At 62.3% G+C, this 56361-nt stretch carries 52 protein-coding genes, 2 tRNA genes and 1 riboswitch (2 of these 55 cut by a window edge); of the genes, 18 read left to right on the top strand and 36 right to left on the bottom strand.

What is annotated here, in order from left to right; translation table 11 throughout:
- Positions 1 to 2097 carry the 5' portion of a bifunctional nitrate reductase/sulfite reductase flavoprotein subunit alpha gene (locus AC07OF_RS12955; protein WP_495072954.1) on the bottom strand. 1707 nt of this gene lie to the left of the window's left edge, so 2097 of the gene's 3804 nt are visible here — the first part of the coding sequence; it begins with the start codon at positions 2095 to 2097; its stop codon lies beyond the left edge, outside the window.
- Positions 2098 to 2426: 329 nt separating this feature from the next.
- Here AC07OF_RS12955 and AC07OF_RS12960 point away from each other — a divergent pair, with 329 nt between their 5' ends.
- Both AC07OF_RS12960 and AC07OF_RS12965 read left to right on the top strand, forming a co-directional pair.
- Positions 2427 to 3125: a DUF1266 domain-containing protein gene (locus tag AC07OF_RS12960; protein WP_157191568.1), complete on the top strand. Its 699-nt coding sequence runs from the start codon at positions 2427 to 2429 to the stop codon at positions 3123 to 3125.
- Positions 3122 to 5806: a DUF805 domain-containing protein gene (locus AC07OF_RS12965; protein ID WP_495072955.1), complete on the top strand. Its 2685-nt coding sequence runs from the start codon at positions 3122 to 3124 to the stop codon at positions 5804 to 5806. The genes AC07OF_RS12960 and AC07OF_RS12965 overlap by 4 nt, the downstream gene beginning before the upstream one ends.
- On the opposite strand, the gene AC07OF_RS12970 is transcribed toward AC07OF_RS12965, so the two are convergent.
- The 3 genes from AC07OF_RS12970 to AC07OF_RS12980 form a co-directional block, all read right to left on the bottom strand.
- Positions 5803 to 7494 carry an Hsp70 family protein gene (locus tag AC07OF_RS12970; RefSeq protein ID WP_157191565.1) on the bottom strand — a complete coding sequence of 564 codons (1692 nt, stop codon included), beginning with the start codon at positions 7492 to 7494 and terminating at the stop codon, positions 5803 to 5805. The genes AC07OF_RS12965 and AC07OF_RS12970 overlap by 4 nt on opposite strands.
- Before the next feature lie 155 nt (positions 7495 to 7649).
- Positions 7650 to 7726 (bottom strand) — tRNA-Asp (locus AC07OF_RS12975).
- A 16-nt stretch (positions 7727 to 7742) separates the two neighbouring features.
- Positions 7743 to 7818, bottom strand: a tRNA-Val gene (locus tag AC07OF_RS12980).
- Between the two features lie 160 nt (positions 7819 to 7978).
- Here AC07OF_RS12980 and rdgC point away from each other — a divergent pair.
- From rdgC to sugE, 3 genes are all read left to right on the top strand, one after another.
- The gene (gene rdgC / locus AC07OF_RS12985) at positions 7979 to 8899 is read left to right on the top strand and encodes a recombination-associated protein RdgC (protein ID WP_157191563.1); all 921 of its coding nucleotides are present in this window, start codon (positions 7979 to 7981) and stop codon (positions 8897 to 8899) included.
- Between the two features lie 274 nt (positions 8900 to 9173).
- Complete coding sequence (locus AC07OF_RS12990; RefSeq protein WP_157191561.1) at positions 9174 to 9653, top strand: hypothetical protein; 480 nt, start codon at positions 9174 to 9176, stop codon at positions 9651 to 9653.
- Positions 9654 to 9816: 163 nt separating this feature from the next.
- Positions 9817 to 10134, top strand: a complete 318-nt coding sequence (gene sugE / locus AC07OF_RS12995; RefSeq protein ID WP_157191559.1) for a quaternary ammonium compound efflux SMR transporter SugE — start codon at positions 9817 to 9819, stop codon at positions 10132 to 10134.
- Positions 10135 to 10149: 15 nt separating this feature from the next.
- Here sugE and AC07OF_RS13000 read toward each other — a convergent pair whose 3' ends face one another.
- Together AC07OF_RS13000 and AC07OF_RS13005 are read right to left on the bottom strand one after the other, a co-directional pair.
- The gene (locus AC07OF_RS13000; protein ID WP_157191558.1) at positions 10150 to 12024 is read right to left on the bottom strand and encodes an MFS transporter; all 1875 of its coding nucleotides are present in this window, start codon (positions 12022 to 12024) and stop codon (positions 10150 to 10152) included.
- A 79-nt stretch (positions 12025 to 12103) separates the two neighbouring features.
- Positions 12104 to 13249 carry a TDT family transporter gene (locus tag AC07OF_RS13005; protein ID WP_038608181.1) on the bottom strand — a complete coding sequence of 382 codons (1146 nt, stop codon included), beginning with the start codon at positions 13247 to 13249 and terminating at the stop codon, positions 12104 to 12106.
- Positions 13250 to 13435: 186 nt separating this feature from the next.
- On the opposite strand from AC07OF_RS13005, the gene AC07OF_RS13010 reads away from it, so the two are divergent.
- A complete protein-coding gene (locus AC07OF_RS13010; RefSeq protein ID WP_495072956.1) occupies positions 13436 to 14605 on the top strand; it encodes an MFS transporter in 1170 nt (389 codons plus the stop codon).
- A gap of 194 nt (positions 14606 to 14799) precedes the next feature.
- Positions 14800 to 18273 carry a hybrid sensor histidine kinase/response regulator gene (locus AC07OF_RS13015; RefSeq protein ID WP_038608177.1) on the top strand — a complete coding sequence of 1158 codons (3474 nt, stop codon included), beginning with the start codon at positions 14800 to 14802 and terminating at the stop codon, positions 18271 to 18273.
- Here the strand turns inward: AC07OF_RS13015 and AC07OF_RS13020 are convergent.
- Both AC07OF_RS13020 and AC07OF_RS13025 read right to left on the bottom strand, forming a co-directional pair.
- On the bottom strand, positions 18245 to 19633 hold the full coding sequence (locus AC07OF_RS13020) for a DNA recombination protein RmuC (RefSeq protein ID WP_167335140.1): 1389 nt from the start codon (positions 19631 to 19633) through the stop codon (positions 18245 to 18247). The genes AC07OF_RS13015 and AC07OF_RS13020 overlap by 29 nt on opposite strands.
- A gap of 179 nt (positions 19634 to 19812) precedes the next feature.
- The gene (locus AC07OF_RS13025; RefSeq protein WP_157191551.1) at positions 19813 to 20241 is read right to left on the bottom strand and encodes a tetratricopeptide repeat protein; all 429 of its coding nucleotides are present in this window, start codon (positions 20239 to 20241) and stop codon (positions 19813 to 19815) included.
- Between the two features lie 956 nt (positions 20242 to 21197).
- Here AC07OF_RS13025 and AC07OF_RS13030 point away from each other — a divergent pair.
- The 3 genes from AC07OF_RS13030 to AC07OF_RS13040 all read left to right on the top strand — a co-directional run bounded on the left by AC07OF_RS13030 (position 21198) and on the right by AC07OF_RS13040 (position 23717).
- Positions 21198 to 21422 (top strand): hypothetical protein, encoded by a 225-nt coding sequence (locus AC07OF_RS13030; protein ID WP_038608173.1) that lies wholly within the window; start codon positions 21198 to 21200, stop codon positions 21420 to 21422.
- A 382-nt stretch (positions 21423 to 21804) separates the two neighbouring features.
- A complete protein-coding gene (locus AC07OF_RS13035; protein WP_157191549.1) occupies positions 21805 to 22287 on the top strand; it encodes a hypothetical protein in 483 nt (160 codons plus the stop codon).
- Between the two features lie 146 nt (positions 22288 to 22433).
- Positions 22434 to 23717 (top strand): OmpP1/FadL family transporter, encoded by a 1284-nt coding sequence (locus tag AC07OF_RS13040; protein WP_157191547.1) that lies wholly within the window; start codon positions 22434 to 22436, stop codon positions 23715 to 23717.
- 41 nt (positions 23718 to 23758) lie between these two features.
- Here AC07OF_RS13040 and AC07OF_RS13045 read toward each other — a convergent pair whose 3' ends face one another.
- Complete coding sequence (locus AC07OF_RS13045; protein WP_157191545.1) at positions 23759 to 24694, bottom strand: LysR family transcriptional regulator; 936 nt, start codon at positions 24692 to 24694, stop codon at positions 23759 to 23761.
- 116 nt (positions 24695 to 24810) lie between these two features.
- On the opposite strand from AC07OF_RS13045, the gene AC07OF_RS13050 reads away from it, so the two are divergent.
- Entirely contained in the window at positions 24811 to 25074 is a 264-nt protein-coding gene (locus tag AC07OF_RS13050; protein ID WP_157191543.1) for a DUF2798 domain-containing protein, read from the top strand.
- A gap of 9 nt (positions 25075 to 25083) precedes the next feature.
- Here the strand turns inward: AC07OF_RS13050 and AC07OF_RS13055 are convergent, their stop codons facing one another.
- The 14 genes from AC07OF_RS13055 to cobO all read right to left on the bottom strand — a co-directional run bounded on the left by AC07OF_RS13055 (position 25084) and on the right by cobO (position 36369).
- Positions 25084 to 25641 carry a glutathione peroxidase gene (locus AC07OF_RS13055; RefSeq protein WP_157191541.1) on the bottom strand — a complete coding sequence of 186 codons (558 nt, stop codon included), beginning with the start codon at positions 25639 to 25641 and terminating at the stop codon, positions 25084 to 25086.
- A 43-nt stretch (positions 25642 to 25684) separates the two neighbouring features.
- Positions 25685 to 25807, bottom strand: a complete 123-nt coding sequence (locus AC07OF_RS13060; protein WP_257011861.1) for a hypothetical protein — start codon at positions 25805 to 25807, stop codon at positions 25685 to 25687.
- Complete coding sequence (locus AC07OF_RS13065; RefSeq protein WP_157191539.1) at positions 25804 to 27006, bottom strand: MFS transporter; 1203 nt, start codon at positions 27004 to 27006, stop codon at positions 25804 to 25806. The genes AC07OF_RS13060 and AC07OF_RS13065 overlap by 4 nt, the downstream gene beginning before the upstream one ends.
- Positions 27007 to 27070: 64 nt before the next feature.
- A complete protein-coding gene (locus tag AC07OF_RS13070; protein ID WP_038608162.1) occupies positions 27071 to 27475 on the bottom strand; it encodes a MarR family winged helix-turn-helix transcriptional regulator in 405 nt (134 codons plus the stop codon).
- A gap of 131 nt (positions 27476 to 27606) precedes the next feature.
- Entirely contained in the window at positions 27607 to 28335 is a 729-nt protein-coding gene (locus AC07OF_RS13075; protein WP_157191538.1) for an adenosylcobinamide-GDP ribazoletransferase, read from the bottom strand.
- Position 28336: 1 nt separating this feature from the next.
- A complete protein-coding gene (gene cobC / locus AC07OF_RS13080; protein ID WP_157191536.1) occupies positions 28337 to 28906 on the bottom strand; it encodes an alpha-ribazole phosphatase family protein in 570 nt (189 codons plus the stop codon).
- The gene (gene cobT / locus AC07OF_RS13085) at positions 28903 to 29958 is read right to left on the bottom strand and encodes a nicotinate-nucleotide--dimethylbenzimidazole phosphoribosyltransferase (protein ID WP_495072957.1); all 1056 of its coding nucleotides are present in this window, start codon (positions 29956 to 29958) and stop codon (positions 28903 to 28905) included. Before cobT ends, cobC begins: the two co-directional genes overlap by 4 nt.
- The gene (gene cobU, locus AC07OF_RS13090) at positions 29955 to 30476 is read right to left on the bottom strand and encodes a bifunctional adenosylcobinamide kinase/adenosylcobinamide-phosphate guanylyltransferase (protein WP_157191532.1); all 522 of its coding nucleotides are present in this window, start codon (positions 30474 to 30476) and stop codon (positions 29955 to 29957) included. Before cobU ends, cobT begins: the two co-directional genes overlap by 4 nt.
- Position 30477: 1 nt before the next feature.
- Positions 30478 to 31932, bottom strand: coding sequence for a cobyric acid synthase (locus tag AC07OF_RS13095; protein WP_495072958.1), 1455 nt, complete (start codon positions 31930 to 31932; stop codon positions 30478 to 30480).
- Positions 31929 to 32921 carry a threonine-phosphate decarboxylase CobD gene (cobD, locus tag AC07OF_RS13100; RefSeq protein ID WP_495072959.1) on the bottom strand — a complete coding sequence of 331 codons (993 nt, stop codon included), beginning with the start codon at positions 32919 to 32921 and terminating at the stop codon, positions 31929 to 31931. Before cobD ends, AC07OF_RS13095 begins: the two co-directional genes overlap by 4 nt.
- Complete coding sequence (gene cbiB / locus AC07OF_RS13105) at positions 32914 to 33822, bottom strand: adenosylcobinamide-phosphate synthase CbiB (protein ID WP_157191527.1); 909 nt, start codon at positions 33820 to 33822, stop codon at positions 32914 to 32916. The genes cobD and cbiB overlap by 8 nt, the downstream gene beginning before the upstream one ends.
- Positions 33822 to 34469, bottom strand: a complete 648-nt coding sequence (bluB, locus tag AC07OF_RS13110; RefSeq protein WP_495072960.1) for a 5,6-dimethylbenzimidazole synthase — start codon at positions 34467 to 34469, stop codon at positions 33822 to 33824. The genes cbiB and bluB overlap by 1 nt, the downstream gene beginning before the upstream one ends.
- Positions 34466 to 35761, bottom strand: a complete 1296-nt coding sequence (locus AC07OF_RS13115) for a cobyrinic acid a,c-diamide synthase CobB (protein ID WP_157191523.1) — start codon at positions 35759 to 35761, stop codon at positions 34466 to 34468. The genes bluB and AC07OF_RS13115 overlap by 4 nt, the downstream gene beginning before the upstream one ends.
- Positions 35758 to 36369, bottom strand: coding sequence for a cob(I)yrinic acid a,c-diamide adenosyltransferase (gene cobO / locus AC07OF_RS13120; protein WP_157191521.1), 612 nt, complete (start codon positions 36367 to 36369; stop codon positions 35758 to 35760). The genes AC07OF_RS13115 and cobO overlap by 4 nt, the downstream gene beginning before the upstream one ends.
- A 165-nt stretch (positions 36370 to 36534) precedes the next feature.
- Positions 36535 to 36759: riboswitch (cobalamin riboswitch) on the bottom strand.
- 148 nt (positions 36760 to 36907) lie between these two features.
- Here cobO and AC07OF_RS13125 point away from each other — a divergent pair.
- Entirely contained in the window at positions 36908 to 37486 is a 579-nt protein-coding gene (locus AC07OF_RS13125; RefSeq protein WP_157191520.1) for a hypothetical protein, read from the top strand.
- Positions 37487 to 37554: 68 nt separating this feature from the next.
- Positions 37555 to 38871, top strand: a complete 1317-nt coding sequence (locus AC07OF_RS13130; RefSeq protein ID WP_408635394.1) for a PQQ-dependent sugar dehydrogenase — start codon at positions 37555 to 37557, stop codon at positions 38869 to 38871.
- A 68-nt stretch (positions 38872 to 38939) separates the two neighbouring features.
- On the opposite strand, the gene AC07OF_RS13135 is transcribed toward AC07OF_RS13130, so the two are convergent.
- From AC07OF_RS13135 to AC07OF_RS13160, 6 genes are all read right to left on the bottom strand, one after another.
- The gene (locus AC07OF_RS13135; RefSeq protein WP_157191518.1) at positions 38940 to 39587 is read right to left on the bottom strand and encodes an O-methyltransferase; all 648 of its coding nucleotides are present in this window, start codon (positions 39585 to 39587) and stop codon (positions 38940 to 38942) included.
- 16 nt (positions 39588 to 39603) lie between these two features.
- On the bottom strand, positions 39604 to 40137 hold the full coding sequence (locus tag AC07OF_RS13140; RefSeq protein WP_157191516.1) for a C40 family peptidase: 534 nt from the start codon (positions 40135 to 40137) through the stop codon (positions 39604 to 39606).
- Positions 40138 to 40271: 134 nt separating this feature from the next.
- Positions 40272 to 40904 (bottom strand): C40 family peptidase, encoded by a 633-nt coding sequence (locus AC07OF_RS13145; protein ID WP_157191514.1) that lies wholly within the window; start codon positions 40902 to 40904, stop codon positions 40272 to 40274.
- A gap of 115 nt (positions 40905 to 41019) precedes the next feature.
- Positions 41020 to 41724: a DnaA regulatory inactivator Hda gene (hda, locus tag AC07OF_RS13150; protein ID WP_038608127.1), complete on the bottom strand. Its 705-nt coding sequence runs from the start codon at positions 41722 to 41724 to the stop codon at positions 41020 to 41022.
- A gap of 157 nt (positions 41725 to 41881) precedes the next feature.
- Positions 41882 to 42955 (bottom strand): AI-2E family transporter, encoded by a 1074-nt coding sequence (locus AC07OF_RS13155; protein WP_157191512.1) that lies wholly within the window; start codon positions 42953 to 42955, stop codon positions 41882 to 41884.
- A gap of 25 nt (positions 42956 to 42980) precedes the next feature.
- Positions 42981 to 44030 (bottom strand): DUF2066 domain-containing protein, encoded by a 1050-nt coding sequence (locus AC07OF_RS13160; RefSeq protein WP_157191511.1) that lies wholly within the window; start codon positions 44028 to 44030, stop codon positions 42981 to 42983.
- A gap of 346 nt (positions 44031 to 44376) precedes the next feature.
- Between AC07OF_RS13160 and purM the strand changes: the two genes are divergently transcribed.
- The 4 genes from purM (at position 44377) to AC07OF_RS13180 (ending at position 47242) form a co-directional block, all read left to right on the top strand.
- Positions 44377 to 45435, top strand: a complete 1059-nt coding sequence (purM, locus tag AC07OF_RS13165) for a phosphoribosylformylglycinamidine cyclo-ligase (RefSeq protein WP_157191509.1) — start codon at positions 44377 to 44379, stop codon at positions 45433 to 45435.
- Positions 45435 to 46088, top strand: a complete 654-nt coding sequence (gene purN / locus AC07OF_RS13170; RefSeq protein ID WP_157191507.1) for a phosphoribosylglycinamide formyltransferase — start codon at positions 45435 to 45437, stop codon at positions 46086 to 46088. The genes purM and purN overlap by 1 nt, the downstream gene beginning before the upstream one ends.
- 8 nt (positions 46089 to 46096) lie before the next feature.
- A complete protein-coding gene (locus tag AC07OF_RS13175) occupies positions 46097 to 46807 on the top strand; it encodes a DUF3108 domain-containing protein (protein ID WP_157191505.1) in 711 nt (236 codons plus the stop codon).
- Positions 46808 to 47059: 252 nt separating this feature from the next.
- A complete protein-coding gene (locus AC07OF_RS13180; RefSeq protein ID WP_157191503.1) occupies positions 47060 to 47242 on the top strand; it encodes a hypothetical protein in 183 nt (60 codons plus the stop codon).
- 45 nt (positions 47243 to 47287) lie between these two features.
- Here AC07OF_RS13180 and AC07OF_RS13185 read toward each other — a convergent pair whose 3' ends face one another.
- The 7 genes from AC07OF_RS13185 to AC07OF_RS13215 all read right to left on the bottom strand — a co-directional run bounded on the left by AC07OF_RS13185 (position 47288) and on the right by AC07OF_RS13215 (position 55625).
- The gene (locus tag AC07OF_RS13185; protein ID WP_107025922.1) at positions 47288 to 47827 is read right to left on the bottom strand and encodes a DUF2058 domain-containing protein; all 540 of its coding nucleotides are present in this window, start codon (positions 47825 to 47827) and stop codon (positions 47288 to 47290) included.
- Between the two features lie 25 nt (positions 47828 to 47852).
- Complete coding sequence (gene mazG, locus AC07OF_RS13190; protein ID WP_038608102.1) at positions 47853 to 48683, bottom strand: nucleoside triphosphate pyrophosphohydrolase; 831 nt, start codon at positions 48681 to 48683, stop codon at positions 47853 to 47855.
- Positions 48684 to 48788: 105 nt separating this feature from the next.
- On the bottom strand, positions 48789 to 51029 hold the full coding sequence (gene relA / locus AC07OF_RS13195; protein ID WP_038608100.1) for a GTP diphosphokinase: 2241 nt from the start codon (positions 51027 to 51029) through the stop codon (positions 48789 to 48791).
- A gap of 99 nt (positions 51030 to 51128) precedes the next feature.
- Positions 51129 to 52487: a 23S rRNA (uracil(1939)-C(5))-methyltransferase RlmD gene (rlmD, locus tag AC07OF_RS13200; protein WP_476445726.1), complete on the bottom strand. Its 1359-nt coding sequence runs from the start codon at positions 52485 to 52487 to the stop codon at positions 51129 to 51131.
- Positions 52487 to 53389 (bottom strand): cysteine synthase CysM, encoded by a 903-nt coding sequence (gene cysM / locus AC07OF_RS13205; RefSeq protein WP_038608094.1) that lies wholly within the window; start codon positions 53387 to 53389, stop codon positions 52487 to 52489. The genes rlmD and cysM overlap by 1 nt, the downstream gene beginning before the upstream one ends.
- A gap of 87 nt (positions 53390 to 53476) precedes the next feature.
- On the bottom strand, positions 53477 to 54937 hold the full coding sequence (locus tag AC07OF_RS13210) for a histidine kinase sensor domain-containing protein (protein WP_476445727.1): 1461 nt from the start codon (positions 54935 to 54937) through the stop codon (positions 53477 to 53479).
- Complete coding sequence (locus tag AC07OF_RS13215) at positions 54909 to 55625, bottom strand: response regulator transcription factor (protein WP_157191496.1); 717 nt, start codon at positions 55623 to 55625, stop codon at positions 54909 to 54911. Before AC07OF_RS13215 ends, AC07OF_RS13210 begins: the two co-directional genes overlap by 29 nt.
- A gap of 217 nt (positions 55626 to 55842) precedes the next feature.
- On the opposite strand from AC07OF_RS13215, the gene AC07OF_RS13220 reads away from it, so the two are divergent.
- Positions 55843 to 56361: the 5' end (the start) of a response regulator gene (locus AC07OF_RS13220; RefSeq protein WP_157191495.1), read on the top strand. 2235 nt of this gene lie beyond the right edge of the window; 519 of the gene's 2754 nt are visible here — the first part of the coding sequence; it begins with the start codon at positions 55843 to 55845; the stop codon falls past the right edge of the window.

The following is a 56361-nucleotide window of genomic DNA, read 5'->3' on the forward strand; positions in this document are numbered from 1 at the left end:
CGGATCGACGGCGTCGCTGGTGACTGCGTTGATGGCCAGGTTGTCGCCGTAGACATCATTCCAGTGAAACGGCGCAAAGCAGTTGCCAGGCAACACCCGTGTGCTGATGCGCGCGGGCAACACCGCCTGGCCGCGCCGCGAGCGCACTTGCACCTGGTCCTTTTCGGCAATGCCCAGGCGTTCGGCATCTTCGGGATGAATCTCGACAAAAGGGCCAGGATCGAGCTTGTTCAACGCCGCGACTTTGCCGGTCTTGGTCAAGGTGTGCCATTGATGCTGAACCCGCCCGGTGTTGAGCACCAGGGCGAACTCGTCATCCGGCAGCTCGGCGCTCGGCAGGCAGGGCCGGGCAAAGAAGCGGGCCTTGCCACTCGGGGTGGCGAAGGCAATGGCCGGCGCCTGGCCAGCGGCATCGCGATAGAGGCTCTGGCTGACCCCGTCATTGCGATAACGCAGCGGGCTGCGGCTGTCCTCACGCCCCGGCTGACACGGCCATTGTTGTGGTGCCTGGCGCAAACCGGCGTAGCTGATGCCGCGCACATCGTAGCCGGTGGCCGGATTCCAGGCCTGGCGGATCTCGTCGAACACCGCTTCGGCACTGGCGTAGCTGAACGCCTCGGCGTAACCCATGGCACAGGCAACACGGGCAATGATCTGCCAGTCGGGCAAGCTGTCGCCCGGCGGCTCGACAGCCTTGCTCATCAACGTCAGGTTGCGCTCGGAGTTGACCATCACCCCTTCGCCCTCGGCCCACAGCGCGGCGGGCAGGAGGATATCGGCATAGCGATTGGTCTCGGTGTCGAGAAAGGCATCCTGGGTGATCACCAACTCCGCCCGCTGCAAGCCGTCGATCACCTGTTGGCGATTGGCGACGCTGGCCACCGGGTTGCTGCAGATAATCCAGCAGGCCTTGATCTGCCCGGCTGCCAGTTGCTCGAACAGGGCTACGCTGCCGTCACTGCTTTCGCTGCGCAGCGTGCCAGCGGGCACCTGCCACAGCTCCTCGACGAAAGCGCGGTCACTCTCGACCAGGGCCGAACGCTGGCCGGGCAGGCCCGGGCCCATATAGCCCATCTCGCGCCCGCCCATGGCATTGGGCTGGCCGGTCAGGGAAAACGGCCCGCTGCCGGGCCGGCAAATCGCCCCGGTGGCCAGGTGCAGGTTGCACAGGGCGTTGGTCTGCCAGGTGCCATGGATGCTCTGGTTCAGGCCCATGGTCCAGCAGCTCATCCATTCCGGCGCCTGGCCGATCCATGCGGCGGCCTGGCGGATGTCGGCTTCGGCGAGCCCGGTGATAGCGGCGACCCGCTCGGGCGTGTAGTCCTCGAGAAAGTCCGGCAGGGCTTCCCAGCCTTCGGTGTAACGCTCGATGAAATCATGGTCACAGTGACCATTGTGCTTGAGCAGATAGAGCAGACCATTGAGCAACGCCAGGTCGGTGCCCGGTCTGATCTGCAGGAACAGGTCGGCTTTGTCGGCGGTGGCGCTGCGCCGCGGGTCGACGACGATCAGCCGGGCACCGGCCTTGAGCCGGTCGAGCAGGCGTAGAAAGAGGATCGGGTGACAGTCGGCCATGTTCGCGCCGATGACGAAGAACACCTCGGCACGATCAAAGTCCTGATAGCTGCCCGGAGGTCCGTCGGCCCCCAGCGACTGCTTGTAGCCGCTGCTGGCGCTGGCCATGCACAGGCGCGAGTTGGATTCGATGTGGCGGCTGCGGACGAAGCCTTTGGCCAGTTTGTTGCTCAGGTACTGGGCCTCCAGCGACATTTGCCCGGAGACGTAGAACGCCAGGGCATCGGGCCCATGCTCATCAATGACTGCGCGCAATCGCCGGGCCGTTTGTTCAATGGCTACATCAATGGGCGTCTGCACCGGATCGCGCTGATGCTGGTCACGCAGGTAAGCCTGCTGCATGCGCCCGGACTCGCGTAGCGGCTGATGTGCGGTCAGGCCTTTGGTGCATAAGCGGCCAAAATTGCTCGGGTGCTGTTTGTCCCCGCTGACCTTGGTCACCCGGTTGCCCTCAACCGTCATGACGATGCCACACCCCACACCACAATACGGGCAAACGCTGCGCACAGTGCTGCTGCTCATCTGCCAACCTCCTGCTTGCGCAAACAAAAAGGCGCCCTGTCGCCCCGGCTTGTGAAAACAAGCGGGAGCAACACGGCGCCTTTGTCGTGAACGGGGCAATCTGCGTTGATTGCCGGATATTCAAGCGTTAGCAAGGGTCGCGCCAGAACCGTACAAGCCCGTAACGACAGGCTTGCGCTGCAAACTCTGGCGAAATCTCTGCACCGTCTTGGGCGGGTATGCACCAAGGCGGCCCATTTCAGATTTGCCGCTACTTCCATGGCTCTTTACAATTCGCGCCACTTTGGTCGGTACCCGCACATCCTTCCGCCGCCCCCCGGAGCTTTTTCATGGAAGAAATAGAGCAGCACTGGCTGTATGCCCTGTCCGCGCCCATGGCCGCCCTCAATGGCGCCAGCTACACCGCCGCCACCTATTACGAACCGGCAGACGATGACGCAACGGACCTGCAGAAATGGTGGGGCATCAGCAATCGCCGGCAGTTGCTGGACATGCTGCACATGGCCGATGACGGCCATGCCACTGAAGTCAGCAATGCCTATTGGCAAGCCGCGCGTTGCCTGCCCAGCGAATGGCACGACGCGCTGGAGCAATTGAACCCGCGTCAACGCATCCAGTACCAGTTCGCCTACCGCACCCTGGCCGACTGTGGCCCGGGTGGCGTACGGGCCTGGGACCTGGGACGCATGGGCTTCCTGCTACGCAGCGGTCTGCGCAAAGGCTATGTCAGCGCCGATGAAAGCCTCTGGCTGCAAGGTCGCCTGGCCCTGCGCGCACGTCATTACTACAACGACTGGAACACCTACCTGGCGGGCTACATCTATGGCAAGGCGCTATGGAATTGCTCCGACAGCAGCGACGATGAACTGGCCCAGGAGCTCGCCCGCCAAGGGGGTGAACACTGGAACCGCTGCATTCTCAACAACCTGCGCAAAGGCGCCAGCGAACTGCTCGCCAGCCTGCCGTGGGACCTGCCGTTGAACCTGCCTGAACGCCCTGACACGCTGGAAGAGGATGCCTGGTCATGAGCTGCTGGATTCGCCTGGGCATTGAGCCGACCAACGACCCTGACCTGATTCGCGGCGCCTACCGCGCACGCCTGCCGCACCACCACCCGGAAACCGACCCGGAGGGTTTTCAGGCCCTGCGCCAGGCCTATGAAGCCGCCTTGCAGCTGGCCCGTGACGAGCAGAGCCCGACAGCCGCGGATGAAAGCCCTATGCCTGTCGAGGACGGTCCTGTCGAGCAGACTCAGGCAGCGTTTGCAGCGCTGCTCGAAGACTCGAGCCGACGCTTCGATCCCGCCGCCTGGCAAGCGTTTATCGAACAGCTTGACCAGTTGTCCCTGGATGACCTGGAGCCGGTCAGCTGGAACCTGCTCTACAACCTGATGCAGACCAGTCCGTTATCCCACAACTGTGTGCAGATGCTGGCTGCCCGCCTGGGCTGGGCCAGCCAGCTACTGAGACTGGAACAACCGGAACAGGTTGAGGCCTTCCTCGAACGCACGGCCGAGCCGGACCCGTTCGACACCGCGCTGATGAAAGACTGGTCGCCGGCTGCGCAGATGGAGACCTTGTGGTTCACCCGTAGCCTTGAGTATCTGTTCCATAACCGGCCACTGTTCGAGTACAAACGCTTCGCCACCACGCACACCTGCATGGCCTTGCCCGCGGACGAGGCCTTTATCCAGCGTTTGCTGGTGCAGTTCAGCCAGGCCGGCATCGCCAGCAAAACCTTCTGCGCGATGGTTGCCGAGCAACAGCGCCAGGCACCGGATGATCTCGACCTGCTGTATATGCTGGCCTGCCAGAGCAGCGAGTGCGGTCAGGAAGAACTCGCTCGCCAGTGCTGGACCCGCCTGTGGCGTGAACACCAGCATCCACGGGCCGCACGCTGGCTGCTGGAGCTGTGCCACAAGCACCAGCCGCAACGCCTGCCCTTGCTGATCCAGGCCTTCGATCGACTGGAGCCAGTCGCCACCTGGCCAGACGATCTTGAAGCGCCAGCGCAGGCCTGGGGCAGCCCGTCACAGCGCCCGGAAACCCTGACGCGCTGGTTCGAAGCCGCGCGCAACGGACTGCCTGGCATTGCCGGCACCTTTGTCGCCTGGCGGATGGACGGTGATGACGAACAGCCTTTGCTGGCCTGGCTGCTCGAAGAGCAGCAAGACACTCAGCTGCAGCGTCTGTACCGCCACGCCTGGGCACTGCATCGAGGCGACAGCGGCTTGCTGCACCAGCTCATGGCCGAAGCGCCCGGCGATGATCCGCTGGACGCGCTGATTCTCGAAGGTTTCCAGTACCAGGCCGGGCAACAGCTGCGCTGGTTGAACGAATCACCGATTGCCCTGGCCCTGACCGCCTGCATCAACAACCCTTCGGCCCAGGCGCAATTGCCCGAAGCCTTGCGCGAAAGCCACCTGCGGCCGGTGTGCCGCGACTGGATGCGCCGGGTGCGCAGTTACCCGGCTACGGGTCTGATACGCTTGGCCGAGGCGTTCAAGCCGGGCGGAATGTTCCCGGCACCTTATGCGCTTGAGCTTCAGGCGCAACTCGCCGCTGCCGGTATCGAACTGCCTCGCCCACCCGCCGATGAAGGCCTGTGGACCTGGCACCGGCAGAACCTGTTCATGCTGGCCCTGATCGACCAGCCGGAACGTTGGCTGGCGCTGACTTCGCCCGCCTTGCTGGCCATGCCCTACCCTGCCGATCACCCGTTTGCCCCGCTGCAGCAGGTGCTGCTGCGCCTGCAAGCGGAGCAAGGCAACCTGGACGGGATGCTGGGCTGGCTGGACGACCATGATCCGGTTCAGCAGTTGATGGGCCAGCGCCTGCTCAGCGTGCAACAGGTGCTCGACAGCACCAGGTTGCCCAGCAACCTGCAGCTCTTTGCCTGCCTTGAGCGTGATCCGGGCGCCTTCGAAGACGACATGCTCGGTTTGATGCTGCTCTGCGCCGTGCTGTATCACGACCCAAGCCTGAACGCCGAGCAGCACCGCGAAGTGTTGCAACAGATCGCCAACCTGACCTGCGCGCAGGACTGGTTCGAACCGTTTCGCGACGGGCTGATCAAGGGCGAACCGGTACGCCCGCCAAGCAAATTGCTCGAAGAAGATTATTTGCTCAACAGTACGTTGTTCTATACCGCGCTCGACGCCCTGAAGAACCTGGCACGATACGGTCGCGCCGGTGTACCGAGGGTCAAAGTGCTCAAGGAGCTGCAACGCGCCAAAGACTTCCCGGGCATGGACACCGGGATTCGCGCTGCAATGACGGCGTTGCTGTCCTGGTCCGAACGCTTGTTGCCGGCCAATTCCAGCAACCAGGCAGCGCCAGCCTCGCATATCTGGAAACTCGGTAGCCGCCTGAGTCGCAAAGCCTATGGCGTGCAGGTGGTCGGCAGCATCATCCTCGGGCCGTTGTTGATCCTGATGGCCGGGAGCATGCCGTTACAGATCCTCTTCGCCCTGTTGTTCGTCGGCCTGCTGGGCAGCGCCAGCCTGCGCCGTTTGCACGATATCGGCCGAGGCATCCCGACGCTGATCCTGTTCGCGGCGCTGCTGCCGTTCCTGCCGTTTCTGCCGCTGGTGCTGCTGATCCTGCCGGGTGAACCGCTGCCCAACCGCTACGGTCTGCCACCGGTAAACGCCGCGAAAAACAACCTGCAGGCGGGCCTGCAAGCGGCTTTGCGGCGCTTGAACGGTTAGAACCGCAGTTGCTCCAGCGCCTCGCTGAGGCGCTGGCGCTGACGGCTGATCTGCTCAGGCTGTTGGCTGGCCAAGGCGCTGGAAAAATCGTCCAGCCAGCTACCGATCCGCTCGCGGTCATCTCCCAGGCTCTGCATCCAGGCCCGCTCCAGACGGGCCAGCAGGGTGCGATTGGGCAACGCATCGCGTGGGTGGATTTTCAGCCCCGCAAGCCGCGCATGGCTGGCCTGCCGCGCCTGTTGGTCGAGCCCGGTGGGGCTGCGGTCGATGCTGTGACTATGCTGCTTGCCGGTGTCGAGCAGGGTCACGTCAACTTCCAGCAGGCCGTTGATGTCATAGCTGAAGCGCACATCCAGACTCTGGATGCTGCCATTGGGCGTGAGCTCGATATCGAAGGCGTCGATAAAGATATTGTCACGAACCCAGGGCCGCTCCCCCTGATACACCTCGATCCGGATCATTTTCTGCTCGGCATGGGTACTGCTGAAGCGCTTGACCCTGGACGTAGGGATCACCGTGTTGCGTTCGATGATCGGCGCAAACACACCGCTGACTTCTTCGCTGCGAGCAGCACTGATCCCCAGCGTGTACGGACAGACATCGGTCAGGATCAGCTCTTCAATGGCCTCGTCGCGGGCCTTGCAGGCCGCCTGGGTGGCGGCCCCGAGCGCGACGATGGTGTCCGGGTCCAGGTGCCGGTATGGCAGGCGGCCGAACAGGGTGGCGACCATCTGTTGCACCGCCGGCATACGCGTGGCGCCGCCCACCAGCACCAGGCTGTCGAGGTCCTTGGGGCTCACCCGGGCGTCGCGCAACGCCTGCTCGATCGGTGCCCGGATACGCGCCAGCAGCCCGGCCCAGATCTTCAGCGCGCGGGCTTCATCCAGTGACCATTGTCGGGTTTCACCGGCAACCTCACAGCTCAGGTGCTGCTCCCCCTCACTCAGTTTGCACTTGAGCTGCTCGATGGCATCGGCAAGGCTGGCCAGGGTTTGCGGCGCCACTGCCGAGGGTTTGAGTTGCCAGTCCTGCAAACAGGCTTGCAGCAGCGCCGCGGTGAAGTCTTCACCGCCGAGGAAGTTGTCACCGGTCGATGCATGCACCTCGATCAACGGCAGCGCGTACTCCAGCACCGTGACATCAAAGGTACCGCCGCCCAGATCGAAGATCAGCGTGCGCTCAAACTTCTTTTCGTGCAGTCCATAGGCCATGGCTGCGGCTGTCGGCTCGTTGATCAGGCGCTGCACGTTCAAGCCGGCGAGTTCGGCGGCGAAGCTGGTGCGCTTGCGTTGTTCGTCGCTGAAATACGCTGGCACCGAAATTACCGCCTCGCTCACCGGGCAGCCCAGGAAGGCTTCGGCATCGGCTTTCAAGGCACCGAGCACCAACGCCGAGAGTTCCTCCGGGCTGAACGACTGCTCACCAAGCTCAAGTTTCTTGTCACTGCCCATGAAGCGCTTGAAGGCGCCGACGGTGCGCTCGGGGTGAGTCGTCAGCCGTGCTCGTGCTGGCGCGCCGACCAGAATGCTGCCGTCGTCATCGAGACTGACAACCGAAGGGGTGAGGACATCGCCGAGGGCGTTGGGGATTAGTTGCGCCTGACCATCACGCCAGACAGCCACCAGGCTGTTGGTGGTACCCAGGTCGATACCCAGCAAAGGCGCCGGGGAAGTGCGTGCATCCTGCATGATTGATCTCTTGCTCAGTAGGGGCTGGCACGGAGAAAGCAGCGACGTACCAGCGTGCTGGTGAATTCTGGGCGAAATCCAGAAACAAAAAAAGCGACCCTAAGGTCGCTTTCTTTGTTGCTTCCGGGTGTTCAGTGGGCCCTGGAAGCTAAATATGGCGCAGCGGACGGGACTCGAACCCGCGACCCCCGGCGTGACAGGCCGGTATTCTAACCGACTGAACTACCGCTGCGCGATACACTGAGAAGTGGTGGGTGATGACGGGATCGAACCGCCGACCCTCTGCTTGTAAGGCAGATGCTCTCCCGGCTGAGCTAATCACCCTTTCGTCTCGGTGTGGCGCGCATTCTACGGAGCACCGAACACTCTGGCAAGCACTTTTTTAAAAAAATTTTTCAGGCGTTCCAAAGACTTAGCGGACTTGGCCTTAAGCGTCCGCTCGGAGAATAATGCCCTCCTTATGTGTTGAGGAGAGATTCACCCCATGTGGTTCAAAAACCTGCTGACCTATCGCCTGACCCAGGATGTCCCGTTCGATCCCGAAGCACTGGAAACCGCTCTGGCCAGCAAGCCGGCGCGCCCTTGCGCCAGCCAGGAGTTGACCACTTACGGTTTCGTCGCGCCGTTCGGCAAAGGTGAAGATGCACCTTTGGTTCACGTCAGCGGTGACTTCCTGCTGGTCGCCGCCCGTAAAGAAGAACGCATCCTGCCCGGTAGCGTGGTGCGTGATGCCGTTAAAGAGAAGATCGACGAGATCGAAGCCGAACAGATGCGCAAGGTCTATAAGAAGGAGCGCGATCAGATCAAGGACGAGATCATCCAGGCGTTCCTGCCGCGCGCCTTTATCCGTCGCTCGATGATCTTCGCTGCCATCGCCCCCAAGCAGGGCCTGATCCTGGTCAACTCGGCCAGTGCCAAACGCGCCGAAGACCTGCTCTCGACCCTGCGGGAAGTGATGGGTTCGTTGCCGGTACGTCCGGTGACCGTGAAGATCGCCCCGAGCGCGACCATGACCGACTGGGTCAAGACCCAGCAAGCCGCGCCTGACTTCTATGTACTGGACGAATGCGAACTGCGTGACACCCATGAAGACGGCGGCATCGTGCGCTGCAAACGCCAGGACCTGACCAGCGACGAGATCCAGTTGCACCTGGGCACCGGCAAGGTCGTGACCCAGCTGTCGCTGGCCTGGCAGGACAAACTGTCGTTCGTGCTCGACGACAAGATGGTCATCAAGCGCCTGCGTTTCGAAGAACTGCTGCAGGACCAGGCCGAAGAAGACGGCGGCGACGAAGCCCTGGGCCAACTCGATGCCAGCTTTACCCTGATGATGCTGACCTTCGGCGAGTTCCTGCCGGCGCTGTTCGAAGCACTGGGTGGCGAAGAGATTCCGCAAGGGGTCTGAGCCTGATCGCAAGGCCAGCCCGCTCCTGCAAATAACCTGTGGGAGCGGGCTGGCCCCGCGATAAAACCGGCAAACTCGCAAACCACAAAATCGGCAGCATCAAACCTTTCTCCTCCCTCATCGCCATCTCGCTTGGTTCATTACAAGCCGGGAGCGATGCCGCGTGCTCGCTGGAAAGACTTCAGCCTGTATTGCAATACAGCAGCTGATTACTTTGACAGCGTAACAAGACCCGACCCGGCTTAAGCACTCAGCAACAATCAGGAGAAATACGATGGATGATTCAAAACTTGACACGTCAAAATCATTTACCGCCGACGTGTACCTGGAGGACGGTGGTATACGCCGCCCTGTGCGGATCAACGACGGTGGCTGGCTGCAAATTCTGGATGCCCAGATCAAAGGCCATCCCGTGCTACCAACCACTCTGTGGTTTGGCTGCTATGAGGAAAACGGCGAAGCTATATACATCATCAAGGAATACACCAAAGGCGGCAGCAAAAACGGCAGCACATTAGATATCAGCAACAATGATTATTTAGGCTTCTACTCCAAATCGGCAAAGCATTGGCGGGTTACCCGACTGGATGGCGAGGAGCTGATTCCTAGATCTACACCCGAAGCACATATATCGGTCTCTACAAGAGGTGGCAGAAAGTGGACTGCTCAGGGCGAACACTGTGTGGTTTTGAAGGGTGGTGCTGACAGCAAGTTTTTAGTGCGCATCCATAAAGTGGGTGTCTATCATTTTTGATCGCATCAGCTCCCTGCGTGACGAAGGCTGATCCAGGACTTGTGACCTCCCAGCTTGCCCCGATAATTCAACATGGGCACCATACTGCCCACGGTGAGGACGGCCTCACGACGCACTGCGTGAACGTTTCGGGGACGGCCCCATCCACTGCTAGAGATGCTGCATGTCCTGGATCATCCTGTTTTTCGCCGGCCTGTTCGAAGTAGGCTGGGCTGTCGGCCTCAAATACACCGACGGTTTCACCCGCCCCTTGCCCACTGTCCTGACCGTCGCCGCCATGGCGATCAGCCTCGGCCTGCTGGGCCTGGCCATGAAGGAGCTGCCGCTGGGCACCGCCTATGCGATCTGGACCGGTGTCGGCGCCGTTGGTACGGTGATCGCCGGTATCATCCTGTTCGGCGAATCCATGGCGCTGGTGCGCCTGGCCAGCGTCGCGTTGATCGTCACCGGCCTGATCGGCCTCAAGGTCAGCGCCAGCTGACCTTGCCCTGTGCGGTCAGCGCAGGTTGCCACGCAACTGGCTGACCCGCTCACGCAACAACGCCGGTTGCGCCGCCTCTACCGGGATGGCGGATCCGGCCACCAGGGTTACCCGCGACCACAAACGGCGAAAGAAGCCCTTGGCCGGGTCGCGACTGAAGAAACTCCCCCACAACCCCTGCAACGCCAGGGGAATCACCGGCACCGGGGTCTGCTCGATGATCCGGCTCAGGCCGCCCTTGAACTCATCGATCTCACCGTCGGTGGTCAGCTTGCCCTCGGGGAAGATGCACACCAGCTCGCCATCGGCCAGGTAGGCAGCAATCTGCTTGAATGCCCGTTCATAGGTCTCGGGGTCTTCATTGCGTCCGGCGATGGGAATGGCGCCAGCAGTGCGGAAGACGAAGTTGAGCACCGGCAACTGGTAGATCTTGTAGTACATGACAAAGCGAATCGGCCGACGCACCGCTCCGCCAATCAGCAGGGCATCGACGAACGACACATGGTTACACACCAGTAACGCCGCGCCCTCCTCCGGAATCTGCTGCAGGTCGCGGTGCTCGACCCGGTACATGGAGTGGCTGAGCAGCCAGATCATGAAGCGCATGGTGAACTCGGGCACGATCCTGAAGATGTAGGCGTTGACGCCGATGTTCAGCAGCGACACCACCAGGAACAACTGCGGGATGGTCAGCTCAACCAGGGTCAACAGCACGATGGTGACAATCGCCGACACCACCATGAACAGCGCGTTGAGAATGTTGTTGGCGGCAATCACCCGCGAACGTTCTTGCTCAGGCGTACGCGACTGGATCAGCGCATACAGCGGCACGATATAAAAGCCGCCGAAAACGCCGAGGCCGACAATTGCCAGCAACACCCACCAGGCTTCGGACATGCCCAGCAACGCCAGCCAGTCATGCGGCGTCGCCGCGGGCGGAACATCCCCAGAGTGCCACCACCAGAGCAAACCGAACAGGGTCAGGCCGAACGAGCCGAACGGCACCAGGCCGATCTCCACCTTGTGACCGCTAAGGCGCTCACACAGCAGCGAGCCCAGGGCGATGCCCACCGAAAACAAGGTCAGCACCAGTGTGACTACGGTCTCGTCGCCGTGCAGCCAATCCTTGGCATAGGCCGGAATCTGCGTGAGATAAATGGCGCCGACGAACCAGAACCAGGAGTTGCCGACAATCGAACGCGACACGGCCGGAGTCTGGCCCAGCCCCAGGCGCAAGGTCGCCCACGACTGAGTGAAGATGTTCCACTCCAGTTTCATCTGCGGCGACGCCGCACTCGCCCGCGGAATCCACTGGCTGGACAGGTAACCCAGCGCAGCCACCAGAACCACCGCACAGGCCACCACCGGCGCATAGTGGGTGCTGGACATCATCACCCCGGCGCCGATGGTACCGGCCAGAATGGCCAGGAAGGTGCCCATCTCGACCAGGCCGTTACCGCCGACCAGCTCCTGCTCATGCAGGGCCTGGGGCAGGATCGAGTACTTGACCGGGCCGAACAGCGCCGAATGGGTGCCCATGGCAAACAGTGCCAGCAGCATCAGCGCCAGGTGGTTGCTCAGAAAGCCGATGGCGCCGATGGCCATGATGCCGATTTCGGCCAGCTTGATCAGGCGGATCAGCGCATCCTTGGGGTACTTCTCACCGAACTGTCCGGCCAGTGCGGAAAACAGGAAGAACGGCAGAATGAACAGTAAGGCGCAGAGGTTGATCCAGATCGAGCGGTCACCGTCGATGGCCAGTTTGTAGAGAATCGCCAGGATCAACGACTGCTTGAACAGGTTGTCGTTGAACGCTCCCAGCGACTGGGTAATGAAGAACGGCAGGAACCGTCGTTTGCCGAGAAGGCTGAACTGCGAGGCTTGACTCATCGTCCGTGTACCTGAGTGGGGCTTTGTCATTGGAGGCACGCAGAGCGGACAAAGCCACAATCACTCAGGTAAATGCAATCTACTTGTGTAACCCGGCAATGCATGGCGAGACGAACAGTTCACCGCGCCAGGCCCCGCGCAGGGTGAGACTGGCGACCATCATCCACAGGCCGGCCAGCGCCACCACCAGCACCAGGCCCATGTGCTGGAAGAAAGCCAACCCCAGCCAGGCACCGAGCTTGAGGGTGGCCAGGGTGTAGACCCCCAGCGGAAAGGTGAAGCCCCACCAGCCCAGGTTGAACGGCATGCCGTGGCGCATGTAGCGCAGGGTGATCAGCACGGCAGTGAGCAACCACCACAAGCCGGCGCCCCACAACACAATCCCGGCAACCAGACCCAGGCCGCGGGCAATTTCACCCAGGTCGCCGAAGCCGTTGGCAGCGAAGATCGCCGGTGCGTCGGCGCCCAGCAGCAACATGCCCAAGGCACCAGTGCCGATCGGCCCCAGCGCCAGCCAGCTGGAAGCGGCCATGTTGGCGTGGGGCAGCTTATGCAGGGCCATACGCAGCATGAGGATGGTCAGGATGCTGAACGCCACCGGCAGCGAAACCGCCCACAACACATAGCTGGTAATCAGCACCAGAAATTGGCTGTGGGCATCGACCAGGTGCGGCGCCAGTTGCCCGCCACTGGCCGCAGCCACCTCAGCGGCAACCACCGGCAACAGCCACACCGCGGTCATCTGATCGATACTGTGCTCCTGGCGGGTGAACATCAGGTAAGGAATGGCCACGCCGCAGAGCAACGCCAGCCCCACATCGAACCACCACATGGCCTCGACCCAGGGCACGATGCCTTCACCCCAGCGATTGACGCCAAACAGCAAGCAACCGTTGAGGATGGTGGCCAGCCCCATGGGGATGGTGCCGAAGAACATCGACACCGTGGAGTGGGCAAAAATCTGCCGCGCTTCATCGAAGAACATCAGCCAGCGCGCGGCATACAACACGCTGAACAGGATGAACAGGGCAATGGTCAGCCACCACAAGGCTTCTGCCGTTCCATGCAGGCTGTCGATGCCGATCTGCATCAGGGCCAGGGCCAAGACCCCGGTGCCCATGGTCGCGGCGAACCAGTTGGGGGTGAACTGACGGATGACTTCACGCGGGTGAGCCAGATGGCTCAACGGGCGCAGGGGTGAAGCGGTCTGTTGCAGGCATGGCATGGTCGGAGTCTCCTGTAGTCCGGTGACGTGAGACCATCTTATGCTCGCAAAGAATATCCATATAACGTGTATTTTCTCTATCTGTTATCTATTTCATAGATATGGATCCAGATCTATCCACCCCTTCCCGCCCAGGCGTATGCTTGGCCGCTGACGGCCCCAACGCAATAACAACAAGGACGTGCCATGCTCGAAGCCGTAAGACGCTACAACCCGCAGGTGCGCCTGCTGCTGACCACCACTTTTGTCTTGACCCTGGCGCGGGCGATCACCCTGCCCTACCTGGTGGTCTACCTCGCGGAAAACTTCGCCTTGGATGTCAGTGGCATCGGCCTGATGATTGGTGGCGCGCTGATCGTCGCCTCGCTGCTGAGCCTGTACGGCGGCTACCTGATCGATACGCTGCGCAGTTACACGGTGATCATCGTCTCCACCCTGGTCTTTGCCATCGCCTTCGTTACCGCCATCGTCAGCCGCGAACTGAGCCTGTTCTTCACCAGCCTGGTGGTGATCAACCTGGCGCTGGCGGTGGTCGACATTGCCGCCAAGGCCGGGTTTTGTGCCCTGCTACCGCTACGCTCCGAGGTGTTCTCGATCAAGTACACCTTGAGCAACGTCGCCTACGCCGTCGGTCCCTTTGTCGGTGTGGCGCTGATCATGCTCGACAATCACCTGCCCTTTCTGGTTTCGGCGGCGTTGGGGCTGGCCATGTGCCTGTGCTACCGGCGCTGGGGCGAGCGCTCGGCGCGGGCGCAACTGGACGGCAGCCCGCCGGCCGGTTTTCTCAGTGTCGGCGGACAACTGCTCAAGGATCGCCGGTTGGTCTGCTTCACCCTCGGCGGCGCGCTCAGTGCCGTGGTCTTCGGTCAGTTCACCGCTTACCTGTCGCAGTACCTGGTAGTGACCACCAATGCCAGCGAGGCTGCGCGGTATATCAGTTACCTGGTCGCCACCAACGCCATCACTGTCATCGCCTTGCAGTATGTGATCGGGCGGCGCATCAACAGCCGCCAGCTGATGCCCTGGTTGCTGGCCGGCATGGCGCTGTTCCTGGCTGGCCTGCTGGGATTCTCCCTGGCCCAGTCGCTGCTGGTCTGGTGCCTGGCGATGCTGGTGTTCACCCTCGGCGAGATCATCGTCATCCCGGCCGAGTACATGTTCATCGACAGCATCGCCCCCGAGCATCTGCGCGGGGTGTATTACGGCGCGCAGAACCTGTCCAACCTCGGCGCAGCGCTGGGGCCGGTGATCTGCGGTTTTGCCCTCGCCCATCTGGTGCCGGTGGCCACCTTCTATCTATTGATTGGCTCGGTGCTGCTGGCGGCGCTGTTTTATTACCTGGGGGCTCGGCGCTGACCTCTTTCGCGGGGCAAGCCCGCTCCCACCGGTGGGAGCGGGCTTGCCCCGCGATTGCCTGACAACCGCCCCCCTGACCTGCGACGCTCTGCCACTGCTACCATGGTCGGCGCTGACGAAGCGCCAGCGGCGTGCCAGACTGATTGATCGAGGTTCGCCGTTACACTGACGGCTGTTTTTGTTTCGGAGTAGTCATGTCGCTGTCCAGTGGGCTGATCGCCGTGGTCGCCCTGGCCTATATGGCCATCATGTTCGCTATCGCATTTTATGGCGACCGCCGCAAAACGCCGCTGCCACCGCGCCTGCGTGCCTGGGTGTACAGCCTGTCGCTGGCGGTGTACTGCACCAGCTGGACCTTCTTTGGCGCCGTCGGTCAGGCGGCCGAACAGCTCTGGGCGTTCCTGCCGATCTACCTTGGGCCGGTGCTGTTGCTGCTGTTCGCGCCCTGGGTGCTGCAGAAGATGGTGCTGATCAGCAAGCAGGAAAACATCACCTCGATCGCCGACTTCATCGCCGCCCGCTACGGTAAATCCCAGTCCCTGGCAGTGGTGGTGGCGCTGATCTGCCTGGTCGGCGTCCTGCCGTATATCGCCTTGCAGCTCAAAGGCATCGTGCTCGGCGTCAACCTGTTGATCGGCGCCAGTGCCGACGCCACCGGCAGCCGCGTGCAGGACACCGCGCTGGTGGTGTCACTGGTGCTGGCGTTGTTTTCCATCGTTTTCGGTACCCGCAGCCTGGATGTCACCGAACACCACCGCGGTATGGTCCTGGCGATTGCCTTCGAATCGCTGGTCAAACTCCTGGCGTTTCTTGCCGTCGGCGCCTTTGTCACCTTCGGCCTGTTCAACGGCTTCGACGACCTGTTCAGCAAGGCACAACTGGCCCCGCGCCTGGAAGGCTTCTGGAACGAGACCATCAATTGGCCGTCAATGATCGTCCAGACCGGCGTGGCGATGATGGCGATCATCTGCCTGCCACGGCAGTTCCATGTCACCGTGGTCGAGAACATCGAGCCACAGGATCTGCGCCTGGCCCGCTGGGTATTCCCGACTTACCTGATCCTCGCCGCGCTGTTCGTGGTGCCGATTGCCCTGGCCGGACAAATGTTGCTGCCAGGTGTGATTCCCGACTCTTACGTCATCAGCCTGCCGCTGGCCGAAGCGCATCCGGCACTGGCATTGCTGGCGTTCATCGGCGGCGCCTCGGCCGCCACCGGCATGGTGATCGTCGAAGCAGTGGCGCTGTCGACCATGGTCTCCAACGACATGCTGTTGCCCTGGTTGCTGCGCCGCAACAACGCCGAACGCCCCTTCGAAGTGTTTCGCCACTGGATGCTCTCGGTACGCCGGGTGACAATCGTCGTCATCCTCCTGCTGGCCTATGTCAGCTATCGGCTGCTGGGTTCTACCGCAAGCCTGGCGACCATCGGCCAGGTTGCCTTTGCCGCGGTGACACAACTGGCACCGGCCATGCTCGGCGCCCTGTACTGGAAACAGGCCAACCGTCGCGGGGTATTCGCAGGTCTTGCGGCGGGGATATTCCTCTGGTTCTACACCCTGGTCCTGCCTATTGCCGCCCACAGTGTGGGCTGGTCGCTGGAGCTGTTCCCAGGATTGGCCTGGCTGCACGGCAACCCGCTGAACCTGCCGATCACCCCGCTGACCCAGGGCGTTGTGCTGTCGCTGGCGGGCAACTTCACCCTCTTCGCCTGGGTCTCGATCCTTTCGCGCACCCGCGTGTCCGAGCACTGGCAGGCCGGCCGCTTCATCGGCCAGCAAACCAGCGCCCGCCCCAACAGCCGCTCCTTGCTGGCCGTGCAAATCGCCGACTTGCTTGAACTGGCGGCACGCTTTGTCGGTGAAGAACGCGCGCGGCAGAGCTTCATCCGCTTCGCCTACCGCCAGGGCAAGGGCTTCAACCCCAACCAGAACGCCGACGGCGACTGGATCGAGCACACCGAGCGCCTGCTGGCCGGTGTGCTCGGCACCTCGTCGACCCGTGCCGTGGTCAAGGCGGCCATCGAAGGCCGCGACATGCAGCTTGAGGACGTGGTGCGCATCGCCGACGAAGCCTCGGAAGTACTGCAGTTCAACCGCGCCCTGCTGCAAGGCGCGATCGAGAACATCAGCCAGGGCATCAGCGTGGTCGACCAGAACCTGCTGCTGGTGGCCTGGAACCGCCGCTATCTGGAACTGTTCAACTATCCCGACGGCCTGATCAGCGTCGGCCGGCCGATCGCCGACATCATCCGCTACAACGCCGAACGCGGCCTGTGCGGCCCCGGCGAAGCCCAGGTGCATGTGGCCCGCCGCCTGCACTGGATGCGCCAGGGCCGTGCGCATACCTCCGAACGGCTGTTCCCCAACGGCCGGGTCATCGAACTGATCGGTAACCCGATGCCTGGCGGCGGTTTCGTCATGAGTTTTACCGACATCACCCCGTTCCGCGAAGCCGAACAAGCCCTCAAGGACTCCAACGAAGGCCTTGAACAACGGGTCGCCGAACGAACCCAGGAGCTCTCGCAACTGAACCAGGCGCTGACCGAAGCGAAAAGCCACGCCGAAGCCGCCAACCAGTCCAAGACCCGCTTCCTGGCGGCCGTCAGCCACGACCTGATGCAGCCGCTGAACGCTGCCCGGCTGTTCTCTGCCGCCCTCTCCCACCAGGGCGACGGACTGTCGGCAGACGCCCAGCAACTGGTCCAGCACATGGACAGCTCACTGCGTTCGGCCGAGGAGCTGATCAGCGACCTGCTCGATATCTCGCGCCTGGAAAACGGCAAGATCACGCCCGACCCGAAACCCTTCGCCCTCAACGAGCTGTTCGACACCCTAGGCGCCGAATTCAAGGTGCTGGCCCAGCAACAGGGCCTGGATTTCCGCCTGCGCGGCAGCCGCCTACGGGTGCACAGCGACATGAAACTGCTGCGGCGGATCCTGCAGAACTTCCTGACCAACGCCTTCCGTTACGGCAAGAGCCCGATCCTTCTGGGCGTACGCCGCAACAACGGCAAGCTGTGGCTGGAAGTCTGGGACCGTGGCCCGGGCATTGCCGACGACAAGCTGCAAGTGATCTTCGAAGAGTTCAAACGCCTGGACAGCCATCAAACCCGCGCCGAAAAAGGCCTGGGCCTGGGCCTGGCGATCGCCGACGGCCTGTGCCGGGTGCTCGGCCATTCCCTGGAAGTGCGCTCCTGGCCCGGCAAAGGCAGCGTGTTCCGCGTCAGCGTGCCTCTGGCCACGACGCCGGCTGTGGCCGTCGTCACCCCGGCCGAGCAAGCCGGGCAGCCACTGGCGGGGATGCAGGTACTGTGCGTCGACAACGAAGACAGCATTCTGGTCGGCATGAACAGCCTGCTCAGCCGCTGGGGTTGCCAGGTCTGGACCGCGCGCAACCGTGAGGAGTGCGATGCCCTGTTGAACAAGGGCATGCGTCCGCACCTGGCATTGGTCGACTACCACCTGGACGACGGCGAAACCGGTACCGAACTGATGGCCTGGCTACGCACGCGCCTGGGCGAACCGGTGCCTGGCGTGGTGATCAGTGCCGATGGGCGCAGCGAGACGGTCGGCCAGGTGCATGCCGCCGGCCTCGACTACCTGGCCAAGCCGGTCAAGCCGGCGGCCTTGCGCGCCCTGCTCAATCGGCATCTGAGCCTGGTCCAGTAAGCGCGCTGGCGGCCAGCGGGTCGCCTTCGCTCATGGCCCGTTCCAGCAAGTCGGCCGGCAGGCTCTTGCTGGCGCGGGCACCGAGCAACTTGAGCTGTTCGCTACGGCTGATCAGATTGCCGCGACCTTCGCAGAGCTTGTTGCGCGCGGCGCTGTAGGCTTTATCCACCTGCTGCAGGCGATTGCCCAGTTCGTCCAGGTCCTGGATGAACAACACGAACTTGTCGTACAGCCAGCCCGCACGCTCGGCGATTTCCCGGGCATTCTGGCTCTGGCGTTCCTGCTTCCACAGGCTGTCGATCACCCTCAGGGTCGCCAGCAAGGTGGTTGGGCTGACGATAACGATCTGCCGGTCGAAGGCTTCCTGGAACAGGTTCGGCTCAGCCTGCAGCGCTGCGGAAAACGCCGCCTCGATCGGCACGAAGAGCAGGACGAAATCCAGGCTGTGCAAGCCTTCCAGGCGGTTGTAATCCTTGCCGGACAATCCTTTGACATGGTTGCGCAACGACAGCACGTGCTGCTTGAGCGCCGCCTGGGCAATCTCGCTGTCGTCAGCGGCAACATACTGTTGATAAGCGGTCAGGCTGACCTTGGAGTCGACCACCACCTGCTTGTCACCCGGCAACATGATCAGCACATCCGGCTGGAAGCGTTCGCCGTCAGCACTTTTGAGGCTGACCTGGGTCTGGTATTCGCGGCCCTTTTCCAGCCCTGCGTGCTCCAGCACCCGCTCGAGGATCAGCTCGCCCCAGTTACCCTGGGTCTTCTGACCCTTCAGCGCCTGGGTCAGGTTGGTGGCCTCATCGCTCAGGCGCAGGTTGAGCTGCTGCAGGCGCTCCAGCTCCTTGGCCAGGGAGAAGCGCTCGCGGGCTTCCTGCTGGTAGCTGTCTTCAACCCGCTTCTCGAACGCCTGGATGCGCTCCTTGAGCGGGTCGAGCAATTGCCCCAGGTGCTGCTGACTGGTCTGGGCGAAGCGTTGCTCACGCTCGTCGAAGATCTTGGTCGCCATTTCCGCGAACTGGGCACGCAGCTCATCCCGAGAGCCCTGGAGATCGTCAAGACGCTGCTGGTGGCTTTCCTGCTGTTCACGCAGCTCGGCGCTCAGGGCCGCGCTGTGGGCATCCAGACGGCGTAATTCGGCCTCACGGGCGCTGCGTTCGATCTGCCAGGCATGGGCAGCGTCACGGGCGTTGTCACGGTCGATCTGCAGCAGCTCCAGCTCACGGGCCTGCGCCGCCAGCGTCGCCTGCTTGGCCGCATTGGCCTGGCTCAGGTCACTGATTTCGTCGCGACTGGCGTCGAGCTGGGCGAGCAAGCCTTCCTGGGCCATCTGCGCACTGCCCAGACGCTCCTCGAACAAGGCCGCCTGCGCCTCACGGGCGGCCTGTCGCCGTTGCTGGGCAAACACCCATCCCAGGCACGGCACTGCGGCCACCATGATACCCAGCACGATGCTGGTCAGATCCAACGCCATTACCACCCGAATACCCCCAGCTGAAATCAACGGCTGAGCTTATCAGCCTTGCCGCTGTACTGCAGTCAAGCGTCTGGCAGCTGTTTGAGCAAACGCCGGGCTTCCTGAGAGCCTTGGGACGCCGCCAGCTCCAGCCAGTAACGCGCTTGCTCGGGTTCATTGATCTGCGCCTGAGCACACAAGCGGCCGTATTCGAGCTGGGCACGCCGGTCCCCGGCACGCGCGGCCTGGCGCAGCAGGTCGTGGCCGATACGCCGATCGCGGGCATTGCCGCAATCACGACAGAGCATTTGCCCCAGACGGCTTTGCGCAACCACCACGCCCTGACGTGCAGGTTGCTTGAGCAAGCGCCCGGCAAAGTGCTTGACGTTGGGGTTGTCACCCAGACGCGGATTGTCGAGCAGCCACAAAGCGACCTTCAAGGTGAAGCGCTGGGGCTCGGGCAAGGGCGGTGGAGCGGACGAAATGGCGGGGATTCTGGCGCGAAACTTCATAACCAACAGCGAAGGCAACTCGAGAGGCGCGCCACTCTACTCCATTTTTCCGACAATGGCCCGAGCCCTTTCGATACTTTTTTCAAAATATTTCTGTGTTTATTTATTGACGCCGGTTGCGGAATTTTCTTCTGACAGAAGTCCACGCGCTGATTGTCGGACACATCGGAAAAAGCTGGCACGCCCGTCCTAGAGCAAGCGCTCGGGACAATCCACAGAAGCTGTGGATAACTCGGTGGACAACCCCCTCCAGGACCCCGCAAACCCCCATGAAATGGGGCTTTCGCTCAAACTGTCGATTTTTTCACCAGCTAAAATAAGTGTTTTTTTTCATTGACTTAAGCTTACGGTCAAGTCATTGGCGGGCCCATCAGGTGCTGTTACAGCGCTGTAACATCAATTGCGCCAAGTGTGCACAACCGCCCCAAAGGAAGGCAGTTCGCTGCACGAATTTGGCACGTTCCCTGCCTCTGCGTCCTTTTGCCAGGTCTTCACAGATGGCAAAAAACGCGAGATACTGATCGGCTCCTCTGATGAAAAGCCATCAACCCTTGTCAAGACCCGGCCATTGCTGTAGTCTTGCGACCGTTAGTACCAAGCTGAAAGTCAATTCTGGCCAAAGCAGTCCTTACAGCGCCCTGCCCACCTTGGACCAGCGCCTGTTGAAACAAGGACCGGCCCACTTGATGGTTCCCAGGTAAATCACTTCTTACTCTGACCGAACCAACCTGCAGATTGATCAGGATCTTCACCCCGTGGCATAGAACCTCGACCCGGTGTGTTGCCTGCCCTCTGACGTACCTACCAGTCAGCCCCAGCGCCACATGATAAATGCGCCCAAAACTGGCTGCCCTGTTCCAGTCAGGTTCTTCGCCCAGACTAAATCCCGGCGTTACTGGAACGTTTTAAGTGTGCACGGATCGAAACCGTGTCTATTGCAGGAACATCTAATAACTATGACTCACTCTATCCATACTCAGGCTGCGATTCGCACCCTTTCCCAGGCATTTGCCCCATTGAACTGCCTGATCCTGGCGTCGCGCAAAGGCGGCTTCAGCTTCACCCTGGTCAACGAGCACGGCATTGCCCGTCACAGCGAGCGCCTGTACCCCGAGCAGTACAGCCAGTCCGAACCGCTGCAAGCGGTCATCGAGCGCACCCGTCAGGCCCTGGTTGCCTGACCCCGCTACGCTGCAACAGCTCAAGCCCCGCCCTCTCGCGGGGCTTTTTTATGCGTGTGGGAGCCAGCCTTGCTGGCGATGCCCGGTATAGCCGGGCCAGGGGTGCTATATGCGCCAAACGCGGACCGCCCCATCGCCGGCAAGGCCGGCTCCCACAGCCTAACCCGTGGAAGACAGTTGCTCTGAACGGGCCCGGCGCTAATCACTCCACGGCATATGATTTATAACCAAAAGCCGCAAATGTTTTAAAAACAGACCTTTACACCGCGAATATGACACTACACTTCAACTCAAGCGGCATAGGCCGCTTCCGGCGGGCCTGACCGACTCTCCAGCTGCCAAGCTCCAGCGTCCGCCGGCCAAATTCAAGTTCGAGGGCATTATGGGTATCGCCGCGAGCGAGTTGAGCCAGTTTGTCATCCGCCCGACTCTGATCTACCTGGGCCGTCACAGCCCAAGCGCTGAAGCTCTATTACTAGGCATTGCCGCCAGCCAGTCCGCACTCGGCTCAGCCCTGCATGATCGCCGCGGCCACGGCCTCTACCGTATCGGCGAACTTCGCCACCAAAGCATCTGGGACCAGTTTCTGGCCCGCGACCCGGAACTGGCCAGCCTGGTCCGCGGCCTGGCCAGCCAGCATGCGTTCCTCAGCGGCCCGCACCTGGAACTGACGGTCAACCTGCGCTACGCCACCGCCATCGCCTGGATGCTCATTGAAGAACAAGCCCCCCAACTCCCCGCTGCCGACGATCTACTCGGCCTGGCACGCATCTGGCGCCAGACCTTCCAGCCCCAGGGACGCCTGCGCGATTTCACCTGCGCCTGGCAAACCTGCATCGCGCCTGTGACTCTTGAAGCCTGCTGATAGTCACTGAACTCCATATTCGGAAAACTCCCACCAATCTGGTCGGATTGTCCTACAAAACCGCTCTATCTCCTGCGATACAGCCTATAGCGCTGCGGGCGAAATGTTGGTAGTTTTCGCCCCGGAGATCCCAAGGAGTTCTAATAATGAAAAAAGTAATGCTCAAAACCTCTCTCGGCCTCGCCGTCACACTCGCCTCGACTCAATTGTTCGCCAGCGGCTTTGCCCTCAACGAACAGAGCATCAGCGGCATGGGCACAGGTTTCGCGGGTCGTTCTTCTTCTGCCGATGATGCCAGCACCGTATTCGGCAACCCTGCCGGTATGTCGCGCCTGAAACGCGAGCAGGTCACCGTGGGTGGCGCAGCCATTTTTGCCAAAACCGACATCAAGGACGGTCGTGGCACCTTTGGCGGCAGCAATGACGGCGACATGGTTCCAACCGTCGGCGTTCCAATGGGCTTCTACGTCAAGCCAATCGATGAACACTGGGCTTTCGGTATCGGTATGTATGTACCGTTCGGCCTGGTCACCGACTATGAAAGCGGCTTTGCCGGCCGTTACTTCGGCAGCAAAAGCGAAGTCCAGATCGTCACCCTGCAGCCAACCATCAGCTATGCCTTCAACGACAAGGTTTCGATCGGTTTCGGCCCGACCATCAACCGCATCGACGGCACCCTGGAATCTGCTGCGCTGAACCGCCGCTCGCCGGGCCGCGATGACGGCAAAGTGAAGATCTCCGGTGACGACACCGCCATCGGTTACAACATCGGTATTCTGGTACAGGCAACTGACAGCACCCGCGTCGGCCTGACCTACCACTCGATGGTCGATTACAAACTCGAAGGCGACACCAAGATTTCCGGCTCCGGCTTCGGCCCGTTCAGCGGCAGCAAGTTCGACGCCACGTTGAAAATCAAGACCCCGGAATCGGTCGACTTCTCGGTTACCCACGAGCTGAATGCCGACTGGACGCTGTATGCCGGTAGCACCTGGACCCGCTGGAGCCGTCTGGAAGCCATCACCGTCAACAACGAGGGCGTCCCGGGCGCATTGGCACCAGCCCTTGGCCAGATCAGCGAAGAGCAGAACTGGCATGACACCTGGGCTCACGCCATCGGTGCAGCCTACAAGCTGAACAAGGAATGGACCCTGCGTGCCGGCTTCAGTGTCGACCAGGCGCCAACCAACAATGCCAACCGCTCGCCGCGCATCCCGACTGGCGACCGCACGGTGTTCAGCCTGGGCGCTGGCTGGAGCCCGAACGATGACATGACCATCGACGTGGCCTACTCCTACCTGATGGAAGAAGACGTCAAGGTCAATCAGCGCACCTCGCCGACCGACCCTGCTCACTTCAAAGGCTCCTACAGCGCCAAGTATGAAAACAGCGCTCACGGTCTCGGTGCTTCCCTCACCTACCGCTTCTGATTTCATCCTGCTGTAAAAAAACCGCCTTCGGGCGGTTTTTTTCATTCTCGTTCGCCAGCCGGCCAGGCACTGCCCAGACATGCCTGCAGATAGTCCATGAAAACCCGCACCTTGGGCGTCATGGCAAAACGGTCGGCCACACACAGATAGATATCCATTGGCTCGGTCTGGGCATACGCCTGGCTGGGCTGTGAGTATTCGAACAACGCCACCAGTTGCCCGCGCTCGATATAGGGACGAGCGACGAACTCGGCCAGGCGTGCGATACCGCCATGATTGACGGCCATCTGGGTCAGCACATCGATGTCGTCGCTGATCAACACATCAGCGAACTCGGCATCAAAGCGCAGGCCGTCGCGAACGAACCCCCAGCGCAGAAAGCGCCCGTCCACCGGGTAGCGAAACACCAGGCAACGATGCTCCTTGAGCTGCTCCGGCGCACCTGGCCAGCCGGCCTGAGCCAGATAGTCCGGTGAGGCACAGCAAATGAACGGCACCCGGGCAATGCGCCGCGCCAGCAAGCCATCATCCAGCTGCGGCTTGATTCGGATGCTGACGTCGACACCTTCCTGGGCATGGTTGACGCGTCGATCATTCGTAACCAGTTCAATCGAAAGCTGCGGATAACGCGCACTGAAACCCGGAATCAATGGCGCCAGCACATGACGGCCGAATGCCGAAGACGAGGCGATACACAAACGCCCCTTGGGCTCGCAGTCTGGCGTGGTGACTGCCAGATGCGCCTGCTCAAGGTCACGCTCAATGTGTTTGACCTTCTCGTAGTAAAGCGTGCCACTGGGCGTCAAGGCCATGCTCCGAGTGGTCCGCGATAACAGCCGGACCTCGAGGTGCGCCTCCAGGCGTGCAATGTTCTGGCTGACCGCCGCTGCACTCAAACCCAGGGTTCTGGCGCCACCGGCAATGCTCCCGGCTTCGACAACCTTGATGAAGCTCTTGATAGAGCCGAGCAGATTCATGCGGATCAGTCCGAGATTCGTAAGGTTCTCTTTATAAAGACCTAAGCCGAACCCGTCTACCTGAGGCGCTGTTGCGCTTGCTAGGATGCGCCCTCCACGTCACACAAGGAGTCCGCATGACAACCCGCAACGCCACCCGTAGCCGCCGCAAACTTGGTGCCCGCGCCACCCCTTACGTGTTCGCCTTCTATATGTCGGCGATCATGGCCTTGCTGATGTGCTTCGTGATCACCGCCGCCACCGCCGGCGTCGATGCGCACTACCTGAGCAAGGTGCTCAAGGCCTATCAACTGGCCATGCCGGTCGCGTTTGCCTGCGTCTTGGTGGTACGCCCGATCGTACTCAAGCTGGTGGCCTGGACCGTTCACCCTGGCCACTGAAACCGCAGGTTACGGCTGCGAAGCGATGGCCTTCTCGATAGCAGCGGTGAACTCGGGATCATCCGGCTTGGTCAGGCTGGAGAAGCTGGCGATCACCTTGCCCTGGCGATCGACCACGTACTTATAGAAATTCCACTTCGGTGCACTGCTCTGCTCGGCCAGTTCCTTGAACAACGGTGTCGCATCGCTGCCACGCACCGGCTGCGGCTTGGTCATGGTGAAGGTGACGCCATAATTGGCGTAGCAGACCTTGGCGGTCTTCTCGATGTCGGCGTCTTCCTGCTTGAAGTCGTTGGACGGCACCCCGAGCATTTCCAGGCCTTGCCCATGATAGGTCTTGTAGACGCGTTCAAGCCCCTCGAACTGCGGGGCGAAGCCACAGTAGCTGGCGGTGTTGACCACCACCAGCGGCTTACCGGCAAAACGCTCACACAGGTCGACCTGCTCCTTACCGCGCAGTTCCGGCAGGCTGCCCTGCTTTTCAAGCAGCGCCGGACAGTCTGCGGCCTGCGCTGACGCCGCAGCCATCAGGGTGAATAGTGGAACCAGGATCCAGCGTGTACGCATCGTCGTCTCTCCTTTGAGCCCGCCTATAGCCTGCAGAATACGCTTAGCACACGCCCATGCCCAACTGCATCAACGCCAGACCACCCTCATGCCAGCCCCACCAGATCAGGGCCAGCAGCAGTAACGCGACCAGGGCCAGCAGCCCGCGCAGGGCAAAGCGGTTCATGCCGCTTGCGCCTGCAGGCGCGCCACAGGACGTTCGCGCACCGGCCAGTTGAGCGCCGCCGCCAACAGGCTGAGCAGGATCGAGATCTGCCAGACCAGATCGTAATTACCGGTCTGGTCGTACACCACGCCACCCAGCCAGCCACCGAGGAACGCTCCCAGTTGGTGGAACAGGAAGACAATACCGCCGAGCATCGACAGATTGCGCACACCGAACAGGGTCGCCACCGTGCCATTGGTCAGCGGCACCGTCGACAGCCACAGCAAGCCCATGGCGATGCCGAACAGGTAGGCACTGAACTGAGTGACCGGCGCCCACAGGAACAACACGATGACCACCGCGCGCAACAGATACAGCGCGGTCAGCAAGCGCGGCTTGGACATCCGCCCGCCCAGCCAGCCGGCGGTGTAGGTACCGACGATATTGAACAAGCCCACCAGCGCCAGCACCGTGGTGCCGATGGTTGCCGGCAGGTGCTGGTCAACCAGATAGGCCGGCAGGTGCACGCCGATGAACACCACCTGGAAACCACAGACAAAAAAGCCCAGCGCCAGCAACCAGAAACCGGAGTGCGAGCAGGCCTCACGCAGCGCCTGGCCCAGGCTCTGCTCGCCCCCCTGGCTGGGCAGCGGACGATCCTTCAGCAAGCCCACCAGCGGCACGATGAACGCCACCAGCAGGCCCAGCACCAGCAACGCTGCCGACCAGCCCAGCCAGCCAATCAGGCCGAGCGTACCCGGGAGCATGGCGAACTGGCCGAAGGAGCCTGCGGCACTGGCAATACCCATGGCCATGCTGCGCTTTTCAGCCGGTACGGCACGACCGACCACGCCAAGGATCACCGAGAACGAAGTGCCGGAAAGACCAATACCGATCAGCAGGCCAGCGCTCAAAGACAGGGTCAGCGCCGAATCCGACATCCCCATCAGCACCAGGCCTACTGCATAGAGGATACCGCCGACCATCACCACTTTTGCCGCACCCAGGCGATCGGCCAAGGCCCCGGCGAAGGGCTGCGCCAGGCCCCAGATCAGGTTCTGCAAGGCAATGGCGAAGGCGAACACTTCACGCCCCCAGCCAAATTCCGCGCTCATCGGCGCCAGGAACAGGCCGAAGCCATGCCGCACACCCAGCGAGAGCGCCAGGATCAACGCCGCTCCCAGGAGAATCCAACCACTGGTCCGCCATACCGATGTCATTATTGTTCTCTCCGCAGCGCCGCAAGGTTATGCGGGTATATACCCGCTTTAAGTCAAAAAAGCCTCAAGCCAGTATCTCTAACAGACGTACCAGTTCATCACGCTGTCCTTCACCCAGGGTATCGATCAGACTTGCCTGGGCTTTTTCCCAGGCAGGCTCGGCAGCCTGCAAACGCTCATGGCCCTGCTCGGTCAGCAGCACCAAGCGGTTGCGCAGGTCGCGGCCTTCAGCCAGCGCCACCAGCCCTTCGGCTTCCAGCACCCGCAGGTTTCGCCCCAAGGTACTGCGATCCAGGCCCATGGCTTCGGCCAGGGTCGAGATACTCGGCTGGTCGAGGCGACGCAAATGCCGCAACAGGGAAAACTGCGCGACATTGATCCCGAAGCCTTCAAGGGCTTCGTCATAGTGCCGGCTGACCCCACGGGCAGCACGACGCAGGTGGGTGCAGATGCATTCACTGGTCAACATGGATACGTGTATATACCCGCACATTTCTCGGCGCAAGCATTTCCTGATCAAGCTACGGCTGCAGGCGCTTTCGAATCGGCTCGAACTCGGCTGTGGCTGCCCAGGGAATGGGCGCCCCGAATGGCCAGGAACTACAGCGCCAAACTGAGCAAAACCGCCAACTCCAGCAATTCCAGTAGCGCACCGGCAGTGTCACCGGTGGTCCCGCCCAACCGCTGAATCATCAGTCGACGGAGCCAGAAAAAAGCTACACCCGCGACAGCCAGAACGTACAACCCTTGCAGCCCCGTCAGACACAAACACAGGACGGAACTGGCAAGCAGCACCCATACCCCGCTACGCCATGGCACATGATCGGCCAAGGCCTGCCCCAATCCCCCGGCCCGCACATAGGGCGTGGACAAAAACAGCCCGAGCAAAGCAGCCCGGCCCAGCAACGGCGCTACTATCAACAACAGGCCCTGCCCTCGCTCCACCAGCACCAGCAACGCGCAGAACTTGAGCAGCAGCACCAGTAGCAGCGTCACCACGGCAATCGGCCCACTGCGCGGGTCTTTCATGATTTCCAGGGTGCGTTCGCGGTCGCCGAAGCCGCCCAGCCAGGCATCGGCACTGTCGGCCAGGCCATCCAGGTGCAGACCGCCACTGAGCAGAACCCAGGCACTAAGCAACAAGGCGGTGTGCAGCAGCAACGGACTGCCGTCGAGCAAGGTATTCAAGCCCCACAGCAGTACGCCAAACAACAGCCCCACCAGCGGATAGAACAGCAGCGAGCGGCCCAATTGCTCAGGTGTCGGCATCCCCGGCAAACGCACCGGCAGGCTGCTGAGAAACTGCAAGGCAATCCAGAACGCGAGCATCTCAGTGCACTTCCCGCAGACTGCCGTCAGCCAGCACCTCAAGGCGGCACAAGGCGCCATGACCGACTTCGACCTGCAGTAACTGCTCGCGAGGCAGGCCCCTGGCCCGCGCCAGCAACAAACGCATCACACCGCCGTGGGTGACCAGCAACAGGTGCTTGCCAGCATGCTCCCAGTGCAATTGGGCAATGGCGGCCAGTACCCGCTGCGAGAAGTCGAGCACCGGTTCACCGCCAGGCGGGGTGAACGCATAGGGATCGGCCCAGAACTGCCCCAGTTGCTGCTCATGGGTGAGCATCAGGTCAGCGGCACTGCGCCCTTCCCACTCACCGAAATGCAGCTCCTGCAACCCGGGCGCCAACTGCACCGGCAAGCACATTTGCTCACCCAGCGCATAGGCAAAACGGGCACAGCGCTGCAAGGGTGAGCTGACCAGAACCTGCCAGGGCCGGGCTGCGTCCACTGCGGCCTGCATCTGTGCCCAGCCCTTGGCGGTCAGGGCATCGTCGAGGCTACCGCGCAGGCCGCCGCCCAGCTCGGTTTCACCATGGCGCAGCAAGTCGATAATCATGCCGGACGGTCCGCCACCGCAGCTTCGGCGAAAGTCGCCATCTGCCCGTGCAGATCGCAGGCCAGACGCAATACGGGGACCGCCAGCGCCGCACCACTGCCCTCGCCCAGACGCAAACCAAGCTCCAGCACCGGCTCGGCATCCAGCTCGGCCAGCACCCGACGGTGCCCGGGCTCGGCGCCGCAGTGACCAAACAGCAGCCAGTCACGACAATCCGGATTGATCCGCACCGCGACCAACGCGGCAACGGTACAGATAAAGCCATCGATCAGCACGGTAATACCGACCTGGGCGCAGCCCAGATAGGCACCCACCAACGCGGCGATTTCAAAGCCACCGAAGCAAAACAGCTGCTGCAACGGATCATCCGCCAGACCCTTATGGAGCGCCAAGGCGCGCTCGATCACCTCGGCCTTGTGACGAACGCCAGCGGCATCCAGGCCGGTACCCGGACCGCTGAGCTCGATCGCCGGACAACCGAGCAAGGCACAAGCCAGGGCACTGGCTGCAGTGGTATTGCCGATGCCCATCTCACCGCCAATGAACAGCTGGGCACCGCCGGCCGCTGCACGCAAGGCACTTTCACGACCACCTTGCAGCGCTTGCATGCCCTGCTCCCGGGTCATTGCCGGGGCCTTGGCAAAGTTCGCCGTGCCCGCCCCCACCCGCAGGTGACGCACACCCGGCAGGCTCAAGTGCAGGTCGATGGTGCCCAGGTCCACCACCTCCAGCTGCGCATTGAGCTGACGCGCCAGCACGCTGATCGCTGCGCCACCGCCAACAAAATTCTGCAGCATCTGCCCGGTCACCGCCTGGGGATAGGCGGAAATACCTTCGGCGACTACCCCGTGATCACCGGCGAAGATCGCGATGCTCACCTGGTCCAGGCGCGGCTTGAGCTGCCCCTGCAAGCCAGCGAGTTGCACCGCGATCCGTTCCAGCCGCCCCAGCGAGCCGGCCGGCTTGGTCAATTGCTGTTGACGCGCCAGGGCCTGGTCGCAGGCAGCCTGGTCAACGGCGCGGCAGGCATCAAGCCACCAGTTGTGACTCATGGTGCAGTTCCTTTCAGGGTAAGGGGTAGACCGGCGACAGTGAGCACCACACGTTGGCAACGCTCGGCAATCGCCTGGTGCAGCCAGCCGGCTTCATCGACATAGCGGCGGGTCAGCTCGCCCAGCGGCACAACGCCAAGACCGCTCTCGTTGCTGACCAGAATAATTTCACCCGGCAACCCGGCCAGACAATCGAGCAGCGCCGTGCGCTCGGCCAGCAGACGCTCGGGATCGTCCAGCATCAGCAGGTTGGTCAGCCACAGGGTCAGGCAGTCGACCAGCAGGCAGCGCTCGACGCTGGCGTTGGCACGCAGGACATCGGCCAGGGCCAGCGGCTCTTCGATCAGCCCCCAGCTGGAGGGCCGGCGCTCACGGTGCAGTTGCACCCGGGCATTCATTTCACCATCCAGCGGTTCGCTGGTGGCGATGTAGGTGACCGACAAGCCGCTGCGCTCGGCCAGTTGTTCAGCCAGACGGCTCTTGCCGGAACGGGCACCCCCGAGGATCAGGTTGAGCATGTCAGTTCAGTCCGCACAGTTGGCGTAGGCAGGTGGTATCCAGGTGCTGCTCGACCAGGTCGGCGAGGCGCTCGATGTCGCGCTCGCGCAGCGCCTGGTAATCGATCTGTTCGACCTCATGCAGACCGGCCCAGCGCAACAATGCCGCGCACGACTGCGGGCTTTCGAACAGGCCGTGCAGGTAGGTCGCGAGAATCTGCCCGTCAGCACTGATGGCGCCATCGCTGCGACCGTCCGCCAGTTGCACCGCAGGCCGCTCCAGGGCCGCGCCCTGGGTCACCCCGGCATGGATCTCATAACCGCTGATCGGCGCCTGCTCCAGTTGCAAGGTACCCGCGACATTACGCAGCTGCTTGTGCGCCTCCAGCACGGTGACGAAATCGAGCAAGCCCAGGCCATCGCTGCTGCCGGCCGCCCCTTCCAGCCCCAGCGGATCTTCCACCCGCTGGCCAAGCATCTGCAGGCCGCCACAGATGCCCAGCACCTTGCCGCCATAACGCAGATGCCGGGCGATGGCCTGATCCCAGCCACGGGCGCGCAATTGCGCCAGATCGCCGCGCACGCTCTTGGAACCCGGCAGGATGATCAGGTCCGCAGGCGGAATCGGATCGCCTGGGCCGATGAACTGCAGGTCGACTTGCGGGTGCAGGCGCAGCGGGTCGAAATCGGTGTGGTTGCTGATGCGCGGCAGCACCGGCACGATCACTTTGAGTGCGCGCGCCGCCTTGTCACCCTGGCGCTGGTCGATACCGTCCTCGGCTTCCAGGTGCAGGTCCATCACATATGGCAGCACGCCCAGTACCGGTTTGCCGGTACGCGCCTCAAGCCAGTCCAGGCCCGGCTGCAATAACGCGATGTCACCCCGGAAACGGTTGATGACAAAGCCTTTGACCCGCGCCTGCTCACTGGGCGACAGCAGCTCCAGGGTGCCGACCAGATGGGCGAACACCCCGCCGCGATTAATGTCGGCAATCAGGATCACCGGACAGTCCACCGCTTCGGCAAAACCCATGTTGGCAATATCGCCGGCACGCAGATTGATCTCCGCTGGCGAACCGGCGCCTTCGACCATTACCACCGGGTACTGGGCGCTCAAGCGCTGATGAGACTCCAGTACCGCCTGCATGGCGATGACCTTGTAATCGTGGTACGCCACCGCGTTCATGCTGGTGACCGCACGGCCATGGACGATGACTTGAGCGCCGGTGTCGCTATTGGGCTTGAGCAGCACCGGGTTCATGTCGGTGTGCGGCGCCAGCCCAGCGGCCTGGGCCTGAACCGCCTGAGCTCGGCCGATCTCGCCGCCGTCGGCGGTCACGGCACTGTTGAGTGCCATGTTCTGCGGCTTGAACGGCACCACCGCCACGCCCTGGCGCAACAACCAGCGGCACAGCGCGGTCACCAGGGTGCTCTTGCCGGCATCGGAGGTGGTGCCCTGCACCATCAGGGTACTCATGGCTGTTCCTTGCAGTAATCGTTGAATGCCTGTTGCAGGCGCTGAAAGTCCTGCTCGGTGGCCGGCAAACCAAAGCGCAGGCTGGCAGGCTGGTTGAACAGACGCAGCAAAATGCCCCGTCGGGCCATGAACTCATGCAGCAGCACGGCTTGATCGCTAACCAGATACTGGAACAGGTCGCAGCCCCCTGTCGGGGCAAAGCCTGCGCGGCTCAGCAAGTCTGCCAGGCGCTGGCTGGCTGCCGCGCAGCGAGCGATCTGGCGTTGATGCGCAACGCTGTCGAGCAGGCAAGCCTGGCCGAGAATCCGCGTTGGCCCGCTGACGGTCCAGGGCCCCAGCAGTTCGGCCAGGCGTTGCAACAACACCGGTTCAGCCAGCACAAAGCCCAGACGTACACCGGCCAGACCGAAGAACTTGCCGAACGAGCGCAGCACGATCAGCCCCGGACGTTGTGCCTCGGCGCCAATGCTGTGCTGCGGGGTGTTGTCCATAAACGCTTCATCGACCAGCAACCAGCCACCACGCGAGGCCAGGCGGGCATGCCAGGCGAGCAACTGCTCAGCCGACAGCAGGCAACCGGTGGGATTGTTCGGGTTGACCACCACCAGCACATCCAGGCTGTCGAGCAGTTCATCCACCTGCTCACCCTGCAACTCAAGCACCTGATGCCCGGCACGACGCCAGCCTTCGGCGTGTTCGGCATAACAGGGCGACACCACGCCAACCGTGCCGCGAGCGCGCAGGTGCGGCAAGGCCTGGATTGCAGCCTGAGAGCCGGCCACCGGCAGCGCCTGCTGGACCCGGTAGTACTCGGCCGCAGCCTGTTCCAGGCCATCGTCGGTTTCCGGCAGGCGCGCCCAGGCCTGCAGCGGGATTTGCGGAATCGCGTAAGGCCAGGGCGCAATACCGCTGGACAGGTCCAGCCAATGCTCCCGGGCGATACCGTAGTGCTGCACTGCGCGCTGCAGGCGCCCACCGTGCTCAAGCATAGAATTCAGCTCCCAGACACAACAGCAGCAACCACAACCACACGCCCTGGCAAACCAGGCGCCAGCCACGCTCAATCGACTCGGCATCAGCCACCGGGCCTTCGCCCAGTTGTGCGCGTTCGTGCAGCTCACCGTGATAGACCGCCGGACCACCCAGCTCTACAGCCAGGGCACCGGCGCCTGCGGCCATCACCGGACCGGCGTTGGGGCTGTCCCACAGCGGCGCCTGACGTCGCCAGCATTTCAGTGCCAGACGGGTTTTGCCAAGCAGCGCGTAGGTCAGCGCCACCAGCCGCGCTGGAATGTAGTTGAGCACATCATCTATGCGTGCAGCGGCCCAGCCGAAACGCTCGAAACGTTCATTGCGATAGCCCCACATGGCGTCCAGGGTGTTGCTCAGGCGATAAAGCACCACACCCGGAGCGCCCGCCACGACAAACCAGAACAGCGCGGCAAAGACCGCATCGCTACCATTTTCCAGTACCGACTCGGTGGCTGCGCGCGCCACGGCGGTTTCGTCCAGTTCGCGGGTTTCGCGGCTGACCAGAAAACCCACACGGCGGCGTGCTTCATCCAGGTCACCGCGGCGCAAAGCGTCGGCCACCGGGGTCACGTGCTCACCCAGGCTGCGCAGGCCCAGGGCGCAATACAAGGCCAGCACTTCCACCAACCAGCCGATATAGGGCAGCCAGGACAGCAAGGTGGCCAACAGGGTCAAGGGAATCACCGCCAGGAACCAGGCGGTCACGCCATGGCTGCGCCAGCCACGGCCAGCGGCGTTGAAACGCTGCTCCAGGCGCCCGGCCAGGCGGCCAAAGGCAACCAGCGGATGACGCCGCTGGGGCTCACCCAACAACGCATCCAGCGCCACCCCGGCAACGGTCAGCAACGCCACACTCATCAAGACTCTCCCCACTGGTTTTCATACAGCATGTCGCTCAAGGGCCGCGCCGTGGCCCAGCCTTCGAGGACCAGCATCGGCGCGGGATAGAACGCCTGGACCGGGCCCAGGCAGAGAATCGCCAGCGGCTTGGCACCGGCCGGCATCCCCAGCAGCTGTGCCAGCGCCAGGGGCTCGAACAGCGATACCCAGCCCATGCCCAGGCCTTCGGCACGCGCTGCCAGCCAGAGGTTCTGGATCGCGCATGACAACGAGGCGAGGTCCATCTCCGGCAAGGTGCGACGGCCGAAAATGTGCTTGTCGCGGTCATCCATCAACGCCGCCACCAGCACTTCGGCGCAATCGCTGATGCCTTCGACCTTGAGCTTCATGAATTCATCGGAGCGCTCACCCAGTGCCTCAGCGGTGCGTACTCGCTCGGCTTCCACCAGGCCCTGGATACGCTGGCGCAGGTCGCGGTCGGTGATGCGGATAAAGCGCCATGGCTGCATCAGGCCGACGCTGGGCGCCTGATGCGCAGCTTCAAGCAGACGCGCAAGCAACTCAGGCGCTACATCGCCCTGGATGAAGTGCCGCATGTCACGGCGCTCGCCGATGGCCCGGTAAACCGCAGCGCGCTCGGCGTCTGTGAAAGCCTGGTCGCTCATGGTGCCAACAGCGCCGCCGCCGCGTGCGGGTTGGAGGCAAAGTAGAAATGCACGTAGGACGCCGTCAGCCGGCCACAGCGATAGACCGCTTCGGCGCCACGGCCGCCATTGGGGCTGTGCCCGCGGGCAATCGGCTCAAGCGCGGTAGTGGTCAGCGAGTGGTGATAGGTATGGCCGCGCAAGGTGCCTTCCGGCAGCTCCACCGCCTGCAGCGCCAGGGCTGCGAGGCGCTTTTGCATCACTGCTTCGCCTTCCAGCAAACCCAGCAACTCGGCACGCTCGCCCGCAACATCGGTCAAGGCCTCAAGCAGGTAGAGCATGCCGCCACATTCGGCCAGCACAGGCTTGCCTGCCTGATGATGGCTGCGGATCGCGGCGAGCATCCCGTTGTTGGCAGCCAATGCCTGGTGATGCAGTTCCGGGTAGCCACCCGGCAGGTACAGGCTATCTGCCTGCGGTAGCGTGCGGTCATGCAGTGGTGAAAAGAAGCTCAGCTCGGCGCCCATGGCCCGCAGCAGGTCAAGGTTGGCGCCATAAGTGAAGGCAAAGGCTTCGTCCCGCGCCACGGCGATGGTCACGCCATCGAGCAAGGGCTCGATAACTTCGACAGTCGGCGCCGCAAACGCCACCGCCGGCGGCAGGGACGACTCACAACTGGCGCCGAGAGCTGCGGCTGCGGCGTCCAGACGAACATCCAGATCATTGAGCTCGCTGGCCTGGACCAGGCCCAGATGGCGGCTCGGCAATTCAATCCCGGTTTCCCGCGACAGGCCGCCGTACCAGCGCAGCCCTTCGGTAAGGCTGCCTTCGAGCAACTGGGCGTGACGCAAGGTACCGACACGGTTGGCCAGTACCCCGGCAAACGGCAGGTCGGGCTGATAGCGCGCCAGGCCCAGGGCCAGGGCGCCGAAGGTCTGGGCCATGGCGGTACCGTCGATCACCGCCAGCACCGGCACATTGAAATGGCGGGCAAGGTCGGCACTCGACGGCGTACCGTCGAACAGGCCCATGACCCCTTCGATCAGGATCAGATCGGCATCGCCGGCTGCTTCCCAGAGCAGCCGGCGGCTTTCCTGCTCACCGACCATCCACAGGTCCAGCTGGTACACCGGCGCACCGCTGGCCCGCTCGAGAATCATCGGGTCAAGGAAGTCCGGGCCGCACTTGAACACCCGCACCTTACGCCCGAGGTTGCGGTGCAGCCGCGCCAGGGCAGCGGTCACCGTAGTCTTGCCCTGGCCTGAAGCCGGGGCGGCAATCAGCACCGCCGGGCAGTGGCGCGTGTCACTCATAGTTCAACGCCCTTCTGGGCACGGATACCGGTCTGGAAAGCGTGCTTGACCATGCCCATCTCGGTGACGGTGTCGGCCAGTTCGATCATTTCATCCTTGGCGCCACGACCGGTGACGATCACGTGCTGCATCGGCGGACGCGCCTGCAGGTCGCTGAGCACCTGTTCGAGGTCAAGGTAGCCATGCTTGAGGGCTATATTCAGCTCGTCGAGCACCACGAAGGTGATCGTCGGGTCCTGCAGCAACTGGCGCGAAACGGCCCAGGCCGCTTCGGCTGCGGCGATGTCACGCTGGCGGTCCTGGGTTTCCCAGGTGAAGCCCTCGCCCATCACGTGATAGCGCACCTGTTCGGGGAAACGCCGGAAGAACAGCTCTTCGCCAGTGCTGTTGCGGCCCTTGATGAACTGCACCACGCCGCACTGCATGCCATGGCCCATGGCCCGGGCGAGCATGCCGAAAGCCGAACTGCTCTTGCCCTTGCCGTTACCGCTGAGCACCAGCAGCAGGCCGCATTCGTTAGGGGCGTTGGCAATACGCTCGTCGATTACCGCCTTCTTGCGCTGCATACGGGCCAGGTGGCGTTCGTCACGCTCGGTGGATTCAGTCATCGAAGTCTCCGCAAACCACTGTCAGCCAACCTGCAACGCGCCTGGCAGCACAGGGCTGCACAGCGTTCGCGGCAAAGAGATGGCAACAGATCAATGGACAAGGCAGACGGAAAAACGCGCAGGGCTGCGGCACAGGCCGAAGAAACCGCGCATCACCCTCCGTGATGCCGTTGGCTGTTACAGGCCGGTCTCCGGGCTTGTGAGCGGGGTCATCAACACCCAGGGTCGCGCGCCTTCCCGGGTGCGATCACCCAGTGGCCATGCGCGGCCTTGACTCACCTACCGTTGCGGGGGCAGCGCCGGACTCGCACGCTATTGCGCACCCACCGGCTTCCCTGTTTCACCCTGCCAGACCACAGCCCACAGAGCACCTGAAACAAGTCGCGAAGGTTAGAGGGTTGCACCCGGAGCGTCAATGAAAGGCGCAGCACTGGCCTGGATCAATGGCGTCTTTGTCATCTTGTGCCACCCTGATATCAGTGATATCAAATAGCCATAAATTGGCTGTCTCGATTACAACGATAAAGGAGAGAGCGGCATGCAAGGCCTGATCATCAATAACCCGCGCCTGGAATTCCTGCGTCCGGCTCTGGAACGCTGGGTCGAATGCATCGACCGCTGCAACCAGACCCTGGGCGACGGCGAGGCCCCTTACTGGCACGGCGCCCAAGCGAACCTCGGCGTGCTCTCGGCCGCAGCCTGGCAAGCAGAGCTGATCACCTTGCAACATCACCAGAGCAAGAAGCAGCGTGACGAAGGTGAGCGTGAAGGTTACTGCGACCTGTACATCGCCAATCGCGAAGAAGCCGCCTACCTGCAAGCCAGCCAGCGCTGGCCACGCATCGCCCGCCTGGACCTGAACAACGCGCTGCAAGAGACTGTATTTGCCGCCCGCCAGGTGGCTGCACCCAGCCAGCTAAAAGTCGCCGCGCTGTTCGCCAGCCCCTGGAAAGCCGGGCAGCATGCCAGCCCCGAAGAACTCCAGGACCTGGTCGACGACCTGCAAAAGCACACCGCCTGTGCCATTGCCTGGTACTTCCCCTATGCCTACCGCAAGCTGCACAACGAGGCCGGGCAGTATCATCCCGGGGTTGCACTGCTGCTCAAGCAGGCCTGAACAACGGAACCTCGCGGATGTTGAGCACCTCTACTTTCAACAGAGGCCAGCTTTGCGAGGGCAACGCCATGGATATGACCCGTATCACCGTGCTGCTGATAGTTGCCGCGGGAATCAGCGGCTGCGGCGAGACTGCCCGGCTGGAGGTCAGTGACGGATTCGGGCCATCGCCTCAACTGCCCGAGCCGAACAAGACCCTGATCCCCACCGTCAACATCGCCCCGGCCATTGGCTGGCCACCAGGCACCAAGCCTGTGGCTGCACCTGGCACCCAGGTGACCGCCTTCGCCGAGGGCCTGGATCACCCGCGCTGGCTGTATGTCCTGCCCAATGGCGATGTGCTGGTCGCGGAAACCAACGCCCCGCCCAAGCCCGAGGACGGCAAGGGCATTCGTGGCTGGGTGATGGGCAAGGTGATGAGTCGCGCCGGTGCCGGCGTGCCCAGCGCCAACCGCATCAGCCTGCTGCGCGACAGTGACCATGACGGCGTGGCCGAAATCCGTACCACCTTTATTGAAAACCTCAATTCGCCGTTTGGCATGGCCTTGGTCGGCAACGATTTCTATGTAGCCGACACCGATCGGCTCATGCGCTTTCGTTACCAGCCCGGGGCTACTGAAATTACTTCGTCTGGCACGCTGGTGACCGAATTGCCCGGCGGCCCGCTGAACCATCACTGGACCAAGAATGTCATCGCCAGCCGCGATGGCAAAAAGCTCTACGTTACGGTTGGCTCCAACAGCAATGTCGGTGAGAACGGCATGGATCAGGAAGCAGGTCGCGCCGCCATCTGGGAAGTCGATCCGGCCAACGGCCAGAAGCGTCTGTTTGCCTCGGGCCTGCGCAACCCCAACGGCATGGCCTGGGAGCCGCATAGCGGACAACTGTGGACCGCGGTCAACGAACGGGACGAGATCGGCAGCGACCTGGTGCCCGACTACATTACCTCGGTCAAGGACGGTGGATTCTACGGCTGGCCCTACAGCTATTACGGCCAACACGTCGATGAACGGGTCAGCCCGCAGGATCCGCAGCGGGTTGCCAAAGCCATAGTTCCTGATTACGCCGTAGGGCCGCACACCGCCTCACTGGGCCTGACCTTTGCCGAACCCGGCGTACTGCCGCCACCTTTCGAGCAAGGGGTATTCATTGGTCAGCACGGCTCCTGGAACCGCAAACCGCACAGTGGCTACAAGGTGATCTTCGTGCCGTTCAGCACCGCCGGCAAACCGGCCGGCAAGCCGATCGACCTGCTGACGGGCTTTCTCAATGACGAGGGCAAGGCCATGGGGCGGCCGGTCGGGGTGATCAATGATCAACGCGGTGGTTTGCTGGTGGCCGATGATGTTGGCAACAAGATCTGGCGGGTGAGCAAGGTCCGGTAAGCCTATCGCGGGGCAAGCCCGCTCCCACAGAGTCAGTCCAACCTGTGGGAGCGGGCTTGCCCCGCGATTCAACGCTTACGACACAACGTCAGACCATCCCCTATGGGCAACATCGACAGATCCACCCGCGGATCGCCCTTGAGCCCCAGGTTCAACGCCTGGATCGCCCGGGTATCTTCACTGTCGGGCTGCGCCTGCAGCACCCGCCCGCTCCACAAGGTATTGTCGAACAACACCAGCCCACCCGTACGCAGCAAGCGCAGGGCCTCTTCCAGATACTGCGGGTAGTTGCCCTTGTCGGCATCGATGAAGATCAGGTCGTAACGCGCTGACGGCAAAGTCGCCAGCGTTTGCAAGGCAGGCGCCAGGCGCAACTCGATACGCTCTGCCACGCCGGCCTCCCGCCAATAGCGCCAGGCGATGGCGTTGTAACTACCTTCAAGATCGCAGCACAACAACTGCCCCTGCTCCATGGCCTGGGCCATGCACAGTGCGCTGTATCCGGTGAAGGTCCCGACCTCGATCACCCGCTGCGCACCGATCAGGCGCACCAGCAGCGCCAGCAACTGGCCCTGCTCTGGCGCCACCTGCCAGCGCGCCTCGGGCAAGGCCTGGGTTTCGCTGCGCAAACGGGCCAGCAACGGCGTCTCGCGAAGAGAAACCGCTTGCAGGTAATGGTAGAGAGCATCGTCGAGGTAGAGCGTTTGTGCCGTCATCGCCTACCTCGCAAGGTCAGGGGTTGCGCGCCAGGTGGGTCGGCGCCAGCACCCGCTTGGCGTTGAGATAGGTTTTGTTCCAGTAGCTGTTGGACAGGTAGTCCAGACGCACGGTTCCGCCCGCAGACGGGGCATGCACGAAACGGCCTTCGCCGACGTAGATGCCGGCGTGGCTGACCTGCGAGCCGCCATTGGTGGCAAAGAACACCAGGTCCCCGGACTGCAGGGCACCACGGTCGATAGTCGGCGCGCGCACGCCGATCATTTCACGGGTGGTGCGCGGCAAAGCAATACCGGCGGCATCGCGATAGACGTAACCGATCAAGCCACTGCAATCAAAACCCGAGTCCGGCGTATTGCCGCCCCAGCGATAAGGCGTACCGACCAGGCCCAAGGCACGGAACAGCACATCTTCGGCAACCGGAGAGAAATATACCTGAGGCGCCATGACGACTGGCTCGACCACCTTGGGCGGGGTCGGGGCATGGCTGGAGCAGGCACCGAGCAGTGCCAGCAGGGAAAACAGAGCGAAGCGCGCCTTTATCGCCATGGTCAGAACATCCTGTCTGAAGCCGTCCGGCGGTGTGGCCGGAAATAGGTGAGAATTTAGATTAGACGCTTTCTGTAAACACGCACGGCGACGAGCTTTTCAGCTACGTCGCCGTGATACCGCAAGGCCGATGATCAGTTGCGCGAGATGGTGGTCGCGGTCGGTGCCATGGCCAATGCGCGCTTGGCTTCGATAAAGGTCTTGCTCCAGTAGCGATCACCGAGTTTGTCGATGCGCACACCACCGCTGCGGCGGCTGCTGGAGTGGATGAACTGATCGTCGCCCAGGTAGATCCCGGCGTGACTGACACGACCGCGACCATTGGTGCTGAAGAACAGCAGATCACCCGGCTTGAGATTGTTACGGGCAACCAGCGGGGCTTTTACGTTGATCATTTCACGAGTGGAGCGCGGCAGGTTGAGGCCGGCTTCTTCGCGGAACAGGTAACCAATGAAGCCGCTGCAATCAAAGCCGGTGTTCTCGGAGGTACCACCGAAACGGTAACGGGTACCGATCAGCGACATACCGCGCTCGAGAATGTTGTCAGCCAGGGCTGGCAATTGGTAAGGCTTGCTGCTGGCGAAATCCTGAAGTTCTTCTTCGGTGGCCAGCTCTTCCTCAAACACCGACGAGGTGGAGGACTTGCTCAAAACCTGAGCGGAAACCGGTTGTTGAACCTGCTGCTGCGAAACAGGGCTATGCGCTGCGCAGCCAAAAAGCAGGGTCACAAGTGCGAGGGGCACGAGGGGTGCGAAGCGATTTAGCATGGGCACGACCGTGTCTTGGATTTAAAGAAGTCGAAACTATGCCTTCTATCGCATCGATTTGCAAATTCAATCGAAAAAAATGTGACTTTTACGTGCCGAGGCTCTAGCCCCTGCCTTACCAGCCTAAAGTTTCTTTCAAAAACGGGATGGTGAGCTTGCGTTGAGCCTGCAAGGAAGCCTGATCGAGGCGCTCGAGCAGGTCGAACAAGGCGCTCATGCTGCGCGTGCCGCGGGTGAGGATGAAGTGCCCGACCTCGTCGGAGAGTTGCAGACCGCGGCGCGAGGCACGCAGTTGCAAGGCGCGCAGCTTGTCTTCGTCAGACAGCGCACGCATCTGGAAGATCAGCGCCAGGGTCAGGCGCGACTTGAGGTCTGCCAGCTTGATCGGCAATTCCCGCGGCGAACTGGAGGCTGCCAGCAACAAGCGTCGGCCGCTGTCACGCAGACGGTTGAACAGGTGGAACATGGCCTCTTCCCACTCCGGCTTGCCGGCAATTACATGCAGGTCGTCGAGGCAGACCAGTTCGTATTGTTCGAGGTTATCCAGCAACTCGACACCGCGGTCGAGCAGCTGCGCCAGCGGCAGGTATACGGCGGGTTCACCCAATTGCTCGAAACGCAGGCAGGCGGCTTGCAGCAGATGGGTACGCCCGACGCCCTGCTTGCCCCAGAGATAGATCAGGCTTTCGGTCCAGCCGGCGTCGGCTTCGCAGAGTCGCTCGACGTAGCCCAATGCGGCGGCGTTGGCACCCGGGTAGTAGTTGATGAAGGTGGCGTCATCACGCAGACGCACACCCAAGGGCAACTGGATCGGTTTCATGCTGGCTGGGCAGTTCCGAAGAACCACAAGGGGCCTTTTGTGAAAAGTCTGCAAAGTCTATACCCGTGGCGCCGGTCGCACAATCAGTGAGGACCACAAGTAAAATCAAAGGCTTGCATTGACACCCGGGAATCGCTGCAAGCCTATTGCCATCAAGCTAGAGATCCGGGTCGATCTCACCGCCATACATATCCGACTCTTTATAGAGATCATGGACATGACGCAGCAGCACCATGATCACCGCCGCCACCGGCAGGGCCAGCAGAACGCCGGTGAAACCGAACAGTTCACCGCCGGCGAGAATGGCGAAAATCACCGCCACCGGATGCAGGCCGATGCGGTCACCGACCAGCAGTGGCGTCAGGACCATGCCTTCCAGTGCCTGGCCGATCATGAATACCGCTGCGATCGCCAGTAACGGATAAGGATCACCGCCAAACTGGAACAACCCGGCAATCATCGCCGCGCCGATACCAATAATGAAGCCCATGTACGGCACGATGGCCGCCAGGCCTGCCAGCAGGCCGATCAACAATCCGAGCTCTAGGCCCACAAGCATCAGGCCAGAGGCATAGATCACCCCCAGCGCCACCATCACCATCAACTGGCCACGGACGAACGCCCCCAGCACTTCGTGGCACTCGCCGGCCAGCGCTACCACCCGCTCCTCGCGCTGGCGCGGCAGCAGGCCACGGATCTTGGCCATCATCAGGTCCCAGTCACGCAGCAGGTAGAAGCTCACCACCGGGATCAGCACCAGGTTGGCCAACCAGCCCAGCAGGGCCAGCCCCGAAGCGGTGGCCTGGGACAGGATGACCCCGACGATGTCGGTGGTCTGGCCCATATGCCCGCTGATGGCCGCCTTGATCTTGTCGAACTTCCAGAAGCCGTCGGCCAGGCCAAGACGTGTCTGTACCCAGGGCAAGGCGTCGTGTTGCAACCAGTCAAGCATCTGCGGCGCCAGCTCGTAGAGGCGCACCAGTTGCTTGGCCAGCATCGGCACCAGCACCAGGAGCAGCAGGGTCAGCAACAGGGTAAACAATGTAAACACCAGCACCACGCCCCAGGTGCGGGACAAGCCGGCACGTTCCAGGCGATCGACCAGCGGGTCGGCCAGATAGGCCAGCAGGATGCCGACCAGAAACGGCGACAGAATCGGGTGTAGCCAGTACAGCAAAGCGGCGCACAGCAAAATTACGCCGGGCCATACCCAGCGACGCATATCAATCATGAACGGCTCCAGGCCAGGTCAGGGATTACCAACGAAAACGCAGGCCATTGAACGGTTTTGGCGCAGCGGCCTGAGTCGCCCCCGGGTTGACCGGATCAACAGGCGGTTGCGCTGCCGGCGCTTCAGCGGGCAGCTCCTGCAGTTTGGCCAGGCCCAGCTGGGCGCGTAGCTGATCGCTGTTGCCAGTGACCTGATAGGTCAGGGTATCGCCCTCAACCTGCTTAAGGCGCGCGCCATAGGGTTCCAGCACCCGGCCGAGGTCGGCATAACGTGCCAGGTTCATCCCCTGGACCTGCACCTGCATTTCGCTGCTGGCACCGGGGCGAGTCACAAAGCGCGGCGCCAGGCGGTTGCTGACCGCCAGCATCACGGCGTCGGCCAGCGCGGCCTGGTCGGCAGCTTCAACCTTGCCCTGCTCGCGCTGCTCGCCCAGCCACAGGCGCCAGGTGCCCTGCCATTTGCCGTCGGCTTCACTGGCATGCACCGCCAGCAAGGCGTCGGCGCCATAACGCTCGGAAGCCTCGCGCAGCGGCGCTGGGTCTGCGCCTTCAAGATTTTTCGCAGTGGCCACCAATTGCTCATTGAGGTCGGCCAGCGGCAGGCGCAATGGCAGACCTCGGTGCTGGGCGGCGCGGCGCAGGGGCGCGGCGCTGTTCTGGCCGTCGCCGACCAGGCTTGAGCCTTCGGTACTGTCGTTCAACCACCAGCCAAGGATCGAAGGCCGGTTGTTGCCCCACAGTGCCAGGCCCGCCTGGCGCAAGGTGCGCTCGGTGCTGCCGGGATCGAAGTCCACCAGCACGGTTTCGGGCGGCCCGGCCTCGAAGCCGAACTGACTGATGATCTGTTGCGGGTCTTTGCGCAGCCCCGCCAGGGCCGGGCTCTGCGCCGCCTTGGGGTCGCCGGTCAGGCGCAGCACCAGGGTTTCAAGGGCTTTGCCGGTGGCCTGAGTACGGGCTTCGGCGCCCTGGCCGTCGACCGGCTCGCGAACCTGATAAAGGCCGGAAAGGGTTTCGGCCTGAGCCGACAGCCCCAGCAAGGCAAGACAGCCAACGGCCAGGTAATTACGCAAACGCATGGAGGATTCCTGTCCTGGTAATAAAGAAGCGATGCTTATAAATAAGATGCCGGTATGACCGCAGCACCTGGCAAAACATTCAGCCAGCGCGGTCAATTTCATCTCATCGCCTTTGCTATACCTTATACAGCCTGGGCCCCGGCAACCAGCGAGACACTGTTAAAGGCTATTTTTTTAGCCGATCTGGGCTCTGCCCGTCGGCCTGAGGATGGCCGCTACCGGGCAACCCTGATAAAATCGCGCGCCTTCGCAGACCGGCGACGGTCAGGCAGCCGGATTACCCTCCGCCTTGCCTGGCAGGTCACGGTCGATTCCCCTGAATCCCTCCCCCCTAAAGGCCTGGATCATGAGCAAGCAACCCTCCCTGAGCTACAAGGACGCCGGTGTAGACATCGACGCCGGTGAAGCATTGGTCGAACGCATCAAAGGCGTTGCCAAGCGCACGGCGCGCCCGGAAGTCATGGGCGGCCTGGGCGGTTTTGGCGCCCTCTGTGAAATCCCGGCCGGCTACAAACAACCGGTTCTGGTCTCCGGCACCGACGGCGTTGGCACCAAGCTGCGCCTGGCACTGAACCTGAACAAGCACGACAGCATCGGCCAGGACCTGGTCGCCATGTGCGTCAACGACCTGGTGGTGTGCGGCGCCGAGCCGCTGTTCTTCCTCGACTACTACGCCACCGGCAAGCTCAACGTTGATGTTGCCGCTACCGTGGTTACCGGCATCGGCGCTGGCTGCGAACTGGCTGGCTGCTCCCTGGTCGGCGGTGAAACCGCTGAAATGCCTGGCATGTACGAAGGCGAAGACTACGACCTGGCCGGCTTCTGCGTTGGCGTGGTGGAAAAAGCCGAGATCATCGACGGCTCCAAGGTCGCCACTGGCGACGCGCTGATCGCCCTGCCGTCTTCCGGCCCGCACTCCAACGGCTACTCGCTGATCCGCAAGATCATCGAAGTGTCCGGTGCCGACATCGAAAACACCCAGCTCGACGGCAAGCCGCTGACCGAACTGCTGATGGCACCGACCCGTATCTACGTCAAGCCGCTGCTCAAGCTGATCAAAGACACCGGCGCAGTCAAGGCCATGGCCCACATCACCGGTGGCGGCCTGCTCGACAACATCCCGCGCGTCCTGCCAAAAGGCGCCCAGGCGGTGGTCGACGTCGCCAGCTGGAATCGCCCGGCAGTCTTCGACTGGCTGCAACAGCAAGGCAACGTTGACGAGCACGAAATGCACCGCGTACTGAACTGCGGCGTCGGCATGGTCATCTGCGTGGCTCAGGATCAGGTCGAGACCGCCCTGAACAACCTGCGTGACTCCGGCGAGCAGCCATGGGTCATCGGCCAGATCGGTGTTGCTGCCGAAGGCGCTGCCCAGGTCGAGCTGAAGAACGTCAAGGCGCACTGATGCCAAGCAAGTCTTGTGATGTCGTGGTGCTGCTGTCCGGCACCGGCAGTAATCTGCAAGCCTTGATCGACAGCGTCCGCACCGGCGATAGCCCGGTGCGGATCCGCGCGGTCATCTCCAACCGCGCCGATGCCTATGGCCTGCAGCGCGCCCGTGATGCAGGCATCGACACCGCTGTGCTCGACCATAAAGCCTTCGAAGGCCGCGAGGCCTTCGACGCGGCACTGGTCGAGCTGATCGACGGCTACCAGCCACAGCTGGTGGTGCTGGCCGGCTTCATGCGCATCCTCAGTGCCGGCTTCGTCCGTCACTATCAAGGTCGCCTGCTGAACATTCATCCGTCGCTGCTGCCCAAATACAAGGGCCTGCACACCCATCAACGCGCTCTCGAGGCGGGTGACAAGGAGCATGGCTGCAGCGTGCACTTCGTGACCGAGGAACTCGACGGCGGACCGCTGGTCGTACAGGCAGTAATACCGGTAGAGTTGGATGACACGCCAGAACGTCTGGCGCAACGGGTTCACAGCCAGGAACACCAGATTTACCCGCTGGCAGTGCGCTGGTTCGCCGAAGGCCGTTTGCGCCTGGGTGAGCACGGTGCTCTACTGGATGGCCAGCCTCTGGCGGCCAGCGGCCACTTGATTCGACCCTAGGAGATACTATGCGTCGCGCCCTGCTCTTCGCTCTTGCCGTGCTCGCACTGCCGCTTCAGGCAGCGGATCTGAAACCTTTCTCGGCCAGCTACACCGCCGACTGGAAGCAGCTGCCCATGAGCGGCACCGCCGAGCGCAGCCTGGAAAAGAATGCCAACGGTACTTGGAGCCTGAACTTCAAGGCATCGATGATGATCGCCAGCCTGACCGAGCAAAGCACCCTGCGTCTGGACAAGGACACCCTGCTGCCTCAGACCTACCACTTCGAACGTGGTGGCCTGGGCAAGGCCAAGAAAGTCGATCTGGACTTTGACTGGAGCAGCAAACAGATCACCGGCACCGACCGCGGTGACGCGATCAAGCTGCCGCTGAACCGTGGCGTGCTGGACAAGTCCACCTATCAGCTGGCCCTGCAACATGACGTCGCTGCCGGCAAGAAGAGCGTGAGCTACCAGGTGGTTGATGGCGACGAGATCGATACCTATGACTTCCGCGTCCTGGGCACCGAAAAAGTCACCACCAAGACCGGTCAGGTCGATGCCATCAAGGTCGAGCGCGTGCGCGATCCGAGCCAGAGCAAGCGCATCACCGAGCTGTGGTTCGCCAAGGATTGGGATTATCTGCTGGTACAACTGCGCCAGGTCGAGACTGACGGCAAGGAGTACGTGATCGTGCTGCAGGATGGTACGGTCGATGGCAAGGCGGTCAAGGGCAACTGATTGCCTGACAGCTGGCTATACCCGAAACCCCGCCTTGTGCGGGGTTTTTTATTGCGGCAATGGCGACCGCTTCGCGATCGATCGCTGGCAACGCCAGCTCCCACACAAGCCCCCTGTGGGAGCCGGCATTGCCGGCGATGGGGTCTGTATGAAAGATCTTTCATGGGCCAAGCATTTACTTAGCCAGCTAACAAATTCTATAAAAGAGACCTGCGACACGGTGCCGCAGTTAACTGAAAGTGGAGTTTGCAGATGACTGTCAAAGTAACTGAGCGCGACGAAAACAAAATGTCTTATGAAAGCCTGGCAGCAGGCCTGCGCATCTGGGATGTGCATCAGCAGGATGAACTGGTGGGCATGTTCCACAACGAACATGAAGCCCACAACTACCGCATCGAACTGGAATTCCTCGAAAGCAGAGAGCAACAGGAATAGTCCACTCCAGAAAACACAAACCCCGCCGAAGCGGGGTTTGTGGTTTTACCACATCAGATCGTCAGGGATCACGTAGGCGGCGTACGGATCATCGGCATCCGGCGCTTCAACCTGGGTGTTGAGCAAGACGATGCGCTTGGGGTCGCGCTCCTGGATCTTCAGCGCCGCTTCACGCGGGATCACTTCATAACCGCCACCATGGGCAACGATCGCCAGCGAGCCGCTGCTCAGCTTGCTGCGCATCAGGGCGTTGACCGACAGGCGCTTGACCTTCTTGTCGTCGACGAAGTTGTAGTAGTCCTCAGTGGTCAGCTTCGGCAGGCGCGAGACCTCGATCAATTGCTTGACCTGGGCAGCACGGGCTTTCTGCTCGGCTTTCTCCTGCTGTTGGCGGTTGAGCTCCTGGTCGCGCTTGGCTTTTTCCGCCATGGCTTCCTTGGCCAACCGCTGCTGGCTATCGTCGACTTCGACCTGGCCTTTGTGTTCCAGGCGCTTTTGTTTCTTCTGTTCTTTACTGACCTGCTTGACCTGCTTCTGGTTGACCAGACCGGCTTTGAGCAATTGGTCGCGAAGGGAAAGGCTCATTGTTCACTCACTTATGTGCTTCAGCTCAGCCGCAGCTGGGCAGGTTCTTTTCCTGACGTTTGGCTTCGCCCCACAGCGCATCCATGTCTTCCAGGGTGCAATCTTCAATCGGACGCCCACTCTCGCGCAATGCCTGCTCGATAAAACGGAAACGTCGTTCAAACTTTTGGTTGGCGCCGCGCAGGGCGTTTTCCGGGTCGACCTTCAGATGCCGGGCCAGGTTGACCGTGGCAAACAGCAGATCGCCCACTTCCTCGGCCAGCGCCGCACTGTCATTTTCGGCCATGGCTTCGAGTACTTCGTCGAGCTCTTCGCGCACCTTGTCCAGCACCGGCAAGGCATCCGGCCAGTCGAAACCGACTTTGGCCGTGCGCTTTTGCAGCTTGGCGGCCCGGGACAGGGCCGGCAAGGCGGCCGGTACGTCATCGAGCAACGACAACTGCTCGGGAACGCCCTTCTCGGCCCGTTCCTGGGCCTTGATTTCTTCCCAGCGCTGCTTGACCTGGGCCTCGTCGAGTTTTGGCGTATCCAGCGGTGCATACAGCTCACCGGTGGGGAAAACGTGCGGATGGCGACGGATCAGCTTGCGGGTAATGCTGTCGATCACCCCGGCAAACTCGAAACGACCTTCTTCACGGGCCAGTTGGCTGTAATAGACCACCTGGAACAACAGGTCGCCCAATTCACCCTGCAAGTGCTCAAAGTCGCTGCGCTCGATGGCGTCGGCCACTTCGTAGGCTTCTTCGAGTGTGTAGGGAATGATCGTTGCGTAGGTCTGCTTGAGGTCCCACGGGCAGCCGTATTGCGGGTCGCGCAGGCGGGCCATGAGGTGGAGCAGGTCATCCAGGGTATACATCGTGTGATCTCTGTTCAGGCAGGCCTGGCCTCATCGCTGGCAAGGCCAGCTCCCACAGGTGGTTGCTGTATCCTGTGGGAGCTGGCATTGCCAGCGATGAGGGCCTCAAGGGGTACGATTGCGCCGCGTCTCGATAATGTTCGGCAACTGCGAAATCCGCCCGAGCAGACGCCCAAGGGCATCCAGGCCAGGAATCTCGATGGTCAGCGACATCAGCGCGGTGTTGTCTTCCTTGTTCGAGCGGGTGTTGACCGCCAGCACGTTGATCCGCTCGTTGAGCAGCACCTGGGAGACGTCACGCAGCAACCCCGGACGGTCGTAGGCACGGATGATGATATCCACCGGGTAGGTCTGTACCGGCACCGGCCCCCAGCTGACCTGGATGATCCGCTCCGGCTCGCGACCGGCCAGTTGCAGCACCGAGGCGCAATCCTGGCGGTGAATGGTCACCCCACGGCCCACAGTGATGTAGCCGACAATCGCATCGCCCGGCAACGGCTGGCAGCAGCCGGCCATTTGCGTAAGCAGGTTGCCGACGCCCTGGATCTGGATATCGCCACGCTTGCCCGGTTTGTAACCGGTGGCTTTACGCGGCACCAGCTCGACGTGTTCGCTGCGCTCAGGCTCGACCAGTTGTTGTGCGGCATTGACCAGATGCGCCAGGCGCAAGTCGCCCGCCCCCAGGGAGGCGAACATATCTTCGGCAGCCCTGAGATTGGCTTTTTCCGCCAGCCGCTCGAAGTCCACCTGGGGCAGCCCCAGCCGGTTGAGTTCGCGCTCCAGCAGGGTCTTGCCAGCCGCGACGTTCTGATCGCGTGCCTGCAGCTTGAACCAGTGAACAATCTTGGCCCGTGCCCGCGACGTGGTGACATAGCCCAGGTTCGAGTTCAGCCAGTCGCGGCTGGGGTTGCCGTGCTTGCTGGTAATGATCTCGACCTGCTCGCCAGTCTGCAGGCTGTAGTTGAGCGGCACGATCCGCCCGTTGATCTTCGCACCGCGGCAGTTGTGGCCGATTTCGGTGTGCACGCGGTAGGCGAAGTCCAGCGGTGTGGCGCCCTTGGGCAGATCGATGGCGTGGCCGTCAGGGGTGAAGACATAGACCCGGTCGGGTTCGATATCGACGCGCAGCTGTTCGGCCAGGCCACCGATATCACCCAGCTCTTCGTGCCATTCCAGCACCTGGCGCAACCAGGAGATTTTCTCTTCGTAATGGTTGGAGCTGGATTTGACGTCGGTGCCCTTGTAGCGCCAGTGCGCGCAGACGCCGAGTTCGGCCTCTTCGTGCATGGCGTGGGTGCGGATCTGCACCTCGAGGACCTTGCCCTCAGGGCCGATCACCGCCGTGTGCAAGGAGCGATAGCCGTTTTCCTTGGGGTTGGCGATGTAGTCGTCGAATTCTTTCGGGATGTGCCGCCACAAGGTGTGGACGATCCCCAGCGCGGTATAGCAATCGCGCATTTCCGGCACCAGCACGCGTACCGCGCGCACGTCATAGATCTGGCTGAACTCCAGACCCTTGCGCTGCATTTTGCGCCAGATCGAATAGATGTGTTTGGCCCGGCCGCTGATGTCGGCCTTGACCCCGGTGGCCAGCAGCTCGTTCTGCAGCTGGTTCATCACATCGCTGATAAAGCGTTCACGGTCCAGGCGCCGCTCATGCAGCAGCTTGGCAATCTGCTTGTATTGGTCCGGCTCCAGGTAGCGGAAGGACAGGTCTTCCAGCTCCCATTTGATATGACCGATACCCAGGCGATGCGCCAGCGGGGCGTAGATATCGAAGACCTCGCGGGCAACGCGGTTGCGCTTTTCGTCGTCGGCGCCTTTGACCGCGCGGATTGCACAGGTGCGCTCGGCCAGCTTGATCAGCGCCACACGCACGTCATCAACCATGGCCACGAGCATTTTGCGCAGGTTCTCGACCTGCGCCTGGGAGCCCAGCACCAGCGACTGGCGAGGGCTGAGACTGGCGCTGATGGCAGCCATGCGCAGCACGCCGTCGATCAGCTTGGACACCACCGGGCCAAAGCGCTGGCCGACTTCGGCCAGGGTCACCTTGCCTTCGCGTACGGCACGGTAGATCACCGCAGCGACCAGTGAGTCCTGGTCGAGCTTGAGGTCGGCGAGGATTTCGGCGATTTCCAGGCCGGCCTGGAAACTCGAGGTCCCGTCGGCCCAGGAATGCTTGGCCGGGTTGCCCTTTTTCTCGATCTCCTGAGCGAACTCGCAAGCCTCTTTAAGGGCTTCACGGTCCAGCGCCAGGTCGACGCTCACCACATGATCCAGCCATGCTTCGAGATTGATACTGCCGTCGGTGTTGACCGGCTGGTGCACTCTCACCTGTACCATCTTTGATTACCTTTCCCTACAGCGCATTCGCGATGCGCTTGATATCTCTGGTGCTGCCCCTGCCGGACCCAAGGTGCAGCGCCCAACGCGCCAGTCCCGCTAGCCCGCTTCGAATAACGCCATGGCTTCGACATGCGCCGTCTGAGGAAACATGTCGAGAATCCCGGCACATTTTAACCGGTAACCCTGCCTGACCAGCTCTAGCGTGTCACGGGCCAGGGTTGCCGGGTTGCACGATACATACACCAGACGTTTCGCTCCGAGGTCTGCGATTTTTCGCACGACCTCATAAGCGCCGTCCCGCGGTGGGTCCAAGAGTACCGCAGAAAAGCCTCCAGCGGCCCAGCCGGAGGCGGTCAAAGGCTGCGATAAATCGGCCTGAAAAAACTGCGTGTTATGCAAATCGTTGCTTCGTGCATTGGCCGCTGCCCGCTCGACCATTGCCTGTACACCTTCCACCGCCACCACTTCACGCGCCTGCCGGGCCAGCGGCAGGGCGAAATTGCCCAGGCCGCAGAACAGATCAAGTACACGCTCGTCGGCTTGCGGCGCCAGCCAGGCCAGCGCCTGCTCGATCATCGCCGTGTTGACCGCAGCGTTGACCTGGACGAAATCCCCGGGCCGGTATGCCAGCTCCAGGTTCCACGGTGCCAGGGTAAAACCGAGGGTCTGACCGGCATCAAGCGGATAAGGTTCACCCTCGCCTTGCAACCATAGCTGCACACCTGCTTCTTTGCAGAACGCCTGCAAGCGAGCCAGGTCGCCCTCCGCCAATGGCGCGGTATGCCGTAGCAGCAAGGCCAGTGCCGTACCGCTGAACAGCTCGACATGACCGACCACCTGCGGTTTGCTCAAGCTCTGCAGCAGCATCGGCAGGTGACGCATGATCGACTGCAAGGGTTGTACCAGTACCGGGCAATCCTCAATGGCGACGATGTCCTGGCTGGCTTCGGCGCGGAAGCCGACTTCGAGTTTTTTCGCTTTGTTGTCCCAGCGCACCGCCACCCGCGCCCGGCGTCGGTAAGCAAACTCCGGTCCGCTCAAAGGCGCGGCCCACCGCTCGGGCGCCACGCCGGCAACCCGCTGCAGCTGCTCGGCCAGCAAGCGCTGTTTGAGGGCCAGTTGATCGGCATGGGCCAGGTGCTGCAGGTTGCAGCCGCCGCAGCGATCGAAATGCTTGCACGGCGCCTGGCGACGCTCCGGGCTGGCGCTGAACACCCGCTCCAGACGCGCTTCAACCACCTTGCCGTGAGCATTGAGCACGCGTGCCTCGACCTCTTCCTCGGCCAGCGCGCCACTGACAAACCAGGTACGCCCTTCAAGAAAGGCGATGCCACGGCCATCCCCCGCCAGGCGCTCGATACGCAGGCGCTGTTTTTTGCCGGTGGGGATCTGCGGCGCGCGGCTGCCGCCGGCCGGCTGGAAGCGCAGGCCGCTGTTGCGTTTACTTTTGGACATCAGTTCGCCGCGTCGAAAATGCCGGTCGACAGGTAACGGTCGCCACGGTCACAAATGATTGCCACGATCACGGCGTTTTCCAGTTCACGAGACAGGCGCAACATGGCCGCCACTGCACCACCAGAGGACACACCACAGAAAATGCCCTCTTCGCGGGCCAGTCGGCGGGTGGTCTCTTCGGCTTCGCTCTGGGCCATGTCGACCACGCGATCAACGCGGTCAGCCTGATAGATCTTCGGCAGGTACTCTTCGGGCCAGCGCCGGATCCCCGGAATCGCCGAGCCTTCCATCGGCTGCAAACCGACGATCTGCACCGCCGGGTTTTGCTCCTTGAGGTAACGCGAGCAACCCATGATGGTGCCGGTGGTGCCCATGGAGCTGACGAAATGGGTGATGGTGCCCTGGGTCTGGCGCCAGATCTCCGGGCCGGTGCTGACATAGTGGGCTTCGGGATTGTCACCGTTGCCAAACTGATCGAGCACCAGGCCACGGCCATCGGCTTGCAGACGGTCGGCGAGGTCGCGAGCGCCCTCCATGCCCTCTTCCTTGCTGACCAGAATCAGCTCGGCGCCATAGGCGGTCATCGCCGCTTTGCGTTCGGCGCTGGAGTTGTCGGGCATGATCAGGATCATCTTGTAACCCTTGATCGCCGCCGCCATGGCCAAGGCGATCCCGGTGTTGCCCGAGGTCGCTTCGATCAGGGTGTCGCCCGGCTTGATCTGTCCGCGCAATTCGGCACGGGTGATCATCGACAGCGCCGGCCGGTCCTTGACCGAACCTGCCGGGTTGTTGCCTTCAAGCTTGAGCAGGAGGGTGTTGCTGGTTTCACCGGCAATGCGCTGCAGGCGGACCAGAGGCGTGTTGCCGACGCAATCGGCGATGGTTGGGTACTGCAAGGTCATGGCGTAGTTCGCAATCCAGACTGCGGGGGCGACTATCATACCGGCAAACGGGCCTTGCCCATATCACGCAATGTGCGGGTGTTATACCTACCGGTTATAACCCGGTGGGAGCGGGCTTGCCCCGCGAGGCGATGAGCCTGACAACCCGCAATCGCGGGACAAGCCCGCTCCCACCTGCTGAACAGCGGGTAACAGAATATTCAGCCGCAAGCCCTGCCCGGTGTTCTGCGCCCACAGGCGCCCGCCCTGGCGCACGATGGCATTGCGGGCGATGCTCAGGCCGAGGCCGAAACCACCATCGCCCGGACGTGAGCCGTCCAGCCGGGTAAACGGCGCGAAGATCCGCTCAAGCTCGGCTTCCGCCACGCCGCCGCCCTGATCCTCCAGCCACAACAGCCAGTGATCGCCCTGACGACGGCCGTCCAGGCGAATCACGCCGCTGGCCGGCGAGTGGCGGATGGCGTTGCGCAGAATGTTCTCCAGCGCCTGAGCCACGCTGTTCAGGTTGCCCTGGATCCAGCAAGAGGCGTCCAGCGCGCAATGCAGTTGCGTCGACGGCCAGGTACTTTCAAAACAGGCATCTTCGGCGAGCATGTCCCAAAGCGCCTGGACCTGGATCGGCTCCTTGCTTGGCGGCGCCCGCTCGGTGTCGAGCCAGGCCAGTTGCAAGGCATCCTCGACCAGACGTTGCATGCAGTCGATTTCGCGCCCCAGGCGCTCACGCAGCTGGCCGGCGTCAGCGTCCCCTTCGCAGGCTACGCGCAGACGGCTCAAAGGCGTGCGCAGCTCGTGCGACAGGTCACGCAACAACTGTTGCTGCAAGACCACCGTGCCTTGCAGTCGTTCGGCCATGTCATCGAAAGCTCGTCCCAGCTCGCCCAGCTCATCCTGGCGGCTGGTGGTGCTGCTGGCGACCCGCGCCGACAGCTGATCGGCGCGCCAGGCATTGGCCTGCTCGCGCAACTGGATCAGCGGCATGATCAACATGCGGTACAGCCCGATGCACAGCAGCAAGGTGAACAGCCCCGGGATCACACCGTTGGTCATGAACTGCCAGAACAGGCGGTAGCGACCGGGCATCAGGCGCTCTGGTAGCTCAATCACCAGCAGCCCCTGCTCCGGGTGCTCGACAAATGGTACGCGCATCCACGGCAAGCCGATCACCCGGCGGCTGACCGGCCAGTCGATACCGCGCAGAAAGGTGATCTTGCGACTTTGCTCAGGGGTCAGCGGCGTGCTGCTAAGCGACTGCAAGTCTGGCCCCAGCACATTCACCCAGGTGCCTTCCTTGCTGGCCATGTCGGCCATCCAGGCATCGACTCCGGCCTGCCCGCCCTGCTTCCAGGCGCGTTCAGCCTCGGCGGCATAGTCGGTCAAGGTGATTCGGGCCTGATCGGAGAGGTAGGCGTTCTGGGTTTCCATGTGCCGACCCCAGCTCCAGCTCAGGCCGATCATCAACAGACAGAAACCGACCAGCAGGATCGCCAGCTTCCAGAACAACGAGTGACGATTGGGCACCTCAGCTGACCTCGGCGGCACTGAGCACATAGCCCTTGCCCCACACCGTGCGCAGTTCACGCTCCTGGTAACCGATGGCCTTGAGCTTGCGCCGGATCTGGCTGACATGCATGTCCAGGCTGCGGTCATGGCGGGCATAGCCACGCTGTAGGACCTGCTGGTAAAGGAAGGCCTTGCTCAGCACTTCTTCATGGCTGCGGTGCAAGGTATCGAGCAGCCGGTACTCGCTCAGGGTCAGCCCTGCCCAGCGCTCGCCACAGCAGACATCACAGGCCTGCTCGTTGAACTGCAGGGCGCCGACTTGCTGCGCGGGTGCTTCCTGACGACGGCGCTCCAACGCCACACGGCGCAGGATCGCCTCGATACGCACCTTCAGCTCAGCCATGCTGAACGGTTTGGGCAGGTAGTCATCGGCACCCCGCTGAAAACCACTGATGCGATCCGCCTCGGCGCCCAGGGCCGACATCATGATCACCGGTGTCGAGCTGCTTTCGCGCAGTTTCGCCAGCACATCCAGGCCGTTCAGTCCCGGCAGCAGGATGTCCATCAGGACCACATCGAAACGCGACTCGCGCGCAACCGCCAAGCCATCGCGACCATTCTTGCACCAGGTGACCTTGAAGCCGCCACGTTGCAGTTCTTCGTGCAGATGGGCACCCAGGACCGGGTCGTCCTCGATGGCAAGTATGGTGGATTCGCTAATAGCTACGGGATTCATTGGCGGGTGCTAGCAATTCTCAGTTACGCGATTATTGAGTAATTGCCTGGCGCAGGCAACCCGCAACTGCTCGTCGGTGCGGCGCCGAGGATTGTGCCTACGTCAAAAGTAGATACAAATGAGTGCATTGCGCGGGAAGGCGCGGTACTTTTCCGACTTGGTCCGTCAGCTAGCACCGACGGCGGCTTACAGCACATGCCAGGCACAGGAGAGTTTCGTGCTGAATCGTTTGGGAATCCGCAGCCGCGTGTTGCTGCTGGCTTTGTTACCTGCCGGCTTGATGGCGTTGGTGCTCGGCAGCTATTTCACCTGGCTGCAGCAGAGCGAGCTGCAAACCCAATTGCTGCAACGCGGCAAAATGATCGCCGAAAACCTCGCCCCCTTGGTGGCACCGGCCCTGGTTAGCAACGACCCGGCTCAGTTGGAGCGTATCGCCGCCCAGGCCCTGGAGCAGGCGGATGTACGCGCGGTGGCGTTCCTCGGCCCGGATCGCAACAATCTGGCGCATGCCGGTCCCAGCATGCTCAACCAGGCACCGACAGGTGGCGGTACCGAGATGCTGCAGCGAACCGGTAGCGACGCCACCCGTTACCTGCTGCCAGTGTTCGGCCACCACCGCGACCTGGCAGGGGAACGCATCGCCAACGAAACCGATCGACTGCTGGGCTGGGTGGAAATCGAACTGTCCCACGACGGCACCCTGTTGCGCGGCTATCGCAGCCTGTTCACCAGCCTG

It is taken from the genome of Pseudomonas sp. GW821-FHT10B02, from assembly GCF_059415665.1.

Excerpts from the sequence above, each read along its gene's own strand:
- AC07OF_RS12960 (WP_157191568.1), top strand. The coding sequence starts at position 2,427 with ATGGAAGAAATAGAGCAGCACTGGCTGTATGCCCTGTCCGCGCCCATG.
- AC07OF_RS12965 (WP_495072955.1), top strand. The coding sequence starts at position 3,122 with ATGAGCTGCTGGATTCGCCTGGGCATTGAGCCGACCAACGACCCTGAC.
- AC07OF_RS12970 (WP_157191565.1), bottom strand. The coding sequence starts at position 7,494 with ATGCAGGATGCACGCACTTCCCCGGCGCCTTTGCTGGGTATCGACCTG.
- rdgC (WP_157191563.1), top strand. The coding sequence starts at position 7,979 with ATGTGGTTCAAAAACCTGCTGACCTATCGCCTGACCCAGGATGTCCCG.
- AC07OF_RS12990 (WP_157191561.1), top strand. The coding sequence starts at position 9,174 with ATGGATGATTCAAAACTTGACACGTCAAAATCATTTACCGCCGACGTG.
- sugE (WP_157191559.1), top strand. The coding sequence starts at position 9,817 with ATGTCCTGGATCATCCTGTTTTTCGCCGGCCTGTTCGAAGTAGGCTGG.
- AC07OF_RS13000 (WP_157191558.1), bottom strand. The coding sequence starts at position 12,024 with ATGAGTCAAGCCTCGCAGTTCAGCCTTCTCGGCAAACGACGGTTCCTG.
- AC07OF_RS13005 (WP_038608181.1), bottom strand. The coding sequence starts at position 13,249 with ATGCCATGCCTGCAACAGACCGCTTCACCCCTGCGCCCGTTGAGCCAT.
- AC07OF_RS13010 (WP_495072956.1), top strand. The coding sequence starts at position 13,436 with ATGCTCGAAGCCGTAAGACGCTACAACCCGCAGGTGCGCCTGCTGCTG.
- AC07OF_RS13015 (WP_038608177.1), top strand. The coding sequence starts at position 14,800 with ATGTCGCTGTCCAGTGGGCTGATCGCCGTGGTCGCCCTGGCCTATATG.
- AC07OF_RS13025 (WP_157191551.1), bottom strand. The coding sequence starts at position 20,241 with ATGAAGTTTCGCGCCAGAATCCCCGCCATTTCGTCCGCTCCACCGCCC.
- AC07OF_RS13030 (WP_038608173.1), top strand. The coding sequence starts at position 21,198 with ATGACTCACTCTATCCATACTCAGGCTGCGATTCGCACCCTTTCCCAG.
- AC07OF_RS13035 (WP_157191549.1), top strand. The coding sequence starts at position 21,805 with ATGGGTATCGCCGCGAGCGAGTTGAGCCAGTTTGTCATCCGCCCGACT.
- AC07OF_RS13040 (WP_157191547.1), top strand. The coding sequence starts at position 22,434 with ATGAAAAAAGTAATGCTCAAAACCTCTCTCGGCCTCGCCGTCACACTC.
- AC07OF_RS13045 (WP_157191545.1), bottom strand. The coding sequence starts at position 24,694 with ATGAATCTGCTCGGCTCTATCAAGAGCTTCATCAAGGTTGTCGAAGCC.
- AC07OF_RS13050 (WP_157191543.1), top strand. The coding sequence starts at position 24,811 with ATGACAACCCGCAACGCCACCCGTAGCCGCCGCAAACTTGGTGCCCGC.
- AC07OF_RS13055 (WP_157191541.1), bottom strand. The coding sequence starts at position 25,641 with ATGCGTACACGCTGGATCCTGGTTCCACTATTCACCCTGATGGCTGCG.
- AC07OF_RS13060 (WP_257011861.1), bottom strand. The coding sequence starts at position 25,807 with ATGAACCGCTTTGCCCTGCGCGGGCTGCTGGCCCTGGTCGCGTTACTG.
- AC07OF_RS13065 (WP_157191539.1), bottom strand. The coding sequence starts at position 27,006 with ATGACATCGGTATGGCGGACCAGTGGTTGGATTCTCCTGGGAGCGGCG.
- AC07OF_RS13070 (WP_038608162.1), bottom strand. The coding sequence starts at position 27,475 with ATGTTGACCAGTGAATGCATCTGCACCCACCTGCGTCGTGCTGCCCGT.
- AC07OF_RS13075 (WP_157191538.1), bottom strand. The coding sequence starts at position 28,335 with ATGCTCGCGTTCTGGATTGCCTTGCAGTTTCTCAGCAGCCTGCCGGTG.
- cobC (WP_157191536.1), bottom strand. The coding sequence starts at position 28,906 with ATGATTATCGACTTGCTGCGCCATGGTGAAACCGAGCTGGGCGGCGGC.
- cobT (WP_495072957.1), bottom strand. The coding sequence starts at position 29,958 with ATGAGTCACAACTGGTGGCTTGATGCCTGCCGCGCCGTTGACCAGGCT.
- cobU (WP_157191532.1), bottom strand. The coding sequence starts at position 30,476 with ATGCTCAACCTGATCCTCGGGGGTGCCCGTTCCGGCAAGAGCCGTCTG.
- AC07OF_RS13095 (WP_495072958.1), bottom strand. The coding sequence starts at position 31,932 with ATGAGTACCCTGATGGTGCAGGGCACCACCTCCGATGCCGGCAAGAGC.
- cobD (WP_495072959.1), bottom strand. The coding sequence starts at position 32,921 with ATGCTTGAGCACGGTGGGCGCCTGCAGCGCGCAGTGCAGCACTACGGT.
- cbiB (WP_157191527.1), bottom strand. The coding sequence starts at position 33,822 with ATGAGTGTGGCGTTGCTGACCGTTGCCGGGGTGGCGCTGGATGCGTTG.
- bluB (WP_495072960.1), bottom strand. The coding sequence starts at position 34,469 with ATGAGCGACCAGGCTTTCACAGACGCCGAGCGCGCTGCGGTTTACCGG.
- AC07OF_RS13115 (WP_157191523.1), bottom strand. The coding sequence starts at position 35,761 with ATGAGTGACACGCGCCACTGCCCGGCGGTGCTGATTGCCGCCCCGGCT.
- cobO (WP_157191521.1), bottom strand. The coding sequence starts at position 36,369 with ATGACTGAATCCACCGAGCGTGACGAACGCCACCTGGCCCGTATGCAG.
- AC07OF_RS13125 (WP_157191520.1), top strand. The coding sequence starts at position 36,908 with ATGCAAGGCCTGATCATCAATAACCCGCGCCTGGAATTCCTGCGTCCG.
- AC07OF_RS13130 (WP_408635394.1), top strand. The coding sequence starts at position 37,555 with ATGGATATGACCCGTATCACCGTGCTGCTGATAGTTGCCGCGGGAATC.
- AC07OF_RS13135 (WP_157191518.1), bottom strand. The coding sequence starts at position 39,587 with ATGACGGCACAAACGCTCTACCTCGACGATGCTCTCTACCATTACCTG.
- AC07OF_RS13140 (WP_157191516.1), bottom strand. The coding sequence starts at position 40,137 with ATGGCGATAAAGGCGCGCTTCGCTCTGTTTTCCCTGCTGGCACTGCTC.
- AC07OF_RS13145 (WP_157191514.1), bottom strand. The coding sequence starts at position 40,904 with ATGCTAAATCGCTTCGCACCCCTCGTGCCCCTCGCACTTGTGACCCTG.
- hda (WP_038608127.1), bottom strand. The coding sequence starts at position 41,724 with ATGAAACCGATCCAGTTGCCCTTGGGTGTGCGTCTGCGTGATGACGCC.
- AC07OF_RS13155 (WP_157191512.1), bottom strand. The coding sequence starts at position 42,955 with ATGATTGATATGCGTCGCTGGGTATGGCCCGGCGTAATTTTGCTGTGC.
- AC07OF_RS13160 (WP_157191511.1), bottom strand. The coding sequence starts at position 44,030 with ATGCGTTTGCGTAATTACCTGGCCGTTGGCTGTCTTGCCTTGCTGGGG.
- purM (WP_157191509.1), top strand. The coding sequence starts at position 44,377 with ATGAGCAAGCAACCCTCCCTGAGCTACAAGGACGCCGGTGTAGACATC.
- purN (WP_157191507.1), top strand. The coding sequence starts at position 45,435 with ATGCCAAGCAAGTCTTGTGATGTCGTGGTGCTGCTGTCCGGCACCGGC.
- AC07OF_RS13175 (WP_157191505.1), top strand. The coding sequence starts at position 46,097 with ATGCGTCGCGCCCTGCTCTTCGCTCTTGCCGTGCTCGCACTGCCGCTT.
- AC07OF_RS13180 (WP_157191503.1), top strand. The coding sequence starts at position 47,060 with ATGACTGTCAAAGTAACTGAGCGCGACGAAAACAAAATGTCTTATGAA.
- AC07OF_RS13185 (WP_107025922.1), bottom strand. The coding sequence starts at position 47,827 with ATGAGCCTTTCCCTTCGCGACCAATTGCTCAAAGCCGGTCTGGTCAAC.
- mazG (WP_038608102.1), bottom strand. The coding sequence starts at position 48,683 with ATGTATACCCTGGATGACCTGCTCCACCTCATGGCCCGCCTGCGCGAC.
- relA (WP_038608100.1), bottom strand. The coding sequence starts at position 51,029 with ATGGTACAGGTGAGAGTGCACCAGCCGGTCAACACCGACGGCAGTATC.
- rlmD (WP_476445726.1), bottom strand. The coding sequence starts at position 52,487 with ATGTCCAAAAGTAAACGCAACAGCGGCCTGCGCTTCCAGCCGGCCGGC.
- cysM (WP_038608094.1), bottom strand. The coding sequence starts at position 53,389 with ATGACCTTGCAGTACCCAACCATCGCCGATTGCGTCGGCAACACGCCT.
- AC07OF_RS13210 (WP_476445727.1), bottom strand. The coding sequence starts at position 54,937 with ATGTGCTCAGTGCCGCCGAGGTCAGCTGAGGTGCCCAATCGTCACTCG.
- AC07OF_RS13215 (WP_157191496.1), bottom strand. The coding sequence starts at position 55,625 with ATGAATCCCGTAGCTATTAGCGAATCCACCATACTTGCCATCGAGGAC.